The following is a 57,671-nucleotide window of genomic DNA, read 5'->3' on the forward strand; positions in this document are numbered from 1 at the left end:
GAAGAAAGCCTTGACAGTTTCGTTCATATCAGTCTCCGTATTCTACCTTCGCTAATAAAGGTGTTCTGCCTTCTGGGAGAATAGACCCATTGGAATTCATTTCTTTGTACTATTTCTTTTTTCAATCAGAACACCACACAAAGCGGAGGCAAGATACGAAGACTCCTGCGGAAACAACACGTGTCCGAAGACCCCGCAGCGAGGGACGAGCGAGGAGGCTGAGGCCGTGTCCGCGGAAAGCGAAGTATCTTGCCGAAGCGATTCTTTGCACTCATCTAAGAAAGAATGTTAGAAAGTCATGATAGGATTACGTCGTAGTTTATGGATATTACGAACAAATTTTTCACTATCTTTTGTGGAAATAAAAAAAGTGTATCGCATGACATATGCGACACACTTTTTTACGAATTGGCTAAACGGTGAATCATCACGGCATTATATGCTCCGCCAAAACCATTATCTATGTTGACAACACTAATACCTGAAGCACATGAATTTAACATGGTTAGCAATGCGGATAATCCATTAAAATTCGCTCCATACCCGATACTTGTCGGGACAGCGATAATTGGATGCGAAACGAGCCCTCCTACAACACTAGGAAGTGCGCCCTCCATCCCTGCGATCACAACAGAAACGGTTGCTTTTCTAATCTCATCGATATTTTCTAATAAACGATGGATACCTGCTACACCGACATCGTAAAACCGTCGTACTTCTATTCCGTATGCTTCTGCTGTTAAAGCAGCTTCTTCAGCTACTTTCAAATCAGACGTACCTGCACAGACGATAGCAATATAGCCCTCAAATCGACATTCTTCCTCTTTATTTTTCAAAAATAGTAAGTTTGCTGTTTCATGATAAGTGAATTCAGGCATTTCTTGCAAAATAGTTTTCGCTTTGCTGGATTCGACTCTAGTGACTAATATGTTTTCGTTTTTTGCCCTTATTGCCCGGGAAATATCAATAATATGGGATGGCTCCTTGCCTTCTCCAAAGATCACTTCAGGGAATCCTTGCCGTTTTTTTCGGTGATGATCGACTTTAGCGAATCCTAAGTTTTCAAATGTGGATAGTTTGGTCTTAGCTTCTTCTGCCGTTAACGTTCCATTTTCGATTTGTTTTAATATGTCTTCTAACATTCTGATCACAACCCTAACGAAAAAGTAGGACTATGGAGAAAGGTATGACCATAGCCCTCTTGATGAAAGCTTGTTAAATGTAAATGTCGATAATCAATATCAACACTGAGTTGAACAAAGCTTTTTATTTAAAAATATTTTTCTACATCTTTTGCTAATTTTTGATAGCGTGAAAATACTTCTTGATAGGCACGATGATTGTCCATATTTGGCTTTACCACATGGTCAATCGGGATGTTTTCCTTAATAGCTTCAAAGGAATCGACTTTACCAATGGCAACTAAAGAGGTCCACCCTGCGCCCCATGCTGCACCGTGATGTGTGTCAGAAAGCTGAATTTCCTGACCAAAAATGTCTGCTAAAATTTGCACCCACAATGGTGACTTACTCAAACCACCATTTACTGAGATACTTGTCGGAGCACCTGCAATTTCTTCTAAAGATTGACCAATTTGATATAAGTTTAATGCAATCCCTTCTAATACAGCTCGAACTAATTGTGGTCGACGATGAGTCACACTTAATCCATAGAAATTTCCTCTTGCTTGTTGATTCCAAACAGGTGCTCGTTCTCCATTCACATATGGCACAAATAACAACCCATCGGCACCGACTGGAACATCTTCAGCCCCTTCTAAAAAGGTATCATGAGATCCTTCATATTCTAATAAATCCTTTAACCACTGCAGCGCTATTCCACCATTATTCGTTGGCCCGCCAATAATAGACGAATCAGCAGTGAACGCATAGCTAAATGTTTCTTGATTATCATTTACCTTTTGGCCAGCAATCAGTTGACGAATCGCACCACTGGTTCCAACGGTTACTGCCACTTCCCCAGGTTTGATGGCACCATCACCTAAATTGGCTAATTGTCCATCAGCTGCTCCTATCACTAATGGTGTTCCATCAGGCCATCCCAGTTGATCAGCAAGCTCTGGTTTCAGCCCTTCCATTACCTCTGTAGGTCCAACAATTTGAGACAATTGAGAGCGGTTAACACCTGCTAGTTCTAATGCTTGTTCTTCCCAATCCAAGGATTTGACATTCATTAGACCAGTTGCAGAAGCCATCGAATAATCAATGACACGCTTTTCAAACCATTGATACAGCAAATATTCTTTCATGGACATAAAATAGTTTGCTTTATGGTACGGTTCATAATCCTGTTCCTTCATCCATAACAGCTTAAGCAACGGAGACATAGGATGAATAGGAGTACCTGTCTTTGTGTAAATCTCCTTTTTCAAGGAAGGATCCAGTTGTTTTACTAATTCACTGCTTCTTCCATCCGACCAAATCAACATGTTCGATAACGCTTTTCCTTCCTCATCGACACAAATCAGTGAATGCATGGCACAAGAAATCCCGATCGATAACACTTGATTTTCTTTTGTTTTTGAAAAAATATCCGTTAAAACTTGTTGAGTGCTATGTACAATCGCATTAGGGTCTTGTTCCACATAAGACTCTTTCGGATACAATGTTTCGATCAATTGCTCAGATTCTTCGATGACATTCCCCTTTAGATCAAAGGCAACCGCCTTCGCACTTGTAGTTCCTAAGTCTAATCCAATTACTACTTCACTCATCTCTTATGTTCCTCCTCTTTTTCACCACATAGAGAAAAGCTTTGGAATGATCCAAAGCTTTCGGCACTTGATTAGGATAGGGCCTTGTTCATGCTTCCACTTTTATATCCTACCAAGTCCATTGTAACAAATTTGTAGCCATAGTTTTGCAACTTTTCTGTTACTCTTTGATGATTGGCTAATAGTTTTGGCATATCTTGCGGTTCGACTTCAATTCTGGCAATGTCTTCATGGGTACGAACCCTTACTTGACGAAGTCCAATGGTTTTTAAGAAAGCCTCTGACTTCTCTACTTTTGTCAGCTTCTGTTTGGTAATCTTTTCTCCATAGGCGATTCGAGAAGATAAACAAGCGAAAGACGGTTTATCCCATGTCGGAAGATCCATTTGTTTTGATAATTCTCGAATCTCTTCTTTAAACAAATTTGCTTCTTGTAATGGCCCTCGCACCCCTTGTTCTTTTGCTGCTTGCATGCCTGGACGATATTCACTCATATCATCCGCAATCACACCATAGACAATGTTTTGAAAACCTTTCGTCTCCATTATAGGTACGAGATGATCAAATAAACTGTTTTTGCAAAAATAACAGCGGTTCTTATCATTCTCGGTATATCCTGGTATCGCAAGCTCACTAGTTTCGATCACTTGATGTCTAGCTCCTATATGTTCTGCTAATCGCTTTGCTTCTTCTAACTCACTAGTCGGATATGTCTCTGAGTCTGCCGTGACCGCTAATACGTTGTCTTCACCTAGTGTATCGATAGCAGCCTTTAACAGAAACGTGCTGTCCACCCCGCCAGAAAAAGCAACGACAACTTGCTTCATTTCTTGGAGTATAGAGGTTAACGCATGATATTTTTGTTCGATCATGGCTCTCACTCCCTCCTTTTCTTTTCCTTCATTATATCGTCATGCCGCCAAATCCGCCATCTACTCGAATGAAGGTACCTGTCACATAACCACTTGCTTTGTCAGATGCTAAATAAATAGCTGCCCCTTGAAGTTCTTCTGGGTCACCAAAACGATTCATTGGTGTATGACCCATGATTTGATTGACACGCTCTTCACTTAAGATTTTACGATTTTGCTCTGCAGGGAAGAATCCTGGGATAATCGCATTTACTCGAATATTGTTTGGTGCAAATTCACGTGCTAAAAATTGAGTCACATTGTTCATAGCCGCTTTGGATGCAGAATATGTGAATACTTTTGATAATGGTGTGGTCGAAGACACGGACGATATGTTAATGATGCTCCCGCCACGGTCTTGCTCTACCATTTTTTTCGCAAAAATTTGAGTAGCAAATACGACTCCGCGAAGATTAACGTCCATGATTTTATCCCACTCTTCTGTTGCTAAGTCTAAGAATGGAGTAGTGCTGTTCATACCTGGTGCATTTAGGAGGATATCCCATCCGCCTGCCCAATCTTCAATTTCTTGCGCTACTTTTTCTACTGTTGCTAGATCACTAACGTCGGCTTGAAAGGATTTTGCTTCTCCCCCTGCTTGTTTTATTTCATTAGTGATTTCTTCTGCGGATTCCATGTTACGTCCGACAATGGCTACTTTTGCACCATGTTCAGCGAATCCTTTAGCGATAGACCCCCCTAACGTACTGTTTCCTCCAAGTGCTACTGCTACCTTCCCTGTTAAATCAAAAAGTTTACTCATGTTACATTCCCTCCATCAATTATTTTAGATTTCCATTTTCATCAAAAGCCATGTCATATAGATCTGTTAATTTTTCTAAATTATTATGTGTGGTAATATCCTCTAACATATTTTCCGACACTTCGATTTCTCCAATTTCAAGAGTGTTTTTAATTCTTACTACTCGCGCTTTGCTGAAATCCAATATATTACATGTTTTTATAGCTGCTTGAATCGCCATTATATCGTTTGGCATCGCTGTTGAGATGTGAGTAGGACCTACAACGGTTGAGGTTAGACCATTAGCATATGTAGCTTCACGGTCCATTTGGTCGACAAGCTTTTGAGTAGTAAAGTCTGCTGTTCCAACACCATTTGCGTTTCCTTCTGTTTCTTCTGTTAGATCGAGCACGACCATTTTCGATACTTCCGGACCGCCGTAAGCATATGGTGTCGGATAACGGCCTGTAACATTTGGATCCATACCGTCACCGCTAATGTTTTTGCCAATTTCATCTATAACTAGTACATCTATTTGATCAAAAAATAACTTTGGCAATGTTTGTTTGGAAAGCTTTTGAAGCTCTTTTTCTCGTTCTTCAATCTCTTCTGGTAATAACACTTCAAGTTCAGCCACTTTGTCAAAAGCGTTTTCCACAGTAGCAACAGCAAAAAGGATTGGCATTTTATCAATGATGATGTTTGCCATTGCTGGGACATGCTCTGCCATGTGTTTAAACCCTAACTGATGACAAGCCTCGGCCCCTTTTTGCTTTCCTAACCCAATGCTAATCATCTTCATGATACCGCTTTCCACCTGTCCACGAAAAGCTGTATGCGGCTTCACACGGTTAATGACGACAATTCCATCTGCTTCGGAAGCAATTTTATCAATATAAATCGGTAAACCGTTTTCTAATTGATCAATTTGAATAACTTCCATCGAAGAACGAATTTCAGCACCGACTACTTCTTCTTTTACACCTAAATGCTCTAGAACTGCTTTTTGTCCTGGACCTGATGCACCACCATGACTACCCATACAAGGTACGATAAATGGCTTTGCTCCTAACTTTTTTAAAAAGTCAATGGTCACTTTCGTTGTTTCTACAAGTCGATCAAGTCCCCGACTACCGACTGCAACCGCCACTTCCATTCCAGGTTTGACTTGGTTTTCTAGTCCCTTTTGATTTAATTGCTGTTCCAGTTCTGCCCCAAGATCTTCTATTTTTGCATCATCAAAATACTGCTTGACTTTTGTCATTTTAGGAATTGGTATATCTTTTACAAGTTCCTGCAGGATCCCCATAAACTTCACTCCTTATGTTCTTATTTATTGTGGTTAGTATATCATCTATTTGTTTGGCGGACAAATTAATGTAAATAGGTTGATGTTTAACTTTTCATAGTATAAGTTCAAATTACTTCCTTATTCATGAGCTATCCAAATCTAAGCTCCCTGTACACGCATCTGGAATCTGAATTAATCATAGCCTAAAATTATAAAATAGATCATTGACTAGAAAATAACTTGAGCTACATAAACCACAGCAGTAACTGTCACCATACTTGCGACGGTTGAAAATAGAACTGTTTGTGCCGCGAAGTCTGGATGGCTTTTATATTCTTCTGCAATCACTGCACTATTCACTGATGTTGGCATAGCAGAAGCGATAAATAACGCTTGGGCCATTACCCCTTCCAACTGAAAAGCAAAAATAATGCCAAGTGCTATAAGTGGTCCGCCAATCAATCTTACGAGTACACTAATATAAACAGAAATGAGACCTTTCTTAAATTGCATTTTTGCCACTTGTGCACCTAACGTAATAAGAGCAAGTGCAATCATCGTGTCTGCAATATAATTAGCGGATACCCAAATTGGTTCTGGAATCGGAACATCCCATGCATTTAATAAAACTCCTGACAACATTGCATACAAGACAGGCATTTTAAAGTAGCCTAATGCCGCCTTTAACTTTCCTTCCTTCGCCGCTCTTAAAGAAAAAATACCATAGGAAAACAAAAAGATATTTTGCAAAGTTAACATGATGACTTGTATCGACATGGCAAAGGGATCGCCTCGGAAAGCTAAATCATTGACAGGTACGCCATAGTTACCTGAATTAAAAAACATCACACTATTGGCAAAAGTCGTACGCTTTCCACCATTAATTTTAATAATTCTCGCTAGTATAAAAGCGATCACATACAATAGTGCTACTAATAATAGAAAAAATAATAGTACTTTGCCAAATAAGTCTAATCCAAACGTAGCTTCATATAAGTTTACAAAAATAAAACCTGGTACGACGAAATAAATATTTAATTTTGCTAAAGTAGATAAATCCAACCGAAATTTCATCTGAAGAAAAAATCCGATTGCCATCAAAATAAAGACAGGGAGAATTACATCTTTAAAGATTATTAAAAATTCTGACATTCACTCACTCCCTTACCAACGACGAATAACAACGTTGTTATTATTATTGTATCACATTATTATGACAATGAGAACGAAAACGTGATATTTTTTCAACAAATATAGTAGCTTCTCAAAAATTCAAAATTTTTACTTAAAGATTTTGAAAATTCATCCGAAAGCTCTAATGTTTGGATTCATTCGGATGCTTCTTAGAATAAAAATGGGTGCTGCTGCACCCATTTTTTATTCATCATATGCATTTAAAGCATTGACACTATGTGCTATCGCAGAACCAGCTTTAAGAGCAGTGGCAACGAAAATGGCTTCTGCTAATTCATCCTTCGCTGTCCCTTGTTGTTTTGCCCCTTTTGTATGGATATCAATACAGTAAGGACAGCCTGTCGTATGTGCAACAGCAACGGCAACCAGTTCTTTTTCCTTAGCTGAAAGAGCACCGTCTTTCATTGTTTTCTGATCGAAATCAACAAACGCATGAAAAGCATCCCCATTTAGTTTGGATAGTTCTTCCAATCGGTTGAAATAGGATGCTTTGTATAAAACATCATCTTCTTTCTCATCGTATGTATTCAAAGCATTGACACTGTGAGCGATAGCAGAGCCAGCTTTTAAAGCAGTAGCAACGAAAATAGCTTCTGAAACCTCTTCCTTCGTAGCTTCCTGCTTCTTTACGTTTTTCACATGAAAATCGATACAATAAGGGCATCCCGTTATATGGGCAACGGCTACAGCAATCAATTCTTTTAATTTGCCGCTTAGCTTTCCTGGTGCTACAGCCTTTTGATCAAACTCGACAAAAGCATTAAACGCTTCAGGCGCAAGATCTTTTAATTCTGGCAGTCTTTCAAAGTACGATTTTGCATATAACACATCATTCCCCATAACCAGTTCCTCCTCTATAATACTTTAATACCATTGTTCAGGATAATCTTACCATTATTCATAATTTTAGTAAATCAGAATAGGCTTTTTATAACTCTTTTTCATTCCGATATTTTATCCTCATATCGTTCAATAAGAAGATATATTAAGTTGTGATGACCTAGGGAACTATACACCACTTGCCTTCTGATATTACATGAAGAAAAGCTGTTTCCGCCTCATAACGAAAACAGCTTCACCCTTATTTATTCGTTACGCCTTCTTTTGTAACATCAATCGCTTGAGCTTCTGCTTTCAAACATAATTCAGCAGCTTTAAAAGCATGCTTCTGTGTCATGGCATTTTCCGTTCTATTGATACAATCTAGTATTAGCTCACCGAAGAAAGGAAAACCTACTTTCCCATTTAAATCATAGTGTTTTTCTCCTTCTTGATTTACTAGATATAACTGATTTCCACCAGAATCACGGGCAAGATCGACATATTTGCGAATCTCAATCATACCTTCTGTTCCAATAATAAACGTCCTGCCGTCTCCCCACGTACTGAGTCCATCTGGTGTAAACCAATCGACACGGAAAAATTGGGTAGCCCCATTATCTCCTCTTAATGTAGCATCCCCATAATCTTCTAACTCTGGATACTCTGGATTGGCATAGTTCCCCACTTTACTATGTAACACTTCTGCGTCCTCACAGCCTGTGTAAAATAAAAATTGTTCAATTTGATGACTGCCGATATCACACAGAATACCGCCATACTTGTCTTTTTCGAAGAACCAGTCTGGACGATTAGGTGCTCTTAAACGGTGCGGGCCAAATCCTGTTAACTGAATGACCTTTCCAATCGCACCTTCCTCAATCAATTGACCAGCAAATACTGCACTTTCTACATGCAATCGTTCACTGTAGTATACCATGTATTTTTGACCTGTTTCTTCCACCACTTTTTTGGACTCTTCCAACTGCTCTAACGTAGTAAATGGTGCTTTATCTGTAAAATAGTCTTTTCCTGCTCGCATGACACGGTTCCCCAATGCGCCGCGTTCCGATGTCACCGCTGCAGCAGCTACTAACTTTACTTCTGGATCCTCCAGAACTTGCTCAAGCGAATCTGCTGGTTTCGCTTGTGGAAATTTCTCTAAGAAATTTTTCACTTTTTCTGGATCTGGATCATAGACCCACTTTAATGTCGCTCCTGCCTCTGTCAAACCATTACATTGTCCAAAAATATGGCCATGATCTAATGCAACCGCTGCAAAAACAAACTCCCCTTCTTTTACAACAGGATTCGGCTTTCCTTTAGGTGCATAATTCATTCCATCAGCACTACTCATCTCTATCACTCCTATTAAACAGTATCTAACTCTATTGTATACGTTTCCAAATAAAAATCAAACGTTGTTAATTATAAATTTCACTAAAGGAAATTTTTCGATTAAAGAGCACTTGACGAAGTTAGAGAGATGGCTGCACTTATCTATCTTTCTAATCGGGGTATCTACGTCAAATTCACTTCATCTGTAACACGATATATTATGATATCTTATGACTGCTTGTTTATACCGTCGCCATCGTCACAGGCGTTTTCTTTGCTGAAGAATCTCGGATTAACTGAATCATTTCCATCGGCACATATGCTTCACTAGCTGGGATATAGTCACTCGTATTTTCTAAAATCGCTTGATAAAACTGGTCTATCAATTTTTGATGGCTTGCACCATAATAAAATTTAGAACCTGGTAACTTTTCGTCCTCTACTAATTTGCGTTTTGTTCCGTTGTCATCTGCAATCGTTAAAATACTATCTTTAATCGTTAATTTGGCCTTTTCTAATACGACTTGAAATTCAACAGATGAATTTTGTGCATTGCTAACCGTAGCAAAAAATAAACCCGTAGCACCATTTGCATAAGTGATGTGTGCCGTTGCGGTATCTTCGACATCTAACCCATAATCGAGCAGACGATCAATCGATCCTCTAATGGATGTTATATCTCCACCGACAAGCTGCATTAAATCCAGTGTGTGAATCGACTGGTTAATCATCACACCTCCACCAGCTTGCTCCATTTTCCCTCTCCACGGTTTCGCCTCATAGTAAGATTTTGGTCGATGCCATGTCACAAGTCCTTTTACCCCAAGCACTTCGCCGTACTTTCCTTCTTTCACCATTTGATTTAATACTTCTACCGTTTCATTAAGGCGATTTTGCAAGGAAACACAAATTTTCACCTCTGGATGCTGTTGTTCCAGTGATACGATAGCTCGACTATCTTCTATGGTATGAGCTAATGGCTTTTCTAAAAAAACATGAATGCCATGTTCTACAGCCTTTTTCGTTACAGGGTAATGTAAATGGTGTGGTAAACAAATGTGAACACAGTCTAAAGCTTGCTCCTTAAACATCACTTCATAATCGGTATAAAACGGAGCGCTTTTTCCTTTCGTTTTTGCTTTTGGATCAACATCACATACCGCCACAAGCTCTGCTTTTTCACTTTGCTGCATGACTGGTAAATGGATGTTCGAAATATCACCTAGACCAATGATACCAATTCGCAATACCATGGTTTTCCCTCCATTTCATTCCCTTTAATAGATTCCTTGCTTTTCCTCTTCTCTTCTTTTATTTAACTCCTCTAAATACGCCTCTTCATCTACTGGTAAAGACACTTCTTTCCCCAGCCAACTGGACAAGTGCATCGCATTAGCAAGCTCAACACCATGAATACCGTCCGTCCCAGGTGCAATTAATGGCGTTCCATCTAAAATATTGGCAGCAAAATTTTCTAAAACCGTGGCATGCTGACTGCCCCAAGCACTGTTAAACTCTATAACTTCCTCTTCATAGATTTGATCCGTATCTCCACCTTGTATAAGCTTGCCGATTTCTTGCATCGACATCGTGTCGCTCATTTCTTTTTCTGGTCTGTGCAGTCGTTTGACCGTCACTTTTTTGCTATCATCTACTACAATTTTTCCCTTATCTCCTAAGATTTCTAGGCGGTCTGTTCCAAGCACATCATGTGTACATGTGACAAAAACACCCGTTGCTCCATTTCCATAGTCGAGAAGTGTTGTGACATCATCCTCCACTACAATGTCACGTTGATAACCATACTGTGCTTTCGTATACACTTTCTTTGGCATGCCGCAGATCCATTGAAATAAATCAATTTGGTGCGGGGCTTGATTAACTAACACACCTCCGCCTTCTCCATCCCAAGTTGCACGCCATGATCCTTGGTCATAATACCCTTGAGGGCGCCACCATGTCGTAATAATCCAATTTGTTCTTCTTAATGCGCCAATTTCCCCGTCATCAATTAATTGTTTAACTTTTTGATAGAGCTGGTTTGTACGTTGATTAAACATGATCGCATAAGTGAGATCAGGCTTTGTTATGGCATAGTCATTAATTTCTTTAACTTGTTTTGTATAAACACCTGCCGGCTTTTCAAGCAACGCATGAACATCTTGACTCAATGCTTCGATCCCCATTTCTGGATGTAAATAGTGCGGTACACAAGTCACAATCGCATCCACATAGCTGCTTTCTATCATTTCTTTGTAATCCTGGTAAAAAGGCACATCTGGAAACTGTTCTTTCGCGCGCTTTTCTTTATCTGGGTCGATATCACAAATCGCCCCGATTTCCATATTAGGAACTTTCCCTTCATTGATTAAATTTGCATATGCTCCACCTTGTACACCAAAACCAATAATGCCAAGTTTTACCTTTTGCAATACCATCCACTCCTTTTTTAAAACGCTTTCTCTTAACACTTATTCTATGAAATTCGGAAGTATAAATAAATAGTTAAAATTGTTTCATTTGAGTAATAAATTGACTGAGAATGCTTTCTATTATCCTTTAACACTACCAGCTGTAATCCCTTCCACTAAGTACTTTTGGAAGAATAGGAAAACAAGCAGCTGTGGAACAATCGATACAACAGACATCGCAAACATTGGGGCCCAAGCCGATACAGAGGATGGATCTGAGAACATTTGCAGTCCAAGCGCTACCGTATACAATTTGGTATCATTTAAATAAACAAGTGGTGTCATAAAATCATCCCATGTCCAATAGAAAGAAAAAATCGCAACCGTTGCGAGTGCTGGTGTCGTTAATGGCAATACCACTCGCCAAAAAATACTAAAAGTACTCGCACCATCCATATAAGCCGCTTCATCCAATTCTCGTGGAATCCCTCGAATAAATTGAATCATTAAGAAAATGAAGAAAGGAATTCCCCCGATAAACGCTGGCACGATTAATGGCAAATACGTATTCACCCATCCTAAATTGTGAAACAAAATATATTGCGGAATTAATGTTACCTGTTGCGGCAGCATTAACGTGACAATCATACAAACGAATAATGGTGTTCGAAAGCGGAAATTCACTCTTGCAAAACCAAATGCTACCAAAGTAGAAGAAAACAATGTCCCAATAACTACCATGGTTGTGACAAATGTTGAATTGATAAAGAAAGTAGTAAAGGTTAAATTACCAAAACCTTCCCATCCTTGAGCATAACTCCCCCAATTCCATTCTGTCGGAATTAACGAGGCAGCATTTCGGAATATTTCACTTTCGGGTTTTAGTGAGCTTGCTATCGTCCACAAAATTGGATAAATCATTAAAAAGCCTAACGCCCAAATACCACCATGATAAAGGAGTGTTCTCGTTTTTTTATTTTTCATCATCTTTAATTCCCTCCTTCTGATTCATAGTAAACCCAGCTCTTCGCTGTACGGAAAATAAAAGCTGTGAAAAGCGCACAAATTAACAAGAGAACCCAAGCTAAAGCAGAAGCGTAACCCATATCAAAGTGAGCAAAAGCTTTTTCATATAGATACACGGCATAGAACAGTGTGTTATCCATCGGACCACCTTCTGTAATTAAAAAGCTTTGTGTAAAAGCCATGAAACCATGAATTGTCTGCATCACGAGATTGAAGAAAATAACCGGTGATAACATTGGAAGCGTAATTTTGAAAAATTGAACAACTGGATTCGCTCCATCTACTGAAGCAGCTTCATACAATTCATAAGGAATCGCTTTCAATCCTGCTAAGAAAATAAGCATCGGTGAACCAAATTGCCACACCACTAAAATAATTAAAGTAGATAGTGCAAAATCGGGACTTGCTACCCAATCCGTTCCGGAAATGCCGAAAAACCCTAATACATCATTGATGGCACCGTTCATTCCAAACAATTGCTTCCAAACAACTGCAATTGCCACACTACCACCAAGTATTGAAGGAACATAATATAATGTTCGATATAAACCTACCCCACGGCGTTTCGTATTAAAAAGCATGGCCACAAATAAAGCGAATGCTAGTTTTAAAGGTACACTACCAAATACGAAAATAAATGTAACTCGTATCGCCTTCCAAAAGCGATCATCATTAGTAAACATCTGTACATAATTTTCTAAACCAATCCAAACCGGTGTAGATAATAAATCATAGTTTGTAAAGGAAAAATATAATGATACTAACATTGGTCCGACTATAAATCCTAGAAAACCTACTAACCATGGAGCAATAAATCCCAGGCCAATTAAATCTGTTCTTAATTGACTTCGTAATTTATTTGATTTTTGAACTCTACCCTCCACTTTCATTTCTTGTGCCATTTTGAACACCTCCATTTATAGTAGAAGCCATCTATCTATATAGATGGCTTCTTTTTCATTTACTTATTTTTAGCCAAAATTTCCGTTGCTTTTTCTCTAAAGTTTTGCGCAGCTTCTTCTGGCGTCACTTCTCCGTAATAAATCGGATCCTCTACTTCATTTTCAAATAAGGATTCAATTTCTGTTGCACCTTGTGGATCTGGTGGATCAATTTCTCTTGCATAATCTTGTACTAACTCAACAAATTCGAACATTTTTAAACCAGCTGGAGCCAAATTGGATTTTAAATGCTCGCGAACTTCACCTGCAATAGGAACACCGCGCTCTGCATTCAAGATCTCATTCGCCTCTAAATCATTGGTAATAAAGTCAATAAACTTTGCTGCTTCTTCTTGTTCTTCTGAATGGGTAGAAACAGAGAAGAATTGACTAGGTTTAATATAATGTCCCTTTTCTCCGCCTTCAATCATTGGTTGAACCATTAATTCCAAATCTCTACCGGCAGCTTGTTCTAATGCTACAAGCTGGTTACTATGCAACTCCATCAAAATTGCTGACTGCTCACGTACAATAGATTGCTGTTCAATGTTAGATCCTGCACTCTTAAATAACTCTGGAGGTGTACCTGCACCTGAATCAATTAATTCCTTAATAACCTGCAAGAAGTCTACTAATAGCTGATCATCCTCATAACCTAACCCTGTACCATCATCATTATATAACCATTTATCATGCAATCGTAAATAATGTTTGAATCCCATCACATTGGCACTTGGCTGAATTCCATATACATCATCGCCTAATTTTTCAGAAAGCTCTTGTGATTTAGAAATAAGTTCATCATAGGTGTAACCTGGCTCTAAAGGCTCCACACCTGCTTTTTCATACATTGCAGGGTCATATGCTTGAGCATGAGAGTTAGCTCCTAAGTTAACAGCATATAAACCTCCATCAATTTTTCCACCATCAATATATACATCTTCTACATCACTTAAATCTAATGCACCACTTTCTACGTGTGGATTCAAATTAGCTAATAAATCTTTCCCTACATATTCTGATAAGTATTTATAGTCCATTTGTACAATATCAGGGAGATTACCACCAGCTGCCTGTGTGGCCATTTTTTCCCAATAACCATCCCAGCCAGTAAATTCTGGTGAAATAGTAACATGTGGGTTTTTTTCCATATATAAATCGATCGCTTCTAATGTACGATCATGCCTGTCCTGAGAGCCCCACCACAATATCCGTAACTCGACTTCTTCCTTACCTGAATCTTGGCTTGCTTCTTCATTATCTGAGGCATTATTATCAGTGTCTTCATTTGACGCATTTGATTCCTCACCACTACTACATGCGACCAACACTCCAACTAAAAATAATAACATCATAACCCATAATAGCTTTTTAACTTTTTGTCGCATTTTTTTCTCTCCCCTTTTCCTAAAAATTTTATATTCAAAACAATGACCTGTCATAATCATTGTTTCAAATCATGTTTGATTGTATTGTGCTTTTAAGATACTGATTTGCTCTACAGATCGACAACCTACAATCATAATGATAAAAAAAGTTAAGCTTACTCCAATAGACATTAAAATTTGAGGAAAATATAAGGACAAATAAATCATCCCCCATAATGCAATCCCCATACCAATCGTTTTAAGCGGGTTAACCATTCCAATTACAAAGGCATATTGAATATATTTCCACCATTTTAGTTGATAGTGTACATATGTTGGAAAAATATAAATTAAGATAATTATATACCATATTGATAGAATAAAGATAAATAGACTGATGATTTGATTAAACAGTCCATCCTTTTGAACAAAAAACTTCAGATCAAAATAGATTAAGTACCCTAAAATCAACATGGTAAGCGCTAACAAATTAGACTTTTTAAAATGCTTTTTATATTCCTGCCAAAATAAAGAAAAAATAGATGGGACATGCCGCTCTTCTAACCACATTTTTTGAACTCGGCAAAGTGCTACGGTTGCCGGAGCTATTCCCAAAACAACCAATCCTAATAAAGTAAATAAAAACCATAGTATATTGAGATAAACCAATTTTACTATATAGATACAAAATACTCTTGTCATTTCCGTAAGAGAAACCGCATTCATCTTATCACCTTCTTTCCCTTTTTCAAAAGATGAATTGTCATAACTACTAATGTAGATTAAAATAGAATCAAAGCTTATCTTTTATGTGATTATCTTTAGTATACCTTGTTGAAGAATCAAAAAAAGATGCTTCACTTAATAAAAACACCAAATAATTAAGCGCTTACATTTAGAGGTATCATTATTTTAGAAATGGAAGATATAATGATACCTTTTCATGGAAAGGAGTACCTTATGTACAAAATACTGCTTGTCGATGATGAAAAAGAGATTCGGTATGGATTAAAAAATTACTTCCCTTGGAATCAATTAGGTTTTGAAGTGATTGAGGAGTGTGAGAATGGGAAGGAAGCTCTTAAATATCTACGCGATCATTCTGTCGATGTGGTATTAACCGATATTAGGATGCCAGTAATGGATGGGATTGAACTAGCGAAACAAATTCAACAAATGAAACAATCGATTCAGGTTATTTTTTTAAGCGGTTATAAAGATTTTTATTATGCAAAAGAAGCGATTAAATGCGGAGTATTAGATTATATTGTGAAACCCGGGAAATTTGAAGAAATACAAGCCGTTTTCACTTCCTTAAAAGAAAAGATGGATACAACAGTAAAAGAACATGATATTTTAATAGACTCTCAATCAGGACAGAAGAACTACACAGAAAATATTATCCATACGATTAAAACATATACACAGAAAAATTATGCAGACATTACATTAGAAGACTTAGCTAGTATTTTAAAAATGTCACCCAATTATATTAGTACCTATTTTAAAGAAAAAACAGGCTATAATTTTTCCACGTATTTAACAGAAGTCCGCATGAAAAAAGCGGCAACATTGTTAACAGACTATCATTATAAAACATATGAGATCAGTAGCTTAGTTGGATATAATAATCCGAAGAATTTTACGAGAATGTTTAAAAAATACCATGGCATGACACCTAGGGAATACAGAAATAGAAATACTTTGGAAGTGGCTGACCTAAATGAACAATAAAATTTTATTAAAAAATACGGCATTATTTTTATTTCCTTTACTTATTCCATTATTTATATTAGGGTCGTTTGCTATCGTAATTACAGATAAATATATGAAGGAATCTATTACAAGTAACACAATTAATGTGTTACAGCAATTAGAACAGCAGACTAATGCAACGTTAAATGATATGTATCTACTGAATTTAGATTACAACTGGAACCCAGATATCATTCTATCCCTTCAGAATATTTTTGATTCAGATTATTTAACTTTTGAACAAAACCGAAACATTTTAAATGGAGAAGGTGCTATCCGTAGACGAGAAATTGCAACACCTGCGATTCACTCGATTTATGTCTATTATCAAAATAAACATAATAGAGTCTTAACCTCTCGTTCAGGGGTGATAGGTTTTGATAAAATGTATGACCAAGCTTGGTATGATGAATATGACACCACTTCTACAAAGGAAGGAATTTGGATAAAGAATAGAAAAATGTCTCAGTTTTCCTTTGAAGATCCAGAGGAAGTCATCACGGTTTTTAAGAATGTATTCAAAACAAACGCGAAAACCTCTCAAGGATTGATAGTACTTAACCTTTACCAAAGCTACTTTGAAAACTTAATCAATGAATTAAATAATTATCACAACCAGAGCGTCTTTGTATTAGACGAACATAACAATAAGTTATACGGAAACGCAAATAGTAATCAGTTAGATTTAGATAATATACCGTTAGAGAGAGAGGAAGAAACATTTGAAATCCAAATAGATGGTACTAAATATATCGTGAATCAACTACCTTCACAGGAATATCGATTACGTTATTATTCCATTGTAGAGAAAAATATTATTTACTTAATTCCAAACCAACTGCGTATTTTAACGATTGTGTTTGTTCTTATTTCACTTGTATTAGGTATTGCCATCATCTACTATTTAACTAGAAAAAACACCCAACACGTAAGTGATATCATTTCTTTATTAAACTCATCAAAACAGGATGAAGGAGAGTTGACCAAAAATATTTCATTTAAGGATAACGAATACCAATATATTGTTCGTCGTATTTTGAAAAATTACGTAGATCAGAATAATTTAGAAAAAGAACTTAATGATAAAAAATACCAATTACAAACAGCAGAGTTACTGGCACTGCAAAATCAAATTAATCCACATTTTTTATCTAATACTTTAGCGATCATCTACTGGCGTGCAATGGCTCTTACGGGCAAACCGAATAAAGTAACCCAAATGTTAGAAACATTAACAGATATTTTGAATTTCTCTTTAAGAATCAAAAATCATACCGTGACTTTAGAAGAAGAAATTAATAATACGATGAATTATTTAAGCATTTTAAGAATTCGATCTGATAAGGACTTCAACATTATATGGGATTATTATGAAAAAGATTTGCATTTACAAGTTTTAAAATTTGTTTTACAGCCATTAATCGAAAATAGTATACAACATGGCATGCATTATGAAAATAGTGAGGAAAAGCTGACCATAAAAGTCAGAATCAAAACAAAGAACGAAAAAGTTATCATTTCAGTAACGGATAATGGAAAAGGGATGGATCAAGAAAAGCTGGAGAACCTCTTAACACAATTAGATAAAGACGAATATGTTACCAACCATATCGGGTTAGCCAATATTAAAAAAAGGCTTTCGCTTATTTATAACTATGATTATAGGTTTAAGATTCGAAGCAAAGAAAACTATGGAACAACTATTTTAATTGAGCATCCTTTGTCATGAGCAAGGCTGAATTTGACTGGCGGACATATGGTTCGCTATTTCTGTAAAGTAAGGCTTCCATCAGCAGGGGGGTTCTTCATCCCCCACTGATGGTTAGCGAAACTTATCATTGCCAGTTTTTCATAAAATAACGGCGCAATCGCCTTGGTCACCCTAGGGCAATAAGTCGAGCCTCTATGTGGTTCTTTTTTGCCACAAAGAGGCTCGACTTAAGACCTCGAGGGGGTAGGCGCTGGATCTAGACAGCGAAGCGTAAATTTTTATACTTACTGATAGTACAAAAAAGAAAGCGATTACCTATATACTATATAACATAACCTTTGATATAATAAGTATTAGTTTGCTGTCTAAATAAATATATCGTGACACAGGTGGGGGTTATGAGTAATGCTAACAGGTGATGGAGCGTATATTAAAAAAATTAATAGAAGCTTTATTTTAAACACCATTTTTGAACACTATAAAATTTCGCGTGCCAATCTATCCAAAATAACGGGTTTAAATAAAGCAACGATTTCAGTTCAAGTCAATGACTTATTAAAGAACAAACTAATTTATGAAACACGCGAAGAACATAAAGGACTTGGCAGAACGCCTATTTTGCTGTCTATTAATGAAAGGGCTTCCTATTTTTTAGGTGTTGATTTAGATCGTGATCACATTTTGTTTAATATCACAGATTTAAAAGGAGATACGGTAAAATACAAAAAGCTGGAGCTTCAAACAGATGTTTTTGAAGAAATTGTTTCTATACTTGCTAAACAAATCAAAGCATATAAAGAGGAATATGCTTTTGCTCAATATGGCCTTGCACAAACTATCATCGCCATACACGGAACGATTACAAATGAAGGGGAACTTCACTTTGTCCCATCTTATCAATGGCGAGATGTAAATATCAAAGAAGAGCTAGCAAAGCATGGTGTATATGATGTACATGTAGAGAACAATGCCAACCTCTCTGCTTATGCAGAAAAAGCCATTCAGTATAATCAAAGCAATAATCTATTAAACATCAATTTGGCTTCAGGAATTGGTGCTGGAATTATTATAAACGGGGAATTACATAAAGGATTTCACGGTCATGCAGGGGAAATGGGGCATATGATTGTTTATCCTGATGGTCGTTCTTGTCGTTGTGGTAATAAGGGTTGCTGGGAAAAGTATGCATCTGAGCCGGTATTCTTCAATTATGCCAATAACACCTTACAGGATCCAATTCGGTCAGATTCTGATTTCAAAAAAATGTTAGATAAAGGTGATGAACATATTCTAGCTTCTATAAAAAATTGGATTCAAGACATCGCCATTGGCTTAAATAATGTAATAAATTTATATAACCCGGAAATGATTGTATTAAATAGTCCCATTTTAAAGGCTTACCCTGATTCCTTAAAAGAAATAGAAAAACATCTACACTCTTCCGTTTGTCACTATCGAGAAATTGTACTTTCGGCTCTTGGTGCCAAAGCTGGTGTGATTGGCGCCTGTGCTATGGGGATACAACACTTTCTCGAACTGCCAAGACTCACGCTTTCCGAGACAAATAATTGTATTAATAATGAAAAAGAGCTCACGATTTAATCATGTATTTCCTCGCAAAATAAAGTCCTAATAAAAGCAGCGACCACTGATAGATAGTAGTGATCGCTGCTTTTAAAATTTTTCTATTTAACCCATTTAACTATATTATCAAACGGGCGACGTGTTTTGGCTTTTGGTTCATTTAAGCGGTATCCAAATGCAGCCATAGCGGAAATAGAAAAGTTGCCATCTTCCAGCAATCCTTCCTCGATTAAAAATTGATTCATTTTCTTGATCGAAAAACCTTCAATCGGACAAGAATCAATGCCAATTTGTGCTGCTGCTGTCATCATGTTACCTAACGCAATATAGGTTTGCTTAGATGCCCAATCTTCCATCCGTCTTTCATCTTCGATTAATTCAAAATCGGACTTTTGGAAGTTTTCTATCATGCCCAAAAGACCATCTGCCGCTTCTTCAGGAAAACCTAATACATTTTTATAATGATCGTTGGCATAATCCGAATCAAATTGAGTATCTTTTTGTGTACGAGACAATAGAATCACAAAATGACTGGCATCCATTACTTTACCTCTTGCACCCCAAGAAATATTTTTAATTTTCTCACGTAATGCCTCATTTTCTATCACTAAAAATCGCCATGGTTCCATCCCGAATGAGCTCGGGGATAAATGAGCTGTTTCCATGATAAATTGAAAATCATCTTCTGGAATTTTCTTATTCGGATCAAATTGCTTGGTCGCATGACGAAAATAATAGGCATCTATGATAGATTGCTTAATCTGTTCTTTATTTTTCATCGTCTAACACCTTTCTATGAGAAAATTTCGTCCTTTATTATACAATTATTGGATAAAAAGAACGAAAGAATTGCTCAAGAAAGTTATAAAATGTTTTCAGATTCAATTGTTTAATTATGACATATTAAGTTCTTTTGAATATCGCTTCATTAACTCTTTTGCTCCTTCTTCTCTACCGGTTTTTTTCAAATGCTCTAAATATCTTTTTAAATCCTTTATTTGTGCATGATACGGTCCACCCTCTTTCATCACTGTCCACATTGGATCTACATCATGATCCATCGTCATCATCATATGGTCATGCCATTCATTTAAGTAATAAACTGCTTGCATGCAAACATCTTTACGTTGTTCTGCTACATTATTTTGTTCGTGAGGATCTTCTTTAAGATTGAATAACATCTCTTTCTCAAATAAATGAAACCCATCATGATAGGTGCGAATATAAAGCCAATCATCAAACCTTACACTTCGCTGACATACATGAGCATTTTGAGAGACTACTAAATAATCCCTGCCACAACTTTCTCCACTTAGTAAAGCCGGGGCATAACTTTTTCCATCCCACGATTTTTTAGGTTGCTGATTTAACAATTCAGCGACTGTTGGAGCAAAATCTAAATGGTAATGCAAGTCATGGTCAACATATCCCTCTTGCATACCTGGCCAACGAACTATCATCGGGATTCGACAAGTCATTTGATCAGCCGTACCATGTTCAGCATAAATGCCTAATTCACCTAAGTTTTCTCCATGATCAGCAGTCACAATGATAACCGTATCTTCCATTATTCCCTGCTTTTCCATTTCATTAAATAGCATGCCGATGTTATCATCCATAAACCGAAGACCTGTATCGTATCCATCAATCACTTTTCTTAATCCTTCCCTATCTGTGATTTCGCCTGGATGTCTAGGGAATTTTGGATTCGTATTGTTATCATACATATTAATCTCCCTTGCAGAGTGCGGTCCAACACTTTGTAAATGCTCTTGGAGCACTTCATCTGTAATCCATTCTGGCAAAGGTTTATCCTTAAACGGATCACCATAACTTTCAGGTGCTCTATACGGTGTGTGTGGATCCCAATAATTCACATATAAAAACCAATCATCCTCTTGTCCATTGCGCTGCATCCAATCTAACACAGTTGGCGTCACTTCTTCTGCTGATTCATCTCCTGTTTTCCCTGTGTTGTATATTTCATTAAACCCAGCATAAAATTGCCATGATGAATGTCGCTCAGCAAACGGACTTATTAAAGCAGTTTTCATTCCTTCTTGACGGAAAATATTTGGAAAACTATCTGTTTTCAATTGATCATGAAATTCACGGTTAGGACCCTCGATTCGCATATCTCCTGCAGTCCCACCATGCCCGATATTACCTGTATGAATGCCGAATCGGCCCGTCATAAACGCATTTCTAGAAGGGGCGCAAGGAGCATCGGTGGTATAATAATTGGTAAAACGAACTCCCTTTTCCGCAATTCTGTCTATATTTGGCGTTGTATTTCGATGGTATCCATAACAGCCTAAGTGATCAGGTCTTGTAGAATCTAAATCTAATAATAATACTCTCATTTTTAAATTCCTCCTATCCAATGTTTTAAAATTTATTGACTTTGGTTAAAACTCGAATCGTCTATATCCAGCAGATCGATACATTCTTTCTGTTAATTCGATTACTTGCTTAGCGTAATCCCCTGGAACATGTACCTTCGATTTGTTTTGAATGGCATCGATAAAACTCTTATCTGTGTTTGTCTGTTGAGTAGGTAATATGGGAACAATTGGTTCTTCATTTTGTTTATGAATAGTAACTTTACCATTATCAAAGAAGATTCCTCCATTTTCACCACAAAACGCGTAACTTTCATACCATCCTGGTGCACTACCAATAATGTTTACTCCTGCTATAACTCCACTTTCAAACCTAATGGCTGAAATAGAATCAATTTCTACAGGTGTATGATGCCTGTCTATTTTGCTAAACACTTCAGTTGGCTTTAAACCTGTTGTCCATAAAAGGACGTCCATAATATGACTGCCAGAGTCCATCAACATACCTCCTCCAGACAAAGAAGGGTTTTGCCGCCATGTTCCAATCGTAAGCTGTTTCCAATTTTGATACAAAGAAGCCGTTATGGAAGTTAATTTACCGATTTCGTCATCTTCAATAACTTGTTTTATTAATAAAAAGGCTGGTTCAAAATGACGTTGATAGGAAACTTGTATCACTTTTTTCTCTAGTTCCGCTTTATCAATTAGCTGCTGCGCTTCTATTGCATTAGTTGTCATAGGTTTTTCCATTAATACATGGCAACCACTGTCTAATGCATCCATACCTTGTTTGAAATGCAGTGTATGTGGTGAACAAATAACCACTGCGTCTACTTCCTCATAACGAAGCATCTCTTTATGGCCCGAGTATTCTTTCACATGTAACAAAGGAAATTTATCCAGAATGTGATTTCTATTTTCAATATTCGGATCTACTATCACCATAATCTCTACACTTTCTAATTTCAATAATTGGTTAATATGACCATGTGAGATACCACCAACTCCTATGATCGCTATTCTTATCTTGTCCATTTGTTTCCCTTCTTTCATTAATCTGAAAAAAGTTACGAAGAATAACTTTTATTTTTTTCCAGGCTGTTTTGTGTTCGATAAAATTGTGGTGAAACACCTACGTATTGCTTAAATAATCTACTAAAATAATAAGGATTTCTTATTCCAATATTGATAGAAATACTTACAATAGAATCATTTGAAGTGAGTAGAAGCTTTTTTGCTTCCCTGATCCTGCGATGTAATAAAAACTGTTGAATAGTAATACCTGTTATATCTTTAAAACAGTGACACATATAATACTTGTTTAAATGTATGATTTTCGCTAATAAATCCAATGATAATTCTTTTTTATAATTGTTGTTTATAAAAGCTTTAATATGCTGTACATGATTCTCTTTAAAAGATGTTACTGGTGAATTATATGGATATAATTCTTTTGATCTATTACTGATCCTCCAAAAAAGCTGAGCTAAATAAGTTTTTTCCATCACTTCATAGCCAAACTTTTCACTCTGCCTTTCTTCATTTATCGAGGAAATAAAGGCATTCATTTCTTGCTTTTCTCTTTCACTCCAACTTACCTTAACCCCTGTTGGTGTATTAAAAAGAAAATAGCTATCTTCAAAAATAGTTTTTGGTACAATCTTTTCCACACATATAGGATCAAAATGAGTGACATTGATTTGATATGACTGACTATTTATTTGATCGTGATAGTATGCATATACTTCGTTTGATATAAGCATATCTCCAGCAGTTAATTGGTGTTCCATACCACCGGCACTCATTCGTATTTTTCCACGAGTGACAAGAACAATATGACAATTATTATTAGCATCTAAGCCTTTAGCTTTTATAAACTGGCTATCATACACGAAATGACCGACAATATTTTGATTTATGTTCCATTCTGAGTAAGACATTGATAGACCAATCCTTTTCCCATTATAGTTAGTAATGGTTATCCATTATGCTGTTTATTTAATTGATTTAGATAATCTAAGCTAATTTGCAAACTATCAATAGGGTCTCCAGGACACTCATCTTGTTCTACAACATACCATTCGATACCATTTGCTTCGCCCCATGATATGATAGGCTCAAAGTCTATAATACCTGTACCAAGTGCAGCGAAATCCTGATTATCTGCTGCCATATCTTTTAAATGGATGATTGGCATTCGATTCGCATAAGGTTTGATAAACTCTAGTGGATCACGCCCAGCTTTTTTGACCCAATATACATCAATTTGTGCCAATACTTCATTATTCTGTGTGGGCTCAAGCATAAATTCCAAAGCTGACTTAGAATTGATCCATGTATCAAATTCAAAGTCATGATTGTGGTAACTTATTCGATAGCCTTTATTCCTTATTTTTAAAGCGGCTTCATTTAATACTTTACGTATAGCTATATAGTTTTCCTCATTTCTTTTTTCTTCAGGTATATATGGCAAAAATAAATCCTTTGTATTAAATAAATCTGCTTCATTTAGTACACTTGTTAAGTCATTTTGCATTCGTTCTATATCCACAGGAATACCTGCGACAAATAATCCTAATTCTTTTAGCAATGCAGCAAGCTCTTTTGGATGATAACCATGATATCCAGCTAATTGAACTCCTGACCACCCCATTTCTTTTAGGTTCTTTAAAACTTGTGGTAAATCTTTATCTAACTCTTTCCTTAATGTATAAAGTTGAACAGCAAATTTTCCTCTCATTTTTTCCCTTCCTTTACAATGCATTAACGGTGATTCAATAATTCTAATCGATCTATTGATATATCAATCGGCAAGGCTGATGGGCGTTCGCAACTACTTGATAAATGAATATGTTTCTCGTCATGTGATGATTGGTGTATAGCATGCATAACTTCCAATACGTGATAAGTTAGTTGACCACTTGCCCGATGATTTCTATCATTTTTGATCGCATAGGCCATATCTGCTAAACCAATCCCTCTGCTATTATCCGTAAAACCATGAGTTAAAGGAACTTCCTGCCACTCTCCCATATGTCTTTTAACCTCTATTTTCCCACTAAAATAATTCGGATCAGGTACACTCATGACTCCTTCTGTACCATATATCTCCATATTAGGAAGTTTGGTTCCCCAAACATCGAAACTCGTAATAATATTACCTATCGCTCCATTAGCAAAGTTCAATACACCATTTACATGAGTGGGAATTTCTACATTTATTTTTTGACCGTATTTTGGTTGACTCTTGATAGTTCTTTCTGAAAAAGTAATATTAGTAGATCCTGTAACAGATTGAACAGAGCCTATCATGTTAACGAGAGCCGTAAGATAGTATGGACCCATATCAAACATCGGTCCGCCCCCCGCTTTGAAAAAGAAATCTGGATTCGGATGAAAGGCTTCTGGTCCGCGATTCATCATATAGGCAGTAGCACCTATAGGTTCACCAATCCAACCGTCATCTATCAATTTTCGACACGTTTGTAAGCTCCCCCCTAAAAAAGTATCCGGTGCTCCTCCGATACGTAATCCCTTTTCTTTTGCTTTGTCTAATACCTTCTTGCCATCTTCCAATGTTACAGCTAATGGTTTTTCAGAATAAACATGTTTTCCATGTTCTAATGCTGCTAAAGCGATCTCAGCATGTGCTTGTGGAATTGTTAAATTTAAAACAATGTCAATTTCCGGATCAGCTAATAACTCCTCTACCGTGTACACTTTTTCAATATTGAATTTATCAGCCGCTGCTCTTGCCGCATCCATATTTAAATCAGCACAAGCGACGATATCATAAATATCAAATTTCTGATTAGATTCTAAATAAATACCACTAATGTGTCCGCAACCAATCAATCCAATTTTTAATCTGTCCATGCTAATTTCTCCTATCTATTTTTTTAATCGTATATTTCTAAAGTTCTAGTGTTGCAATAATGAGGTAATGATCAGAAGGATATGTTCCATTACATCTACTCCTATCCACCTCTGTCCTTAAAACCTTAAAGTTTGTTGAACAAAATATATAATCAATAGGATCTCCTTCTGTTCCTCCTGAAAAATGGTGGAATGTTTGGCCTGGCTCCCCATATAATGCTTTAAAAGTATCTTGTAATTTTGAAGTCTTTTCTTTGATTGTTTCTTCCCCACGTAGAAAATGAATGACTTTATTATCTGAATTACTATTCAAATCCCCTGTTAAAATAACAGGAACCTTGCAATCTAAAGCATGCTCTCTAAGGTTTTCTGAAATTAAAGCGATTCCATTTTCCCTTGCTAATTGACTGACATGATCTAGATGCGTATTATACAACATAAACTCTTTGTCCAAGTCATGTTTGAATCGAAAATGTCCCCATGTACATATTCTCGGAAAGTCACTTTCCCAACTAATACTGCCTGGTATATGAGGCGTATCTGATAACCAAAACTGCCCTGAATCTATACATTCGACTTTTTGTTGATCATAGAATATAGCACAATATTCATCATTGTTACCGCCTCTTCTTCCCTCGCCAATCCAACTATATTCCGGTAAAGTATTCTCGATATCTTGGATCATCCTTAACAATCCTTCTTGAATACCGAAAACACAAGGATGATGGTTTAGTATAATTTTGGGAACGATCGCAGCTCTATACTTCCAAGCATTCAATCCATCCTCCGGGACATCAACTCTTAAATTAAAAGTCATCACTTTCAGTTCCATTTTTTTCACTCCCCTTTCCCCATAAGAACAACCGTACAGTTATCGGATTATAATTAATTAGCACTCTGCATAGCTGAACAAAACTTCAACATAACCTGATAGGGATCTCTTACCAATCTAATGACTGATGAGTGCTAAATCCCCGCTGTGGAAAAACACTCGCTTTCCGGGAACAGCACGTGTCCGAAGACCCCGGAAGAAGCGTCCTTTGCTTCTGAGGAGGCTGAGGCCGTGCCCGCGGAAAGCGAAATATGTTGGCGGAGCGTATTCTATCACTATTTTTCAAGAAGATTGGCAGAAAACCTAAAGAAAAGTAATGTCGCAGTATATGGATACAACGAACTAGTTATTTCCTTTCTTTAAAAAAGGATCAACTTTTAATAGTTGATCCTATATCATTGACATCAAGGTGTTTCATTTATTTTCTGATTGGACTCATGCGATCCGTAAAAAATGACATCCCTCTTTTAAAAGCAGTCAAACCATATAACATAGAGCTCCAATCTATTAACGTCACTTTCGTTGGATACCACCTCTCTGGCTGTTCAAGATGCCACCAAGAATATCTGTGTAAACCATATTTGTAAGATGCACGAAGCTTTTGCTCATCCTCTTTATCATTATTATTTGTATACTTATCATACGGTAAGTGAAGTTGGTATAACGCATATAAGTCATGAATCCCTGCAGGATATACTGGTAAGAAACCTGCAACAATATATGCGGATGCTATATCTCCTGGCGAGTTATTAATTTGATCTGCATGATATCCTCCATGTAAACCATCATTAGGACCTGCACCATACCCCCATACATAGGAAGGAACATCGTCTAATTCCTTCCATTTTAATCGATCAGCCATACATGCATTTCGATAAAAATCCTGGTATACTGCACTATTTGCATATTCCGGCACTAAATAAAAAGGAAACTGATGAACAAACGAAGATAAAAAGGATTCTTTTCCATTAGTATCTGTCAGTACAGGAATATCTCGATATTCTAATTGTGGCAATTCATTTATTTTACTCTCTGCAAAATTTTCATTCCATAAAGCTTGAACCGCTTGATTTTCAGGGTTACCTAACATCGCAAGATATGCTACTAATACATATTCGTTATATGCAGGTAGCGGCATTATCCCTTCCCCATCTTTTACCACCATATTAATAGATCCAGTTTCTACATCCGCAACAACTATACTCCAATCAATTTCATGGAGAAGCTCATTCGCCATTTCATTTATCTCAGGATTAGAATCCTTAAAATGACTTCCTGCAAAAAGGGCTCCTGCGACTAATAATGACGTATCAATTGTTGATAGTTCTGACTGTAAATTCTCTCCTGTGTTCATATCAACAAAGTGAGCAAAGAAACCAGCCTTTTCATCACGAGCTACTTGACATCCATCAATTCTTCCTGTAACAGCATGTAAGGTGGTTACCGCCTTTTTAGCGGCATCTTCATCCCAACCTTCCTCATCTGCTACACACAGACCTATGAGACCAACTCCAGTTGCAGCGATGGAACAACGTTGATCAGGATTTTTTTCAAAAGTCATATAACCATCCGCATATAAACCTGTCTTAGGTTGCCTGGATGCATCTAATAACTGATACGAATCTTGATATTGACGATCAAAAAAACCCTTTACATGATTTGGTAAATATTTATAATTCTCTGTCGTAATACTCATTTTCGAATGACTCCTTAATTCAGCTTATTATAGATTTTTTGAAATTTCTGATGCCGTTTTTCTAGTTTTTCTGCAGCATCGTCTCTACCTTCATTTCTTAGCTTTTTTACATAATTCTCGAAATTTCCTCTTGTATGGAACGGTCCGCCTTCTTGAATAACGTTCCACATTGGATCTGTTGGAGAATCCGATGTAACCATTTGCTCGGCCACCCATTCATCCAATAATCTTAGACCTTTAGCTACAACTTCTGGCTTTTCATCTACCAAATTAGTTGTCTCATGTGGATCGTTTTCAATATCAAACAACATTAAATCAGGAAAATCCTTTAACCCATCATGATAAGTGCGAATTAATATCCAATTATCAAAACGAACCCCTCTCTGGCAACTCCATGCAGCTTGACTAACGACTAAATAATCACGACCTGCTGCTTCTCCATTGGTAATCGTTGGGAGAAAACTTGTCCCATCCCATCTTTCACGTGGTTCTGCTCCAATTAATTCGACTAAAGTTGGCCCTAAATCAATTTGATAGTGAAATTCTTCATCTACATGACCTTGCTTTATATCTGGACCAGCCATAATTAATGGGATACGGCTTGTAATATGATCTGCTGTCTGATGATCACCGTATATATTTAACTCACCTTGATTTTCACCGTGATCAGCAGAAATAATAATTGTTGTTTCTTCTAACATTCCTTCCTCTTCTAATGCTTGAAGAAGTTGACCTACATGATCGTCTACATGTCTGATCGCTGTATCATAACCATCGATCCAACGTTTAAAATCTTCACGGCAAGAGATTTCTTCAGGTAAATTTGGCCATTGATCTCTTGCTGGTAACTCTCGAGCACTCATTGGGCCAAAACTCTCCCGATGCTGTGCAATGATATCATCTGTCAACCAATCAGGGGCCGGAGCGTGTTCGAATGGATTACCATAGTCCGCAGGTGTACGGTAAGGTGTATGCGGATCCCAGAAATTAAGGTATAAAAACCAGTCTTCTTTTTCCGTTCCTTTACCTTTTATCCAATTTAAAGCTTCTTTTGATACATCACCTGCTGTTTCACCAGCATGTTTACCTGTATCATGCATTTCCAGAAAACCTTCCAACACATTCCACTTTGCATGACGTCCAGGAAATGGACTAATCATAGCAGTATGATGACCTCTAAACCGAAGATCTTCTACCCAAGCTTGATAAGGTGTGTGATGATGATTAAAAGGTCTGTCTGCACCTATTGGTCGAACATCTGCATCTAACCCACCATGATTAATGGATCCAGTATGAATACCAAATCTTGAATTAAACATCGCATTACGTGATGGTGCACATGGAGCATCGGATGCATAATAGTTTGTAAAAGTAACTCCATTTTCAGCAATACGGTCAATGTTTGGTGATGTATTGCGATGGTATCCATATGCCCCCAGATGGTCAGGTCTTAATGAATCAATATCAATATACAATATTTTCATGATTATCTCCTCGCTTTTTTAATATTGGATAATTCATCATATAAAACACAAATTTTCAATCAAATATTTTATAATATTAATGCCTTAACAAGGCACTAACATTACTATATATTGTCTATAGATATCATATTAGTTATAGAGTATAATTTAAATAAACAAAATCATAATATTTGTATAATTCATCAAATTATTTCACAAGGAGAAATCGGAATTTATGTTTAAAATAGAAGGTGTATATCATGATGTAGATCCATATTGGAGTACGGAAAAAGCAAGGGGATTATATACATTCGTGTATGTTACAGAAGGTACAGTCGTCTATTTCATTGAAAATAAACAGATAGAATTAGAAAAGGGAGAATGTTTATGGATACCTGATAACTTATATCGTGCATGGAAAAATCACGAAACCAAAACCCACCGTAAATATACAGTGTTATTTTCGACTGAAACACATACCTTAGATTTTCCATTACCATTTCCAAAGAAAGATCAACTCTTTCGATATACTCCGAGGAATTTAGCTTATTTTGAACAACGTCTCTCATTTTTATATGTACAGTGGCTAGGTAAAAGAACTTATTACGAGCATTTATCTAGCAATATATTATCCGAGCTATTACTACTAATTTCTCAAGAAAGGTTTGAACAAAATGCTTCACCTGAAAAAGAAAAGTTGGTTAGGAAACTTCAAGAGTACATCCTTTACAATTTTCGAGAAAACATTACAATTGATGAATTATCCAAAATGGCAGGTATTTCGCCAAACTATGTTACTGTATTATTTAAAGAAGTAATCGGGGTAACACCCATACAGTATTTACATCAAACACGTGTTAATATGGCATGGAATTTATTCAATAATACACAAATGACTGTAAAAGAAGCAGCGGAATATCTAGGTTATTGTGATCAATCCTATTTTAATCGGATGTTCAAAAAATGGATGGGGATACCCCCATCTCAAGCTAGTTCAAATAAAAAATGAAATGTACTTAAAGAAAACTAGGCGATTGCCGAGCCCTTTAGGCGACAGCAGAGCCGTAGTTGCACTTATCTATATTCCTAAATTGTCCACTACGTCGAGATGGCTTCCATGCTGACAATTTATGCTTTCCTATAAGGTAAAGAAAAGGAGCTGTCTCAAAAGTCAGCTCCTTTACATGGTCTTTCATAATTGGAAAACCCTCTTAAATAACTTCGAGGTCATCTTTTCCTGGCAATTCTGGAAACGGATGATGCGGTTCGGTTTGATACCAATAGGAAACAGAAGCAATATCATCTTTTCTAGCTTCGTACCGGCCGCCTGACCTCCAGCCTAATGCTTGAATCGTTACTTTCAAGTCTTCTTCAAAACGTATAGGGTCCATAATATGCCAGCGATACATACCAAATCGTTGATTGGCTTGATAAAGTCCATCTGGTTTTATTACTTGATGAAATCCTAAAAACGGGGTGGAAAATGTTCCATATTCACCCTTAGGCTGTTCAAAATTCCATGCTCCTCCAAAATAATCTTCTGTACCCGTGCCACATATAGTCGGAAATTCTACATCACCATCTAAGTAAAATTTAATTTCTCCTTCTCCCCACCAATTATTACTATTAACTTGCCAAGCTAAATACGTTCCAACATAATGACCTTTCCCTTTAATACCATCGACTAATGTATGAACTTGTTTCTCTTGAAGTGGATTACTTCTGCGCCATTGCGCATGAAAATATGCCATGTCTTCGGGGATTTCGGTTAAAGCATAATCGATTTGGTAATATAAAATCGTTTCATAGTCTGCTCTATTTTCTATTATTATTTTTGCGGCACGTCGAAACGGCATTTCCCAATAACTATTAAAGCCACCTGCCGGGTTTACTGAAACCGGCAGTGAATTAACATTTGTTCGTTCACACCACCCGTTACAAAAGAAATCACCTAAAGGGACCCTTACCGATGGTTCTTTTTCATCATCCCAATAAATATGAAAGATAAAATCTCTCCAAGCATGTGGTGCACAAGTCATCCACATATGCTGAATAACACCTGGCCCTTCTATATCCGCAAGGACAAATGAGCCATTAGCAGGAATGGCTACAGAAGGAGAGACTTTCCAACCTTGTCCTAAATCTCTTGCAGCCTCTGATCCCGTTCCTTCTACCGCCATTCCAGCTTTTCCTTTTTCCCCTGTGAAATTTTCAGCACTAATCGAACGTGATTTAGCATTTGATAGCTTAGCTAAATTACCTAATCCCATACCCAAACCATTAAATAGATTCATAAATGAATTTCTCCTCCTTTAATATGGTTAATATAAGCTGTCAGGACTTTTAAACTCGGAACTGAACCACGCACTCATCATCAATCTTTGCATTCTTCTTTGAGAAAATATAAGTTACCTTACCATCTTTTTTGATAATATAGTCCTCACTAGGAAGAATTTCGCGTTCTGTTTCTATAGAAATAATATCCTCCTTTTGTGTGAGACGAAATGCAATAAAATCCTTGTCCACTTTTGTAATCTCGGCAGTGGAATAATTAATTTGCACATCTTCAAACCTAACATTTATAGGTAGCATCACACCTTCTTTACTTTGAAGGGATAATTTTCGTCCATCGAAAAGCTTTTGATCGTCATAATATATATGCGTTTCTTTTTCAAATCCATCTAAATTAAGAATATGCAAAAAGGCTTCTCCATTAGCTGTTGCTGTTGACGTCATAAAAATGCCGTGGTATTTACTATCATTTGTTAATCGTGCTTTAGATCCTAACCTCTCCAATGCTTGCTTGAACAAGTCCATATCACAAACAAATGGGGTTGCAATCACAATCGCCTTTCCTTTACCGACTTGACATTCAAAACCACACGTTTCATCTGTCCCATACACACGGAAAAGCGACTCTACTTGTCGATCAAAATCAAAAACTTGCGCTTTATGAACGCGAATTTCTGCGCGATCTTTTGCCCATCCATCAGCATATACCGATAAAGCAAATTCTGGACCAGCTAAACTCATTCCTTTAGGCCGTGCTCCCATTGCATTTGCTAACAACTCACATGGATTACCTTCCATATCATGGGTAGGTACTTCACCATAAAGAAGTATAGCGCCTCCATCCTCTAAAAACTGTACCAATTTTTCTTGGATTTCTTTATGCATGTAACGTGCTGAAGGTAATGCGATCACCGATGTATCAGAAATATTTATAGGTTTATTTTGAATATCCACCGAACCATAACGATAGCCATTAAGCAACATTGCCCGTGCCATATTTTCCCATGCTGCCGTCGATCGATTTGCCTCAATATTTTGATAGATCTCACGCGTTTTAGAACTTTTTGGATAGCATGCCTCTGTCATATAGTAATCCGGAATAAAAGCAAAAGCCACGTTGTCCCGTTGCTCATTCATTTCTGCAAGTTTATCTGAAACAGCCATGATCGTCTTAATAGATCTCGCCATTCTAGGAAATGTATAATTCAATTCTCCTTCAGGACTTATTGGCGCGGCAAAACCATGTCGTTCTCCCGTATTCGCAATTCGATCATTACCGTCATGATATTTTTTGTCAAAACGATAGTTTCTGCCACCTGTCATCAGGTAGTAATTGAGGAGACGATTTCCTTGTGCAATACACATACGCGCCTTAAAATCAGATGCTGAAGGATCTAATCGCCCGCTAAAATTATTACCAAAATTTCCATCCCCACAGTTAAATTCAACGGAAGTTAACGGCTGATCTGAGTTTTGAACAGCATCCATAAAGCCATTAATTAAATATAGGTCTTGGAAACTTTGCATGTTACAATCACCAAAGTAAATATCAGAACCTGAAAGGTAACCTTCTCCCTGTATATACGATTCATATAACTGACTAATCCCTATTGGAAAAGTAAATCCTCTTCCACCGCCAGTTCCGTGAATATTCACTACGAAAGGAATATCTTTTACACCAAACTCTTCTGCATATTCTCTTAATATGGCTACATAACGAGCAAATCGATATCTCATATAGTACCCTAAATCAAAATGAAGCTTTGTTGCATACGCTTCTTTCGGTGAACGAATCGCTTGATTGCGTTCTACAGTATCATTTAAAGGAAAGGGATATCGTTTCTTTAACGTTTCTTCATCATAACGCCCCTTTAACCAATTGGTAAATTCATTCAAATTATGCTCTGTTAAATCAGGGCAATTGCTAACCCATGAGAGCATACCAATCTCATTATCCAATTGAACCGCTATAATATTCCCGCCATTTTTCTGTAATCTTGGTGCAGCAATATCCATTACAGCAGCATACCAATTCTTTACATGCTGTAAAAAACTTGGAGCAGTATAATCAAGTGTTTTTGCTAATGTTTTCTTTCCATCCCATGTAACCGGAATGATTTCAGGATGTTCTTCGATTACCCAATTGGGAATACCTTCATTCTTCATTTCAGCCATGATGAAAGGACCTGGACGCAAGAAAAAATACAAGTCATTTTCAGCACATAAGTCAATAAACCCTTTTAAATCGAGCTCTGGCCGTGTCGAACCGTCCAAATCAATCTCTCCTTGCACTTCTTCATGGCAAAGCCAAGGAACATAGGTTGCCACAGCATTACACCCAGCCATTTTTAATTTATCAATACGATCTTGCCATTCGGATCGATCTAATCGAAAATAATGGATTTCTCCACACATAATGATTTGAGGTTTTCCATCAATGATAATCTGTTTATCTTTTATCTCAATCACATTTCATCATCCTTTCATATTCTTGATAGATTGGTTACTCCACTTTCTCTAAACCAATTTCTTCTATTCCTTTTTGTACAAATTCGTTCTTCATAAAGTTCTCCCAGACAAAACCTGTTCGATAGTTTTCGATCATTAGCAACGTTATACCCTTATCAATACCTATCACATCTTGCGCATACCAATCAGGTGAAATCTCTAGATTATAAGCATCTTTAAAACCATAATCTCCCCATAATTCAGGAATAGTTTCGTAGTGTTCTAGAGCTGCTATCGATTCTTCTGGTGTAAAAACAATAGAACCTGCAGCACCTGCTGGTGGAATCGTCCCATCTGTAAAATGAGCTGAATTATTTGAACCAGACGGACTTGCGCCATATTTCCCATTATATCCATTCGGTCCATCACTAGCGGTAAGCCCCCAAGCGTTTGGTCCAAATGTTTCAAACTTATCGGCTTGATCCATCACATAATCACGATTGGCTTTTGAGGCCTTAATGGAGTTTTCAAACCAGTTAATCCCTTCTCTATCTTGATAATGACGAAAATCAAACCAAGCATGAGAGAATTGATGGGTAAAGATAGACCCAAACCATGAATGGATAAAAGGCTCCCCTTCTCCATACGCACGCTCTTGTCTAGTAAAGTCATAAAACATTTCTGGGTTTGTTGGGTAAGTTGGGGAACCCGCACCTAGGAAATACATCATTAATTGTTCCGCATAAAAGTCCCATGCACCCGCAAATCCACTTTCTGGTGAATAAGACATATAGAATAAATTATTGTTTGGATTTCTATACCAATCCCAATTCACACGTCTATATATATCTTCAGCCTTTTTCTTGATATCCCCTTCAAAGTATTCACCTGCTGTAATAGCTCCACTGATCAAGATGGCTGTATCAATAATAGAAACCTCACTAGTGCCTGCTCTTGTTGCATCATCTATATTTAAAAAATGATAGAATACCCCATTTTCATGTTCAGCATGCAATAATAAGGTATCCAATGTACCTTCAATCCGCTTTTCCGCTTCTTCTTTCGTTATCCAATTTCTTTCAGCACCTATCGTTATAGCTGTTAAGCCGAATCCAACAGAAGCAATACTAGCAAGTTCCGGGTTATTTGGCGCTCGATCTCTAATTAATCCATAACCTGTACTTCCTTCGTCTGTATTAGCCTCATCCCAGAAAAACTCAAAACTTTTTTTGCTTTCCTTTTCTAAAATAGGCGGCCCTTCTATCTCGAGTTGGCTCTCAGTTTGCTCCTTTTGCATATTTAAAAGCCAATATCCACCTACCAAAAATAATAAAAGGAGTATACTTAACAAAATGACCTTATTTTTTGCAGCCCATTTATTCATTTAGCAATTCCCCTCGGTAATCAGTTTGACAAATTTTAGAAAAACATCCTCCTACAATAAAAAAATAGGAGGATGAATCGTAGCCTTCCATTTAGAGATAAATGTCAATAACATTATCCTGATTATGAAACTTCTCTTCTATTTCCTGTTTGAAGATGCGGAAGCCTCCTTCACGATAACGATTTTCCACGACCTCTATTTGCTCCGCCGCTTTACCATTGATCATGACTTTTTTAGCCTCATTTCCTAAATGATAGACAAAGGAGACTGGCTTGTTATTAAATTTAAATGTTAGGGATAATCCATCAAACTTATTATCCAGAACCGGATCAATCACTAAACCTTTTTCTTCTTCGCGAATGCCGAGACAGTTAGAAATTAATTGATTCATATAAATACCAGGACCGCTGGAATAAATTTTCCAACCACCTTTAACAGCAACTGTGCCATCTCGTAATTTCCCAAAGTTTTCTTGCGCATCATAACGTGTGTTAAATTTTCCATCAGAACTGCTAAAGTATGCATTACTTTGTCGGATTTCAGCATTTGGCACAGCATCTTGGATACCGATTGGGGTAATCATTTGCAGTCCTTGCCAAACTTCATCTTTTTTCCCTAGCTTCGCCATTGCCTCTATATAACGAATATGGGCATGTACATATTGCAAGCCAATTTCCCGACCGAAATTAGACGCTTGTTCTGCCCGTTTAAAGTGTTTACTTACACCACCCTCGTAATTAGCAGGACGATTCATTAATCGCACACCGTCTGGACAATATAATTTTTCTTTAATAAGTTGATAATGTTGATCTGCTTCTTCTGGCGTCAATAGTTCACTAATCATACTTCGCTGCATTGGTAACAATCGATAATCTATTCCTGTCTTCGTGTCCTCTGGATGTAACATTAATTCCACTTCATCCGGTTTTTCCATATATACAAAACCAGGAAGTACATCGGTTTGTAACATATACTTTCTAAAATCTTTCTTTATACCATTTGCGAGTAATTCTAGCTCTTCTGCTTCTTCTGGATTTACCTCCTTTAATACATTTGCTAATTTATTTATTACTTGATAGGTTAAAGCTACCGTCCAGCTGCTAACCATATACTGCTTTAACTGTGCATTTGCTGGTTGAAGCGTATCATCCCAATCCCCATCACCATAGGAAGATAGGAAGGTATCATGTAAGAAATGGTCTTTTATATACTGAATCTCTTTCTTCACATGATCCAAAATCGAGACTGGCTTATCGGTTAGCTTAAAGCCATCATCACGTTTTGAATATGGTACTTTTTCCTGTAAAATGTCATAATCCTTCGTAGCTGCTAAATAATCACCAATCACCTTTAACGGCCAAACAATAACATCTCCGTGACTTTCCCCTGCTTGGATATGAAAATACTTGTCAAACATAAACCACTGCGGCCAATTACCATCTTCTTCAAACTGATGCGTATAAACCGTTTTAATGATTTCCTTAACAGAACCATAATTTTGTGTCGCCATAAAGTATTCTGTTGGGCCTTGACATACATCCCTTGTTCCCCAAGCAGCACCGCTATATTGTTCTAAACCATGTGGTACAGAAAAATGAACGAGCATATTGTGTGTATACCACCATGCTAAAGCATTCATTTTGTTAAGTTCCTCAGTGATTTCACCTCGATGCGTTAATTGGAAGCCATTCATTACATTTCGATAGTAATCACGGTATCTAACTCTTTCCGTCTCCCAATCCTCTGTTGCAACAGGGATATCTCCCCCATACAAAAGTCCCTGAACCGTCATTTTCCATCCATTTGTTTCCTCTATTTCATACACTTGCAATGATGCTGCATTTGCTTCCACATTCTTCACTAATCTTTGCTCATCTGTAAGTTGAAAATCTGCTCCTTCCAAATGAAGCTTATATGTCAAATCTGGATAAACCGGTGCATTCATCGAGGCTTGATCTGCCGTAATAGTGACAACATTGCCATCTCGACTGACATGATAAGCTACCTCATATTCATTTGGATGCATCACCACTTGATTGGTTACAAGATAGCGATAGTGTTTGTCACTTTCTGATTCTACGGTTAAGGTAACCTCTGGATTATTTAATGTCGTGTAGCTTGTAATAATAAATAATTCCTTTCCCGTTTTGTAATACCAGCGAGCATAATTAAAACCTACTTCATACATAGACGGCATCGTAAGCAAATGAAACACACCATCTACTTCCACATAAATTCTTTGCCCTGATGTCTTAGCAATATTTAAAGCATTACGTGCATTGGTCAATAGCTTGTTAAAATTAGTATTTCCCACGACCACTTGAGCATTAAAAATCCCATACATCCATGACGTTGACGTAATCGTATCTTCTTTTAATTTATGATTATTCCCAGACATAATAATGTGTCCATGCGGGCGTTCCACTAATAACTCTTTTTCTTTCAATACGACATGTTCATGAGTATCTGTGAAAAAGGACAACATGTTACCATCTAGTTTTTCTTCTTGATGACGATTAGGAAAATAGTGTTCTATTTCCTCTGCTGACATTGATGTCGTCTTAAGCGGAAGGCCGATATCCGCTTTTTTATCTGTTTTTTCAACTTTATTAGGAATAGAAGGAGATGTTGAAGCTACTTCTTGCCAAGCCGTGTTAATCAAATCCTCATATTCTAGCTCCGTTACTGCTGTCTCATGACTTTCGCGAAATAACCCATAAAAGACAAATTGTGCTTCACCAGATAGATTTACTTTCTCTGATTGCAACGCTGTATAAGCGAATTCATATTGATAAACCTCATTAGGTAATGATGGTTTTGTTAAAATACTAGGCTGATTTGTTTCTTTATATTCTTTTCCAAAGAATTGAAAGCCGTCGGTCGAATATCCTATTGCTTTCGATAACGAACCTTGCTGCATATAAGGAAAGCCTGAGGATTGCCCCTGATTTTGACGGGAGCAAATTACGTACCCTTTGTTTTCGTCATTAAAAACGCAATGATCAACGTATTGTGAAACATAAGCCTCATTATTTCGAATAGCACCTTTATCCGCCAAGCCTACATCTTGTCCATAAATAATATCTATTTCTTGACCATTTCCTTTTACTTTTACATCCCAAAACCATACACCTTTAGAAGTTAAAGTAAAGATAACTTGATATTTTATGTCATAAATGGTCCCTGTCCATATCACTGCATTATCTCCATAGGCTACTTCACTTTTAGAATCAACTCCAAGTAATGGAAAATATTGAATTACATCATCTTGATGAATCCGTAAGAAAAGGTTATTTAACGAACCGTCTACAGGGTTCGACATTAACTGATTTAGCATAATAGACTTGTAAGTAGCTTCATACATATCACCACTATTTAAAAAGGAAAAACAATAATCTCCTGCTTCTAATTTAATGGTTGTGTTTTCTGTCATCAACATTATAATCCTCCTATATATAATTACGTTTTTATTTTGAAACGTTTCAATTTAATTGCATAAGTAGTCATACCTACTTGATACCTTATTCTCCAGTAATACCTGAGCGGTCTACTCCTTCCACAAACCATCTTTGGGTAAAAATATATACAATTAACAACGGTAAAATAGATAACAATGTTCCAGCCATACTTATCCCTTCATTTATATCCTGTGCACCTTCACTATTCTGACTATTGTTCAATTCATCGAATGTAGCCGAAAATTTTTCGAGCTGAATTGGTATGGTTGTTAGTTCATTTCCAAGATAAAGACTTGCTAAAGTCGTTTCATTCCAGTACCAAACAAAGGAAAATAAGAAGGCAATGATAATCGCCGGTACAGCCATTGGAATAGCAATCGTTAAAAATACTCGGAAGTTTCCAGCACCATCAAGGTTTGCAGCTTCCTCTAATGCTTTAGGCATCATACGGAAAAACTGATAAAAAATAAGAATAAAAATCGTACTATTTAAACCTTGCCCAAACAAAGCAGGTAGTAAGAAGGAGAAAATACTTCCAATCAACTCTAACTCATTAAAAAACACATATCTTGGTATCATCAACACCTGTGGCGGGATGATAAAAGTGATTAATACAATTCCAAATATTATTTTTTTAAAAGGAAATTCATACCTTGCAAAACCATAACCAATAATAGCTGCAATTGCTGTTTGAGCAATAGATGGGATTATGGTTACATAAAGTGTTTGTCCCAGTGTAGGAAAAAAGTTTAATACCTGAAAAGCTATCATGTAGTTCTCTAAATATACAGTTGATGGAATCCAATTGATTAATGGATTTAATAAGTCTTCTAAGGACTTAAAGCTATAGGATCCCATATAGATAAGTGGATACAAGTATACGAACCCTATAACAATCAAAAGACTGTATACACAAAGCTTTAAGAAAAAACCATTGTTCCCCTGAACACCTAAGAAAAAACTCTTGATCTTCGTTAGGTAAGCACTCATATTCTTTTTTTGAATCATTTTTTGCTTCGAATCCATCATTTTAATTCATCCTTTATCGATACTTTTTATTCCCCAATATCAACACCCCTACACCAATAACCAAGACTAACGTAATGACTAAGAAGTAAATCCAGGACAACGCAGAGGCATAGCCGAAGCCTGTCGAAATTTCAAACATTTGACTCTGAATATGTTCGACTACCGGATTTAGCGCAAATATGGAATACGTAACAATGGTATAGATTAAATTGACGATTATCATGGGAAATAGTGTAGGTAATGTTACTTTCCAAAAACATTCCCAGTTTGAGGCACCGTCAATTTTTGCAGCTTTGTATACTTGTCGATCCGTTTTCTGTAGTGCTGCTAAAAACATTAAAATTTGTACACCTGAGTACCATAAAATAATGACTAAATTTTCCATTAAATAAGTCAAAATAGTATGGAATAAGCCTTCTGTATTAGAAAGTACCGCATCAAAGATTGCATATTCTTCAATCGATGGGATTGAAGTAACGTCTTGTTCCATTAAATCCATGATTACTGGACCACTTGCAATAATAACCGGGAGGAAGAACACCATTCTAAAGAACGTTCTCCATCGTATCGGTTGATTTAATAGTAAAGCAATAATTAATGAAAATACGATGATAATCGGAGTAGAAATAACTAACTCACGCAAAAATCTTAATAATACTTGTGTATATTGAATATCCACCGTAAAAGCATAAATATAATTTTCAAATTTCACGTAAGTTGTGACAATACCATTAGGTGTTAACTTGACTTGTTGAAAACTAAGAAACAATGAATATACTAAAGGAAAAGCAGTGAAAATGAGAAAGCCTATAATCCATGGAAAAATAAAGGAATACCCGACTAAGCTTTTTTTATTTTTTAAAGACAACTGTTTCATGACTGATTCCTCCGGTCCACAACGTTATAGCCTTTTTCTTCAATCGATATGCCATCTATATCTTTTTTCCTATTTGTATAGTTCACGTAAATGGATATACCATTTGAATACTTCACTTCAACTACACCTGTTTCATGAACAATACGATCCTTTATGGTTTCTCCTTCTACTTTCCCTAACGTTTCCTTCATTACTTTATACTGCTCAACTATGGTATCTTCCCAATCGTCAAATTGAGATGTATACAAGTCATTTGACGGCGTGTGCATCAGCTCATGAGATGGCTCTGATGTTAAATAAAAGGATGGATATGCACCGTATTCTATCATTCTCAACAATTCGTCCTCTGGGTTATAGTGAAAGTTAGAGAATGATGCATAATATGGTATATCACCTTTTAATACAATTTGTAAAAACGGAACCGTATCTGTTACAAATTGATAATTAGATGTATACATCGGTATATCAAGATAACGATCCGTTAAAGCAAGCATATAATCATTAGGTTGGTAAAATGACAGAGATTTCATATTTTCACTTAATTCTTCAAACATATCTTGATAAAATGAAATAGCATCTGATCGCATCATATCACTATTAAAATCTGAAAATAGTGTGTTTGCGGTTGTATCTACGGCTAAATGGTTGATATGATGCTTTTGGTAATTCTCCTTATCTTTCTCCATTATTTCCAATGACTTCTTAGGACTCAAATGATAATAATTGGTTTTCTTAGTCGTAATAATTGGTTCTGCATTTATTTTTCTTGCTATATCTGTACTTCCCGAAAATCCTTTAGCATTGTTAAATGCCTTCGTGTAATCAGTATAATAATAAAATGGAATATTATTTTTTTGGAACAACTGATTTACTTCCTCGAAATCATTTTTGTCTCCTAATACACTTTCAAATGGGAACTTATTCGGCAAGGTTCCTGTTAATCCGCCATCTGACCAACCACGATAGACAAGATGAAAATCATTTACTTCTTGTGCTCTTAACCTTTCTACATATTGAGGTAACTCTTGGATTTTGGTCATTGGTACAACCGAATCCCAGATAAGACCACTTTTCACTTCGCCCCCAAGGAACTCTAATCGAGTATCAACCTCATCACCTTTAGACAATAACATGTTATTATCTTTTAAATATTGTTTGTAAGTTTGTGCCATTCCGACATAATCTGCTTTCTCATCACTTAAGAAGGTGATCTTTTCTTGAATATCGAATTGGTTTATTTCTTCCTGGTACACATTATAGCCGTCCATTTTTTGACTTGTTGGCTGAAAATATTGATAACGGTAATGATACTCCGTGGCTATCCAATGAAAGTCGGTTGAAATACCGGATGGATAAGCTAATATCTCAGCAAAATTCTTACCTTCCTCAATCACCGTAAAATAGGCATCTTTATTTACTGTATCGACAAGACCGTACACAGGCAACGTAACTTGTTGAGGTGGTACAATGCGGTTATCTTCCTCATTATTACGACTTCGTGTAAACCCTTGGTCCTCTCCATATACCGTTGCTTGGAACGGAGAGGAAGAGGCTAGATGCCTTTCTGAAAAGCGCATTAATGCACCACTTCCATCAGGGATAAATAAATACCCATTACTTTCTTCTACACTTTCAACTGCTCCTAAAAAAGGATACACTCGCATCGTTGCTAATCGATTATCCTCTTCTCTAATTCCTTCTTGTCGAACAGAAACATTAATAGAACCTCCATCTAATCGAACCTCTAATGGCACTGCTATGCCAGCTTCTTCAAAACTTATCTCGGCTTTAAAACCATTATCTAACTGCTCCATTGTTATTTCGGATTGATTTGTTAATATACTTTCTGTTGATTCCTTGCCATCATCATTAATATAATCAATCGTAACTGCTGAATGAGCCATGTTAGTCCAAGTGTTGTTCAAATTGTATTCTTGATCCATATCAAGACCAGACATCCAAATAAATCCTGTCTTTTTGTTTTCTATTTGGAGCGCAAGGGAATCCTCTTCCACATATAAAGCCAAACTGTCATTTTCCGCTATTAATTGATAGGAGTCGATCAAAGTATTTCCTTCTGATTCTGCACCGTCAACTTCTGGTTGAGTGTATTGGTTGGATTGATATCTTAACATTTGATTTGTTCGTTTTTCTTCAATTTCTGAGACCTCTGTATCTACTTCACCTTCTGTTAATGCATTAGCAATAGCATGAATAGGGAAAAAAAGCAGTAGAATGAGTATTAACCATTTCACCTTCTTAAACACGCAGCATCACCTCCTGTAAGATAGAGCTTATGAAGTCATATACTTGATCAAACAAGACATACAAGACAAAGAAAACTAATACGGTTAAAAACATGCCAAATAAAGTAAGCAAAATATTACGGACGGTTCCCCAAAATGTATAATCATGTATTTCCTTAATCGTTATAAATAAAAGTATAAGCGACCATGCCGTAATTACTTGCATAGACAAAGTGTAAACAAATGCCTCATTATAAGTGAGAACATTTGAGATTAAAGTAATCGGCAAAATAAATAATAGATATGGGGCTAGAGAATAAATAGTGCCATTAAAAACATCTCTAAATCTTCCCTCACCATCTGTAATGGTACTTACTAAATAGTTAACAACAATAAACAGTAGAATCGGAATTAGAAGTTTGCCTATTTCGAAGAATATATTCATTTCTTCTAAGGCTTGATCCGTAAATAAAAACCCTGTCCAATAAATCATTAAAACATATTCCACAAGCAAGATAATATATAAGACGGCGGATGATAAGATGGACACCTTTTCATACTCTTTTAGATAATACAAGCTATCAAGTGGATGTTTAATAAAATTTTTAATATAGAGAATTTCACTCAGCAATTTATTACGATTCCAATTTGACTTGAAAGCTCTTAATGGTTGCAAAATATTCCGTTTTTTATCCAACAATTTAACCACAAAACGTATGAAAAGCAGGATTAGAATAATGAGTATTACATTTGCTAAATGATCTTCCATCCACTTATATCGCACTTCCCAAAAAGCGGTGGAATAGCCTTCTTTATCATTAGCTAATTCAAATTCATGAAGTGCTTCTTCATACAATTGTTGCTTATATAATGCTTCCCCTTTTGCCGTATGCGCTAGTCCATATGAAGAGTTCAACTTTAATACTTCATTCCAGTATTGCTCACTTTGAACATAGTAGCCTTCCTCAAACAAAGCTAAACCTTGATGCAGTATTGTCGTAAATTCCGTTGGTTCAAATACCTGAATGACACCTAACTCTCGATCTGTCACATAGACTCTGCCAGAACTGTCTACATCGATACTCGTTGGCTGAACCGTTAACCCTAATCTATTCGTTGCTTTTGTCTGTCCTCCAAAGGAAAATAATAGATTACCAGAACTATCATATTCAGATATCACACCATCACTACCTACTGTGTATATGTTACCAATAGGACCAGTAGCGATGTCTACTAAGTTTGTATCCTCTGTAATACTAGGAGGCAAAATATTACCACCAGCAATGTTTAATTTTCGAACAGCCTCCCAAGTGGTGCCTGAAGTCACTGTATAGACGAGTCCCTGTTCATCAATAGCAACATTGCTAGCGGCAGGTGGTTCCTTTAAAAACAGGTTAGCTCGTTCTCTTTGAGTCGTGATAAAATTTTGCAAAGCACTTCCCATAGTTGGCTCTAGTGTGTTTGCCCCATAGTACCCCAAGAAAGTTCCGTCTTGACTTAATTGGATAATCCCATTTGTTGCACCTTCACCAATAATGTAAATATTCTGACGTTGATCAATTGCGATTTTTTCTGGTTTATAAGGGGCATTCTTCCCAAACAATGGCTCATCAGGCCTAGTATACTCTTCGATTAGTTCTCCATTTTCTTCAAATTTAAATACAGTTTCGTTTCCATAATCTGCTGCATAGACGCTACCATTTTGATCGGTGTAAACTCCTATTGGTTTCTGTAAAATTTCTTCACCATATTCTTGAATGAGTTTTCCTTTAGTATTAAATTTTTTTACAGTTTGAGTGCCCGAATCTGCGATCAACACGTGATCATTCTCATCAATATATATATCCTCGGGATTTACAATCTCCGAACCCTTTGCAAATAATCCAATCGGGACATAAGCCGTTTGTGTTTCAATTACATTTCCATCAGCTGTTAATGTTTCTGTCTTATATGGTACAGAAACGGAAGCAGAGGAATATGTGGGAAACAGTAGGATTAACCATAGGCCAAACGCTGCAATGAAAAACTTCTTCATTTCCCTTCCTCCTCTAAATTACTTAATACCTGAATGTGCCATTGTATTCATTACTTTACTTTGCATAAATATAAAGATAATGAGGTTTGGAACGAACATTATTAAGGAAGCAGCTGCTGCCATTCCTTGCCCTGCAACTGTATTACCACTACCCGCATCAACAGCTAATGTGGACATAAAAAAGGCGAATGTCTTTAAATTTTCATCATCCACAAATAAAGTGGAAGTTTCCGCATTGTTCCACACTGCTTGAAAAGCTAAGATCGAAATAGTCGCAATAGCCGGCTTCACTAATGGAATGATAATCTTCCTAAAAATTTGAAAATCTGTAGCACCATCTATTAATGCCGCTTCAATTAGTTCGTCTGGTATTTGATCAATAAATTGCTTTACCAAAAACAACCCTACTGGCATTGCCAATAATGGAAAAATATGTGCGAAAAATGTATTTAACAAACCTACTTCATCGATTAATAGATATCGAGGGATAGTAACAGCAGCAGGTACGAACATCAATGCAAGAGTATTAATTTCAAAAATAGTTTTCTTTAATTTAAACTGTTTTTTCGATAAAGCATAACCAGCCATTGCACTAAACACCACTGTAAAAAACACGACAATAATCGTTACTACTATGCTATTAAATAAATACCTTGACATTGGAACACCTGTTGCATTCGAGTTATTCACAAGATCCTGGAAATTTTGTAAAGTTGGTTTTTGAACAAAAAATCTTGGCGGATAGGCAAATAGCTCATCTATTGGCTTTAATGCATGTGAAAATATATAAACAATTGGAAGCATCATTAGCACTGCCATCGGAATTAAGATAAAGTAAAATTTAAGCTGACTTCTATGAAATCGGTCTGGATTAATTTTTGATCCATGAAACGAGGCCATCCAATCCCTCCTAATTAGTTAATTTATCTATTTAATCTTTTTCAGCAAATAACTTCATAGCTATCTTAGAGAACCCATAAATAAACAAGAGTAATAAAACGGATAAAGCTGCTGCATAACCCATCTCATATCGAATAAACCCAAAATCTTCTAAGTGATTTACTATTAACTGTCCTGCGTATTGTGGTGTAGGGTTCTGTCCAGATAATTCCACCCCTATTGCTCCGGCTTGAAATGTTTGTACGACAGCCATAACAGCCCCAAACAACATTTGCGGTTTCATAGAAGGAATGGTAATATATACAATTTCTTGAAACCTATTTTTAATCCCATCAATATATGCCGCTTCATATATTTCTTGATTGATGTTTAAAACACCAGATAACATGGCTAAGAAACCTACTCCCATACTTCCCCATAATGTCACAACAATCATAATTATCATCAAGTATTCAGGGGATTGAAGGAATTGAATGGGTTCATTAATAAAACCTATCGATATTAATAAATTATTTAAATAACCTGTTTCATCCCCGCTAAAGATAATCTTCCAAACTACCGCCATTGCAACTCCTGCAGTCATGGAAGGCGAATATAAGATCAAAGCAAGTACTGTCCTAGGTCCTTTTGAAATTTGCGCTAACATCCAAGCTAATAAAAATGCTAGAATATAGCCTCCAGGTCCGACAATTAAAGAAAAAATCAGTGTATTTGGTAATACATATTGCATAAATGTATTATCTTGTGTCAGGATATTCACATAATTCTCTAAACCTATAAGAGATGGCATCTCTATCGTGTTAAAATAGGTAAAAGATAAGCCTATTGCGATGACCACTGGGATAATAATAAACGTCGTAAATAAAATTAAATAAGGTGCTAGAAACACTGATGTACTAACATGATTATTATTATTCATTAACTTCCAGCCACCCTTCAACCTTCTCAATTGTTGGTATTGGGTAAGGTTTTATTACCTCACCATTTTCCATATACCCAAATTCCTCTAGCTTTCTCCGCATCTCTCGATTAATTAATATGACGCTGTCATCTACTGAAGCCCTTACATTCTCACCATCAAACACCGCTCTATTCCATGCGTTACTAATCTCTCTTTCTACCATATAAGAATAAGGCGTTTTCGGTACTTCTCTTAAATACTCCCATTGTTCTAGAATCACGTCTTTATGTTCTTCTGGCAAAGGTAATTCTTCAAACGCTTCTAGATTAGCTGTATTCCACATGTATTCTGGTCCAAATAGCGTTTGCATCGTAACGGCATACTCCGTTTGGGTTTCTGTTGACATCCACCATTTTAGTAATTCCCATGCTTCTTCTTCTTTCTCATTTCCATCAAAGATCATCGAAGCTTGTCCAGATCCTGCTGCCCACCTTTCTACAGTTCCGTCTTCCTGTTCTATTCCTGGTTGTGGTGTTATATCCCACCAACCGGAAATCTCAGGTGCAGCTGTCGTTAATTCTACATAAGTACCAAATGGTGCTACACCAATTGGTAAAGTAGAATATCGAAAATGGTTATAAAACCTTGGTACTTGTAGCGGCATACTGTAAATCGTGCTAAGATCTGACATAAACTGAATACCTTCCAAGGCTTTATCTTCATCAATGGCAGCACCAAGTCCATCTTCTTGATATATTTTTCCGCCGAATTGATAGATGAATGGCGAAGTAGTCTGAAAAGCTTTAAACGCTGACTCTTCCGCTAACGGAGTATAATAGTTTAAACCATACCTTTGTAACTCAGGAAGAATTTCTGTTACTTCATCCCAAGTATTAGGGATAGGAAGATTAAGTTCCTCCATAATATCCTTGCGATAGAACTGTACAAAAAAGTCCTGTGTTTCTGGCAAGGCATATACATTATCTTCAACAATTAATGGCAAAAAGGCACCAGGAGAAAATTGCTGACCCACTTCTTCAAAATCGTCAAATTGCCTGAGATCTACTGCAGCTCCACGAATGGCTAACTCGTAAGGAACCCAGTTACTAATTCCAATTGCTAAATCAGGCTGTGTATTAGCTGCACTAGCTAATACTAGTTTTGATTCATCTGGCATAAGCGAATATTTCACTTTAATACCCGTTTCCGGTGTGAAATTTTGATCTGTCATATTTTGTAATAACTCTACATATTGTCTCGGACGATTTACCCACACCTCTAATGTGTCTTCTGACACATCTGATGTAGCAAGGTTTTCTTCTGTGAAAGATTTAAAAAAACTAAGTGTAGAGTCTTTCGTCTTTGTCCATAAATCCGCCTCTGCATCTGGAAGTCTCACATCTCCATGCACATAAAATTGGTCTAACAATAACGGTTGGTTTGTTAACTGTGTTCGTATATTACCTAAAAATTGTGCTGCCGAATTAGACCCCGTCGATAACTCTGTTAAACGACTCGGAATTTCATCCGGCTCAGCAGCTAATTTCTTTAATTTATCAATAGCTATTTTCATAGAAGAAATCTCAGTAGATTCAACACCATTATTTAAAGACATTAAATACGCCATTTCTTCTTCCAATAGATTAGCCCATTCTAATAATTGTTCATCAATACCAGGAATGTATTCTTCAATATCCCAATCACGAGTTCCCTGTTGATTCCCTGTTAATTTACGAATAGACAGGGATAACTCATCAATCTCTTGCATGACATCATCAATGGTAAATATGACACGTGCATGTGGAGAGGTATCCGCTTTTAAACTTATCTTATTTTTACCTTCTTCTAGATAAAACCAGTAGGGATCTCCTTCATTATTACTAAATGTTTCGTTATACCATTTCTTGCTGTGCTTAAATTGATATTGCTCTACTTCCTCAAAAGGAACTTCATCATTTATAAGCAATGTTCGATAAACTGGTGCATTAGATGCTTTATCCTGTAATGCTTTGAATGATAAACGATAGAAACCTGTTTTTTCTACTTCAACTTCCCAGCTGACTGTTTGCCCAGCTGTATTCCACGAATCTCCACCTAATGTATTTAGATACAACCTGTCTAGGTCATAAGGTGTAACAGCAGGGTCTTCTGTAGCCATTGGCCTTATATATGAATTGTTCTTTTCTGAAGGGTGTTCTGCTTGATACTTGATTAAACCTTCTTGTTGTTCAGCTTCTGAAAAGCTATTCAGATATTCCTCATATGTTTGCACTTGTTTTACGGAGGTAATGTATACATTACCGACTAACATTTCTCCTCTTAAGTTATTTAAAGTAATGGTATTCTTTCCTTCATTCAGATGAAATTGCAACGGACGTTTATACAAATATTGAGAATCTTCTGCTTTTAAGTGTTGCCATTCTTTCAATCGAACCTGCCTTGGAATGATTTCATTTCCTGATCGATCTGTTTTAAAATCTTCTGTTTCATTCTTCCAATAGCTTGGAAAAACAATCCGCCTACTCTCTGAATAAGGGTATTCACCATTCACTTGGATGGCACCTTCTATTGGAATAATCGAATCACCTTGCGGCAAATAATCAAAACCAATTTCATACAACCCTTCTTTATCCACCTCTACTTCAACAGTTAAAGAATCTTGATTACGCCAATAGAACACACTATCCTCATAACCATTGCTTTGTGATGATGGTAATAGCTCTTCATCATCAATATTTATAAAAGCAGATGGTGGGATAGATTGCTCGTAATGAGCAATACTATCCAAACCTTGATTCTGCCATTCGTTGAGTTTGAGGTGATAACGCTGTTCTTCCAATTGTTCATCAACTTCTGATTCACTTTGTTCATTAGCCTGTACCATTGACACTGGAATTAAAGACAGCATTATTAGTGATACAAACATCGCTTTAATCTTCAAGTTGTTACCTCCTCAACTTTTCTTCCCTTACTGACCCATTGCTTCCGACGCCTCTTGATACTTACTATTTGCTAATTCATTTACTTGACTAGCATAATTCTCATAATTGATCTCACCAGACACTGCATTGTTAATAAGAGTTGATATTGTCGCATTTGGTTCATCGCCGATTTCTACACCAGTTGGTGCCTTCCAACGAGCTTGCGCATAACCAGGCGTTGTCTTAAATGGCTCCACCACAGCATTATCTATATTTTTAAATGCTTCTTTTAATCCTGGAACATTTACTGTCTCAAAATATGCGTTTATTACTTCATCATCTGTAATTAACGGTAAACGATCTAAGGTCACTTCCTCTACTTCGTCAGCTATAGCGAGTCGCTCTAAATAGCCATCTTTGCCAAAGCCCATCCATTTCGCTAACAAATAAGCCTCTTCAGGATGTTCGGTAGAGCTGGAAATACCATAATAATCATGTGTGATAACATCTCTTTCACCTGGAATTCCTATAAAGTCCCATTCAAAATCCGCATTCTGTGAAAAAGCACTGATTGCCCAAGTGCCATCCCATTTAATACCAATTCCTTCGTTATACCAAACTTCATTAGCATTTTCACCATTGAAATTAGCTTTTTGATCGTCACTTAAAGGCTCAAAAGCATAACCATTACTATTAATATTTTGAGTAAACTCAATCCCACTAATAAATTCATTACTATCTAAATGAAAACCTTCTTCATTATAGGTATACCAACCAAGATCTTCATTGGCTGCTGCAGGATACCAATCCACTATAGAGAAAGTTTGATTTAAACCAACTACCCCTTGGTTAACGTTTGTAACATTACGAATTGCTTCATTAAATTCATCGAGGCTCATGCCTAAATATGGTACATCAAGATTTGCGTCTTCATATAAATCTTTATTGACATAGTACCCTAACATATGTTGTGAAGCAGGGATTGCATAAATTTGATCACCAACAGTAATGGAAGCAATAACGGAATCCGGCAATAATTCGAATTCTTTATCCTCTTTTGCAAGCTCACTTACATCTAACATCCACTCATTAGCAATACCAGTTGGTACAGTCGCAAGGGAAAATACATCTGGCATTGCACTTGCACTTGCAGCAGAAGCTAATGATTCCTCCCAAGGATCACTAATCGATTCGTCTATTTCTACGGTAATATGTGGATATTCCTCCATAAAAGCTTCAAGCATTAGCCGGTTGATATTTGTATCTCCTTCTGCACCAAAAGACCAGCTAGCCATTGTAAGTGTTACTTGCTCTTTATCTTCATCGGAAACGTTATTGTTATCGGTTTCATTTGATTCATTTGTGTTATCAGCCTCTGACATTTCTGAACTTTCTGAATCATCACTACATGCGACTAACAAAGAAAACAATGCAACAAGAACCATTAGCGAGAACCACTTTTTCATAACATTACACTCCTCTGTATTTGTTTTAATTTATATCACTTTGTCTAATCTGTGCTGATATTCATGAACCGCATAACAAGTGTTATTGAAACGTTTCAATTGAAGTCAAATAAAAATGATTACCATATCTAACATCTAGTAACCAGCAAAAATGCAGCTAATAGGATATATACTTTTCAACAATCTAGCTGTCTTTATAATCAATTATGAATCCGTTTTCACATTTTGGATTAATTAATTCTCCACCGCTCCTTAAAACTATATAAATGAAACTTTCCATTTTTAAGACGAGGAACGCGATATAAATTGAATTGGAATTTGGTCAATTTCGAAATCTTTTTCTTTATGAATCATTTTGAATAAAGTTTTTGCAGCTGTCTCTCCCCATTCTTTTTTCTGAACACGAACTGTAGACAATGGCGGTTGAAAATATTTAGCTAATTCAATATCATCAAATCCCACAAAGGCTATATCAGTTGGTATATTCAAACCTTTTTCCTGGGTGGCTTGAATGGCTCCCATTACCATCTCATCATTTGCTGATATAAATGCTGTGGGATAATCGGTGTTGGTTTCTAAGTATTTTTTCATACTTAACAATCCGCTGACTTCAGTAAAGTCTGCTCTGATAATGTCTCTCTTATTATAAGACATCCCTCTTTTGGCAAGCGATTCTTTAAAACCTTCTAAACGTTTTTCTCCATCAAACGATGTTTCTGAACCTGCAATGAAACCAATTTGCTGATGTCCTTTTTCCACCAAATAATTGACCGCACAGTCAATCCCATATTTATTAGGTAGTAATATTTCCTTTATATAAGGATTTTTAATCTCTCGATCTAATACAACAACAGGATATTTCTCGCTTGCTAACACCTCCAGCAAATCATTAGGAATATGGTAATTTAATATAATTGCTCCTCCTACATATCGTTCTTTTAGTAAACGATGCATATCTGCTGATGCACAAACCACCATCTCATATCCATTTCTTTCCACTTCATTCTGAATACCTTCTAACAATTCGTTGAAAAAGGGACCTCTAAATCCGCTTAAGAAGAGTCCGATAATATCACTTTTATTCCTCTTCAAATTTTTAGCGTTCCCGTTAGGATGATATCCTAATTCATTAGCAACTAGTAAGACTCTGTCTCTTGTAGCTTGTGAAATTAATTTACTGCCATTAATAGCATAGGATGCAGTGGAGATACTCACATTAGCTTTTTTCGCAACATCTTTTAACGTAGTCAATTGCTTACCTCTTCTCAATTCTACAAATTTTTCAGACTCTATTGAAACGTTTCGATTATTATTATACAACACATTGAAACCGCATTCAATATCTTTTTGGTTATTTTGTAAAATTGATGGAGGGGGAGACATGAAATAGTTCATGTCTCCGTACTTACTTATTACTTAGCACAAAATGCAATGTGACTTTCATCGCCTGTTTCAGTAATTGTTATCTTATATTCATTTTCATCATTCATTTCCTCAATAGAGATATGCTCTTGTTCAATCGGAATCCATTTATCTGATTGGATAACCATTTGCTCTTGTGGCTGGTGTGCTTTCACACTTATGAGCAATTGATCCTTACTTTCTTTTAGATGGAATATTTCAGCCGTACTATATTTAATCAATAGCTCATCTGTTAATGAAATATTTACAGGAAGAATCAGCCCGCTTTTTCCCGGAACCGTCACAACATTTCCGTTGAATAATGTATGATCTTTATATTGAATGGTTGTCTCTTTTTCATATTCATCGAAATTAGTTAAGAATAAAAATTGGCCGTACCCAGTTAATCTAGTAGAAATATCCACTTCATCATTTAACTGGAAGCTTGATTTTACATTTACCTTTGCTGCTAAGTTGATATATACGTTGTCCTTATATTGATAATCATGCTCCATGCTTATACCAAACATGACTAGCTTTCCTTTTCCTAAAGTCTTTTCAAATGCCACTACTTCTTTGTTCTCATCTTCTGACCACCCAAAAGCACCATGATTAATATCATACGTTTCCATGCTATCTACTTTTATACTATCCACATCATCAATTTGAACAAACCCATTTTTCTTCCGAGATTTTGTGGATACACCAATATAATCTTTTAGTATCGTGCACGGTTCATTATTCATATCTTTTGTTGGTATAACAGGGAACATGACTAATTGCCCCCCGTCTTCCATATACTGAATTAACTTTTCTTGAATCTGTTTACTCATTCTTTGATGGGAAAACAACCATAAAGTTGGAACCTCGCTGACATCTATATCGCCCTGATTTAATAAGTTATATCCTTCATATATAATATTATTTTGCCTTAAACCTCTAGCAATCCCATTATTCATATTGGTTTCTCTTTCATCTTCTAAAGCTTGATCCTCAGAGACTGTATAGCTATTGCTGAACTCTGTCATATAATATTCAGGATTAAAGGCAAAATGTGTATCAAAATCTGGCTTTGATTGAGCTAACGACTCATTGTACGTAGATAACACACTGCCTAAATGCTGTATGACCTTATAATGTGGTCGTTTACGCCCATTCATATCTAAAGCGGCTTGCCATTCATGCCGCTTACCTAGCAGGCCGATCTCTTTATAGTTTTCACCACCAACAAACATATAATAATTGACAGCATTCATCCCATTCGCAACACATAACCTGGTCGTTAAATCGAAGCTGCTCGGCTGTAATCTCGGCTTATCCGGTATACTGCCGCCTTGAAATTCTGCTGAAAATAGCGGCTGTTCTTTCCACTGTATTGCTTTGGTAAAGGCATTAGCTAATACAATATCAACATAATTATCATATTCAATATTACCGATATAATAATCTCCAGCCATTAAAACATCATCGATTTTTGCCGCCTCTTGTAACTGTGAGATACCTATCGGATACTTTGTCCCTCTTTTCACGATATCGATGGTATCAAATCCATGGATGTTTACCACAAAAGGAACTTTAATCCCTTCATTATCTGCTAGCTTCTGTAAGTATTCAATATACTGGCGATAATGTATTCGCATGAAATAGCTAAATTCATTTTTTACTACCATACCATGGCTTTCATCCGGATCGGTTAGCTTGGAAGAAACAAACTGATTGATATTGTCAGCATTTACATGAAACAATTGATTGAATTCTTCTAAAGAATATTTTTGTTCGAGATACTTTACAAATAATCTTTGTGTTTCTTCATTATAATCACCGTTATTGGTTACCCAATGAAACATACCTACTTCATTATCTAACTGAAATAAAATGACAGAACCGCCATTGTGTATTTGGTATGGTGCTAACACACGGCATATAAATTGGTACCAACGATCTACCTTTTCTAAATAAGTAGGATGCATATAGCTGACGACTCTAGTAGGGTGTATTTCCCCATCAGCTGTTTTAGCTAATGATTCTGGGTAATTTTCTATAAACCAAGTAGGGACACCATGATCCACCACCTCAGCCATAACATAAGGTCCTGGTCTTACTAAGCAGTACATATTTTCCTCTTGCACGATATTAAGAAACGTTACAAGGTCACGTTCTTCCCTTGTATTACCCTCTACATCTATTTTCCCTTCCTCATATTCATGTACTACCCACGGAATATAAGTACTTACCATATTCATTCCCGCTTCTTTCATCTGTTTAATTCGGTTTCTCCATTCAGATTTAGGCACACGGAAATAATGTAATTCTCCCCCAAAAATCATAACGGATTCGCCATTAATGACTAAACTTTGGTCTTTAACTTTGATCACATTTAGACACTCCTTGAAAATATGTAGCATGTATAAGGAGGGTGTAAAAACTTACATCCTCCTCCCCTTATTTTTTACTTTTTATTTTCTCAATTCAAACGACTGCTCCAAGCATTCTTGACTATTAGGTCCAACAAACACATTGAATTTTCCGGCATCACTTTCGAACGATAGGTCTTCATGATAATAACGCAGTTGCTCTTCCGTTAATGTGAAGAATATTTCTTGTTCTTCTCCAGGATTTAATTCAATTTTTTGATATGCTTTTAATTCTTTTAGTGGTCGAACAACTTCACCCACTAGATCCCGCACATATAATTGAACAACCTCTTCACCCTTAATAGAGCCTACATTTTTTACTTTTACAGATACTTTTATTTCATCATCAGCTGCTAAATAGTCTTTCGATAAAGTTAAATCATTGTATTGATATTTTGTATAGCTTAACCCGAATCCGAATGGAAAGAGCGGTTCATTTGGAACATCTAAATATTGAGATACATATCGTTCTTGTGCATCTGGCGCATCCTTTGGACGACCTGTATTATAATGATTATAATAAACTGGCACTTGACCTACATTATAAGGAAACGACATCGTTAAACGACCTGAAGGATTAACATCCCCATACAGTAAATCAGCAATCGCTCTTCCACCTTCTGTACCAGGGAACCATGCCTCTAAAAGGCCATCAGACTCTTCATATACTCCATGCAAGTCTAGTGGTCGACCGTTAATCAATACAGATACGATAGGTTTATTCAATTTCTTCATTTCTTCTATCAATTTTAATTGCACATCAGGTAGGCAAATATTGGAACGACTCCCCGCTTCACCACTCATCTCAGATTTTTCTCCTAAAGCTAACACAATAACATCTGCATCATTTGCCACTTTAACTGCTTCCGAAAATTGATCCTCTGTAGCAGATTCAATGTCACTACCTTGAGCCATGAAGACATTATCTGCCCCCGCTTTTTGAGCAATTCCATCGTAAATCTTGACAGCATCCTCTTTAGAACCTTGCCAAGACCATTGCCCAAGGATGTCACCATTATTTGCAAACGGACCAATAAGCGCTATTTTTTTATCTTTTTGAAGCGGCAGAATTTCTTCGTTCTTCAATAAAACGCATGATTTAGCAGCAAGTTCATAAGCTGCCTCACGATGCTCTGTACTCATGATTACTTCTTTTTCTAATTGTTCATCTGCACCTCTATAAGGATTTTCGAACAATCCTAGTTTTTGTTTAAGTTCCAGTATACGTAAAACAGCTTCATCAATAAGCTCTTCCTTAACAGCGCCAGAATCCACTAATTCCTTTAAGTTTTTCACATAACATGCAGTCATCATTTCGATATCCACACCAGCATTAATTGCTTTCCGTGCTGCTTCACTTTCATCTCCAGCTACACCATGAGGAATTAATTCTTTGACAGCACCCCAATCGGAGATCATAACACCATCAAAACCCCATTCTTCTCTCAATAAATCTCTCATCAGTTTTTTGTTACCTGTTGCCGGTACTCCATCAACTGTATTAAAAGCTGTCATCACCATTTCACAGCCTTCATCAAGAGCTGCCTTATAGGCTGGTAAATAATTCTCTCTCAGTTCTCTTTCTGACATATTGACGGTATTGTAGTCTCGTCCACCCTCTGGTGCTCCATAAGCGGCAAAATGTTTAACACAAGCTGCAACTTTGTTTTTATCATTAGTTAAGTCATTTCCTTGGAAGCCTCGTACAAAAGCTTTTGCAAATACACTATTAAGGTACGGATCTTCACCAGTCGTTTCCATAACTCTTCCCCAACGCGGATCTCTAACTAAATCCACCATTGGTGCAAAGGTAACATGTACGCCCGAGACAGCAGCTTCTTTTGCCGCAATTTCCGCACTGCGTTC

At 36.6% G+C, this 57,671-nt stretch carries 42 protein-coding genes (1 of these 42 running past the window's edge); 4 read left to right on the forward strand and 38 right to left on the reverse strand.

Translation table 11 applies throughout. The features are described 5' to 3' along the window. Positions 1–401: 401 nt before the first annotated feature. The 14 genes from larB to GHD00_RS00070 form a co-directional block, all read right to left on the reverse strand. Positions 402–1,142, reverse strand: a complete 741-nt coding sequence (gene larB, locus GHD00_RS00005) for a nickel pincer cofactor biosynthesis protein LarB (RefSeq protein ID WP_163536050.1) — start codon at positions 1,140–1,142, stop codon at positions 402–404. 128 nt (positions 1,143–1,270) lie between these two features. Then, positions 1,271–2,734, reverse strand: a complete 1,464-nt coding sequence (locus GHD00_RS00010) for a gluconokinase (protein WP_163536051.1) — start codon at positions 2,732–2,734, stop codon at positions 1,271–1,273. 71 nt (positions 2,735–2,805) lie between these two features. Beyond that, complete coding sequence (larE, locus tag GHD00_RS00015; protein ID WP_163536052.1) at positions 2,806–3,606, reverse strand: ATP-dependent sacrificial sulfur transferase LarE; 801 nt, start codon at positions 3,604–3,606, stop codon at positions 2,806–2,808. A gap of 31 nt (positions 3,607–3,637) precedes the next feature. Then, positions 3,638–4,408 (reverse strand): SDR family oxidoreductase, encoded by a 771-nt coding sequence (locus GHD00_RS00020; protein ID WP_163536053.1) that lies wholly within the window; start codon positions 4,406–4,408, stop codon positions 3,638–3,640. Between the two features lie 19 nt (positions 4,409–4,427). Continuing rightward, positions 4,428–5,696, reverse strand: coding sequence for a nickel pincer cofactor-dependent isomerase, group 22 (locus GHD00_RS00025; protein WP_163536054.1), 1,269 nt, complete (start codon positions 5,694–5,696; stop codon positions 4,428–4,430). 210 nt (positions 5,697–5,906) lie between these two features. Then, positions 5,907–6,830 carry an AEC family transporter gene (locus GHD00_RS00030; protein ID WP_163536055.1) on the reverse strand — a complete coding sequence of 308 codons (924 nt, stop codon included), beginning with the start codon at positions 6,828–6,830 and terminating at the stop codon, positions 5,907–5,909. A gap of 225 nt (positions 6,831–7,055) precedes the next feature. Further along, positions 7,056–7,712 (reverse strand): carboxymuconolactone decarboxylase family protein, encoded by a 657-nt coding sequence (locus GHD00_RS00035; protein WP_163536056.1) that lies wholly within the window; start codon positions 7,710–7,712, stop codon positions 7,056–7,058. A gap of 241 nt (positions 7,713–7,953) precedes the next feature. Continuing rightward, complete coding sequence (locus GHD00_RS00040; protein ID WP_163536057.1) at positions 7,954–9,048, reverse strand: Gfo/Idh/MocA family protein; 1,095 nt, start codon at positions 9,046–9,048, stop codon at positions 7,954–7,956. Positions 9,049–9,271: 223 nt separating this feature from the next. Beyond that, positions 9,272–10,282 (reverse strand): Gfo/Idh/MocA family protein, encoded by a 1,011-nt coding sequence (locus GHD00_RS00045; RefSeq protein WP_163536058.1) that lies wholly within the window; start codon positions 10,280–10,282, stop codon positions 9,272–9,274. Positions 10,283–10,306: 24 nt separating this feature from the next. Beyond that, positions 10,307–11,461: a Gfo/Idh/MocA family protein gene (locus GHD00_RS00050; RefSeq protein ID WP_205600679.1), complete on the reverse strand. Its 1,155-nt coding sequence runs from the start codon at positions 11,459–11,461 to the stop codon at positions 10,307–10,309. 120 nt (positions 11,462–11,581) lie between these two features. After that, entirely contained in the window at positions 11,582–12,424 is an 843-nt protein-coding gene (locus GHD00_RS00055) for a carbohydrate ABC transporter permease (protein WP_163536435.1), read from the reverse strand. A gap of 5 nt (positions 12,425–12,429) precedes the next feature. After that, positions 12,430–13,356, reverse strand: coding sequence for a carbohydrate ABC transporter permease (locus GHD00_RS00060; RefSeq protein ID WP_163536436.1), 927 nt, complete (start codon positions 13,354–13,356; stop codon positions 12,430–12,432). Positions 13,357–13,427: 71 nt separating this feature from the next. Further along, positions 13,428–14,795, reverse strand: coding sequence for an ABC transporter substrate-binding protein (locus GHD00_RS00065; RefSeq protein WP_163536060.1), 1,368 nt, complete (start codon positions 14,793–14,795; stop codon positions 13,428–13,430). Between the two features lie 69 nt (positions 14,796–14,864). Beyond that, positions 14,865–15,500 (reverse strand): YesL family protein, encoded by a 636-nt coding sequence (locus GHD00_RS00070; protein ID WP_163536061.1) that lies wholly within the window; start codon positions 15,498–15,500, stop codon positions 14,865–14,867. Between the two features lie 234 nt (positions 15,501–15,734). Between GHD00_RS00070 and GHD00_RS00075 the strand changes: the two genes are divergently transcribed. The 3 genes from GHD00_RS00075 to GHD00_RS00085 all read left to right on the forward strand — a co-directional run bounded on the left by GHD00_RS00075 (position 15,735) and on the right by GHD00_RS00085 (position 19,842). Beyond that, complete coding sequence (locus GHD00_RS00075; RefSeq protein ID WP_163536062.1) at positions 15,735–16,508, forward strand: response regulator transcription factor; 774 nt, start codon at positions 15,735–15,737, stop codon at positions 16,506–16,508. Continuing rightward, positions 16,498–18,258 carry a sensor histidine kinase gene (locus GHD00_RS00080; protein WP_163536063.1) on the forward strand — a complete coding sequence of 587 codons (1,761 nt, stop codon included), beginning with the start codon at positions 16,498–16,500 and terminating at the stop codon, positions 18,256–18,258. The genes GHD00_RS00075 and GHD00_RS00080 overlap by 11 nt, the downstream gene beginning before the upstream one ends. A gap of 387 nt (positions 18,259–18,645) precedes the next feature. Then, positions 18,646–19,842, forward strand: coding sequence for an ROK family protein (locus GHD00_RS00085; protein ID WP_163536064.1), 1,197 nt, complete (start codon positions 18,646–18,648; stop codon positions 19,840–19,842). Between the two features lie 83 nt (positions 19,843–19,925). On the opposite strand, the gene GHD00_RS00090 is transcribed toward GHD00_RS00085, so the two are convergent. The 9 genes from GHD00_RS00090 to GHD00_RS00130 all read right to left on the reverse strand — a co-directional run bounded on the left by GHD00_RS00090 (position 19,926) and on the right by GHD00_RS00130 (position 30,054). Then, positions 19,926–20,603 (reverse strand): NAD(P)H-dependent oxidoreductase, encoded by a 678-nt coding sequence (locus tag GHD00_RS00090; RefSeq protein ID WP_163536065.1) that lies wholly within the window; start codon positions 20,601–20,603, stop codon positions 19,926–19,928. Between the two features lie 114 nt (positions 20,604–20,717). Beyond that, a complete protein-coding gene (locus GHD00_RS00095; protein ID WP_163536066.1) occupies positions 20,718–22,187 on the reverse strand; it encodes a sulfatase family protein in 1,470 nt (489 codons plus the stop codon). A gap of 45 nt (positions 22,188–22,232) precedes the next feature. Continuing rightward, entirely contained in the window at positions 22,233–23,201 is a 969-nt protein-coding gene (locus GHD00_RS00100; RefSeq protein ID WP_163536067.1) for a Gfo/Idh/MocA family protein, read from the reverse strand. Between the two features lie 32 nt (positions 23,202–23,233). Beyond that, positions 23,234–24,106 (reverse strand): helix-turn-helix domain-containing protein, encoded by an 873-nt coding sequence (locus tag GHD00_RS00105; protein WP_163536068.1) that lies wholly within the window; start codon positions 24,104–24,106, stop codon positions 23,234–23,236. A 38-nt stretch (positions 24,107–24,144) separates the two neighbouring features. Beyond that, entirely contained in the window at positions 24,145–24,906 is a 762-nt protein-coding gene (locus GHD00_RS00110) for a sugar phosphate isomerase/epimerase family protein (RefSeq protein ID WP_163536069.1), read from the reverse strand. Between the two features lie 23 nt (positions 24,907–24,929). Beyond that, on the reverse strand, positions 24,930–26,042 hold the full coding sequence (locus GHD00_RS00115; protein ID WP_163536070.1) for a Gfo/Idh/MocA family protein: 1,113 nt from the start codon (positions 26,040–26,042) through the stop codon (positions 24,930–24,932). Between the two features lie 37 nt (positions 26,043–26,079). Further along, positions 26,080–26,874, reverse strand: a complete 795-nt coding sequence (locus tag GHD00_RS00120; RefSeq protein WP_163536071.1) for an endonuclease/exonuclease/phosphatase family protein — start codon at positions 26,872–26,874, stop codon at positions 26,080–26,082. A gap of 418 nt (positions 26,875–27,292) precedes the next feature. Then, positions 27,293–28,570 (reverse strand): hypothetical protein, encoded by a 1,278-nt coding sequence (locus tag GHD00_RS00125; protein ID WP_163536072.1) that lies wholly within the window; start codon positions 28,568–28,570, stop codon positions 27,293–27,295. Positions 28,571–28,584: 14 nt separating this feature from the next. After that, positions 28,585–30,054 (reverse strand): sulfatase family protein, encoded by a 1,470-nt coding sequence (locus GHD00_RS00130; protein ID WP_163536073.1) that lies wholly within the window; start codon positions 30,052–30,054, stop codon positions 28,585–28,587. 214 nt (positions 30,055–30,268) lie between these two features. On the opposite strand from GHD00_RS00130, the gene GHD00_RS00135 reads away from it, so the two are divergent. Beyond that, positions 30,269–31,042, forward strand: a complete 774-nt coding sequence (locus GHD00_RS00135; protein ID WP_163536074.1) for a helix-turn-helix domain-containing protein — start codon at positions 30,269–30,271, stop codon at positions 31,040–31,042. 202 nt (positions 31,043–31,244) lie between these two features. Here GHD00_RS00135 and GHD00_RS00140 read toward each other — a convergent pair whose 3' ends face one another. From GHD00_RS00140 to bglX, 15 genes are all read right to left on the reverse strand, one after another. Continuing rightward, positions 31,245–32,327: a glycoside hydrolase family 172 protein gene (locus tag GHD00_RS00140; RefSeq protein WP_163536075.1), complete on the reverse strand. Its 1,083-nt coding sequence runs from the start codon at positions 32,325–32,327 to the stop codon at positions 31,245–31,247. A 49-nt stretch (positions 32,328–32,376) separates the two neighbouring features. Beyond that, positions 32,377–34,794 carry a beta-galactosidase gene (locus GHD00_RS00145; protein WP_163536076.1) on the reverse strand — a complete coding sequence of 806 codons (2,418 nt, stop codon included), beginning with the start codon at positions 34,792–34,794 and terminating at the stop codon, positions 32,377–32,379. A gap of 34 nt (positions 34,795–34,828) precedes the next feature. Next, positions 34,829–36,157, reverse strand: coding sequence for a glucoamylase family protein (locus GHD00_RS00150; RefSeq protein WP_205600681.1), 1,329 nt, complete (start codon positions 36,155–36,157; stop codon positions 34,829–34,831). Positions 36,158–36,248: 91 nt separating this feature from the next. Next, a complete protein-coding gene (locus GHD00_RS00155; RefSeq protein WP_163536077.1) occupies positions 36,249–39,596 on the reverse strand; it encodes a GH36-type glycosyl hydrolase domain-containing protein in 3,348 nt (1,115 codons plus the stop codon). 82 nt (positions 39,597–39,678) lie between these two features. Continuing rightward, positions 39,679–40,644, reverse strand: a complete 966-nt coding sequence (locus tag GHD00_RS00160) for a carbohydrate ABC transporter permease (protein WP_240468542.1) — start codon at positions 40,642–40,644, stop codon at positions 39,679–39,681. Between the two features lie 13 nt (positions 40,645–40,657). Then, complete coding sequence (locus tag GHD00_RS00165) at positions 40,658–41,521, reverse strand: carbohydrate ABC transporter permease (RefSeq protein ID WP_163536078.1); 864 nt, start codon at positions 41,519–41,521, stop codon at positions 40,658–40,660. After that, complete coding sequence (locus GHD00_RS00170) at positions 41,518–43,788, reverse strand: DUF5696 domain-containing protein (protein ID WP_163536079.1); 2,271 nt, start codon at positions 43,786–43,788, stop codon at positions 41,518–41,520. Before GHD00_RS00170 ends, GHD00_RS00165 begins: the two co-directional genes overlap by 4 nt. Continuing rightward, the gene (locus GHD00_RS00175; protein ID WP_163536080.1) at positions 43,781–45,802 is read right to left on the reverse strand and encodes a YIP1 family protein; all 2,022 of its coding nucleotides are present in this window, start codon (positions 45,800–45,802) and stop codon (positions 43,781–43,783) included. Before GHD00_RS00175 ends, GHD00_RS00170 begins: the two co-directional genes overlap by 8 nt. A gap of 18 nt (positions 45,803–45,820) precedes the next feature. Next, positions 45,821–46,702: a carbohydrate ABC transporter permease gene (locus GHD00_RS00180; protein ID WP_163536081.1), complete on the reverse strand. Its 882-nt coding sequence runs from the start codon at positions 46,700–46,702 to the stop codon at positions 45,821–45,823. Positions 46,703–46,733: 31 nt separating this feature from the next. Further along, on the reverse strand, positions 46,734–47,621 hold the full coding sequence (locus GHD00_RS00185) for a carbohydrate ABC transporter permease (RefSeq protein ID WP_163536082.1): 888 nt from the start codon (positions 47,619–47,621) through the stop codon (positions 46,734–46,736). Further along, entirely contained in the window at positions 47,614–50,544 is a 2,931-nt protein-coding gene (locus tag GHD00_RS00190) for an extracellular solute-binding protein (RefSeq protein WP_240468543.1), read from the reverse strand. The genes GHD00_RS00185 and GHD00_RS00190 overlap by 8 nt, the downstream gene beginning before the upstream one ends. 27 nt (positions 50,545–50,571) lie before the next feature. Then, on the reverse strand, positions 50,572–51,990 hold the full coding sequence (locus tag GHD00_RS00195) for an ABC transporter substrate-binding protein (protein WP_163536083.1): 1,419 nt from the start codon (positions 51,988–51,990) through the stop codon (positions 50,572–50,574). Between the two features lie 282 nt (positions 51,991–52,272). After that, the gene (locus tag GHD00_RS00200; RefSeq protein ID WP_163536084.1) at positions 52,273–53,241 is read right to left on the reverse strand and encodes a LacI family DNA-binding transcriptional regulator; all 969 of its coding nucleotides are present in this window, start codon (positions 53,239–53,241) and stop codon (positions 52,273–52,275) included. A gap of 161 nt (positions 53,242–53,402) precedes the next feature. Beyond that, positions 53,403–55,766 (reverse strand): beta-galactosidase, encoded by a 2,364-nt coding sequence (locus GHD00_RS00205; protein WP_163536085.1) that lies wholly within the window; start codon positions 55,764–55,766, stop codon positions 53,403–53,405. 81 nt (positions 55,767–55,847) lie between these two features. Beyond that, positions 55,848–57,671, reverse strand: partial view of a beta-glucosidase BglX gene (gene bglX / locus GHD00_RS00210; protein ID WP_163536086.1) — the 3' portion only. 333 nt of this gene lie beyond the right edge of the window; the window shows 1,824 of its 2,157 coding nt (coding positions 334–2,157); its start codon lies beyond the right edge, outside the window; the stop codon is at positions 55,848–55,850.

This window comes from Gracilibacillus sp. YIM 98692 (genome assembly GCF_010993965.1).
GTDB lineage: Bacteria > Bacillota > Bacilli > Bacillales > Amphibacillaceae > Gracilibacillus.

Bases quoted from the DNA above. Each gene is read 5' to 3' on its own strand.
- larB (WP_163536050.1), bottom strand. From the start codon at position 1,142: ATGTTAGAAGACATATTAAAACAAATCGAAAATGGAACGTTAACGGCA.
- GHD00_RS00010 (WP_163536051.1), bottom strand. From the start codon at position 2,734: ATGAGTGAAGTAGTAATTGGATTAGACTTAGGAACTACAAGTGCGAAG.
- larE (WP_163536052.1), bottom strand. From the start codon at position 3,606: ATGATCGAACAAAAATATCATGCGTTAACCTCTATACTCCAAGAAATG.
- GHD00_RS00020 (WP_163536053.1), bottom strand. From the start codon at position 4,408: ATGAGTAAACTTTTTGATTTAACAGGGAAGGTAGCAGTAGCACTTGGA.
- GHD00_RS00025 (WP_163536054.1), bottom strand. From the start codon at position 5,696: ATGGGGATCCTGCAGGAACTTGTAAAAGATATACCAATTCCTAAAATG.
- GHD00_RS00030 (WP_163536055.1), bottom strand. From the start codon at position 6,830: ATGTCAGAATTTTTAATAATCTTTAAAGATGTAATTCTCCCTGTCTTT.
- GHD00_RS00035 (WP_163536056.1), bottom strand. From the start codon at position 7,712: ATGGGGAATGATGTGTTATATGCAAAATCGTACTTTGAAAGACTGCCA.
- GHD00_RS00040 (WP_163536057.1), bottom strand. From the start codon at position 9,048: ATGAGTAGTGCTGATGGAATGAATTATGCACCTAAAGGAAAGCCGAAT.
- GHD00_RS00045 (WP_163536058.1), bottom strand. From the start codon at position 10,282: ATGGTATTGCGAATTGGTATCATTGGTCTAGGTGATATTTCGAACATC.
- GHD00_RS00055 (WP_163536435.1), bottom strand. From the start codon at position 12,424: ATGAAAAATAAAAAAACGAGAACACTCCTTTATCATGGTGGTATTTGG.
- GHD00_RS00060 (WP_163536436.1), bottom strand. From the start codon at position 13,356: ATGAAAGTGGAGGGTAGAGTTCAAAAATCAAATAAATTACGAAGTCAA.
- GHD00_RS00065 (WP_163536060.1), bottom strand. From the start codon at position 14,795: ATGCGACAAAAAGTTAAAAAGCTATTATGGGTTATGATGTTATTATTT.
- GHD00_RS00070 (WP_163536061.1), bottom strand. From the start codon at position 15,500: ATGAATGCGGTTTCTCTTACGGAAATGACAAGAGTATTTTGTATCTAT.
- GHD00_RS00075 (WP_163536062.1), top strand. From the start codon at position 15,735: ATGTACAAAATACTGCTTGTCGATGATGAAAAAGAGATTCGGTATGGA.
- GHD00_RS00080 (WP_163536063.1), top strand. From the start codon at position 16,498: ATGAACAATAAAATTTTATTAAAAAATACGGCATTATTTTTATTTCCT.
- GHD00_RS00085 (WP_163536064.1), top strand. From the start codon at position 18,646: ATGCTAACAGGTGATGGAGCGTATATTAAAAAAATTAATAGAAGCTTT.
- GHD00_RS00090 (WP_163536065.1), bottom strand. From the start codon at position 20,603: ATGAAAAATAAAGAACAGATTAAGCAATCTATCATAGATGCCTATTAT.
- GHD00_RS00095 (WP_163536066.1), bottom strand. From the start codon at position 22,187: ATGAGAGTATTATTATTAGATTTAGATTCTACAAGACCTGATCACTTA.
- GHD00_RS00100 (WP_163536067.1), bottom strand. From the start codon at position 23,201: ATGGACAAGATAAGAATAGCGATCATAGGAGTTGGTGGTATCTCACAT.
- GHD00_RS00105 (WP_163536068.1), bottom strand. From the start codon at position 24,106: ATGTCTTACTCAGAATGGAACATAAATCAAAATATTGTCGGTCATTTC.
- GHD00_RS00110 (WP_163536069.1), bottom strand. From the start codon at position 24,906: ATGAGAGGAAAATTTGCTGTTCAACTTTATACATTAAGGAAAGAGTTA.
- GHD00_RS00115 (WP_163536070.1), bottom strand. From the start codon at position 26,042: ATGGACAGATTAAAAATTGGATTGATTGGTTGCGGACACATTAGTGGT.
- GHD00_RS00120 (WP_163536071.1), bottom strand. From the start codon at position 26,874: ATGGAACTGAAAGTGATGACTTTTAATTTAAGAGTTGATGTCCCGGAG.
- GHD00_RS00125 (WP_163536072.1), bottom strand. From the start codon at position 28,570: ATGAGTATTACGACAGAGAATTATAAATATTTACCAAATCATGTAAAG.
- GHD00_RS00130 (WP_163536073.1), bottom strand. From the start codon at position 30,054: ATGAAAATATTGTATATTGATATTGATTCATTAAGACCTGACCATCTG.
- GHD00_RS00135 (WP_163536074.1), top strand. From the start codon at position 30,269: ATGTTTAAAATAGAAGGTGTATATCATGATGTAGATCCATATTGGAGT.
- GHD00_RS00140 (WP_163536075.1), bottom strand. From the start codon at position 32,327: ATGAATCTATTTAATGGTTTGGGTATGGGATTAGGTAATTTAGCTAAG.
- GHD00_RS00150 (WP_205600681.1), bottom strand. From the start codon at position 36,157: ATGAATAAATGGGCTGCAAAAAATAAGGTCATTTTGTTAAGTATACTC.
- GHD00_RS00155 (WP_163536077.1), bottom strand. From the start codon at position 39,596: ATGTTGATGACAGAAAACACAACCATTAAATTAGAAGCAGGAGATTAT.
- GHD00_RS00160 (WP_240468542.1), bottom strand. From the start codon at position 40,644: ATGATGGATTCGAAGCAAAAAATGATTCAAAAAAAGAATATGAGTGCT.
- GHD00_RS00165 (WP_163536078.1), bottom strand. From the start codon at position 41,521: ATGAAACAGTTGTCTTTAAAAAATAAAAAAAGCTTAGTCGGGTATTCC.
- GHD00_RS00175 (WP_163536080.1), bottom strand. From the start codon at position 45,802: ATGAAGAAGTTTTTCATTGCAGCGTTTGGCCTATGGTTAATCCTACTG.
- GHD00_RS00180 (WP_163536081.1), bottom strand. From the start codon at position 46,702: ATGGCCTCGTTTCATGGATCAAAAATTAATCCAGACCGATTTCATAGA.
- GHD00_RS00185 (WP_163536082.1), bottom strand. From the start codon at position 47,621: ATGAATAATAATAATCATGTTAGTACATCAGTGTTTCTAGCACCTTAT.
- GHD00_RS00195 (WP_163536083.1), bottom strand. From the start codon at position 51,990: ATGAAAAAGTGGTTCTCGCTAATGGTTCTTGTTGCATTGTTTTCTTTG.